The sequence below is a fragment of the Hymenobacter terrigena genome, from assembly GCF_054776515.1.
Genome location: NZ_BAAHBU010000002.1, coordinates 690369 through 747642, shown reverse-complemented (window position 1 = coordinate 747642; position 57274 = coordinate 690369). Strand labels below are relative to the sequence as shown.

Genomic DNA, 57274 nt, shown 5'->3' with positions numbered 1-57274 from the left:
GCTGAATTCCCAATGGACTCTTATTCCTATATCGCCAACGCCGACGCGGCGGCCATCGAAACCCTGTATCAGGCGTACCAGCAGAACCCGGAATCGGTGGATTTCGGGTGGCGCAAGTTTTTTGAAGGGTTTGATTTCTCGCAGCAGTTCCCCGAGGGTGCGCCCGTAGTGCCCGGCGCGGCTACCAATGGCGCGCCTGCTACCAATGGCACCGCTGCTGCTGCGAAAGCTGCCACCAGCACTGCCCCGCAGGCCGACGACTACGGCGTGCTCAATACCCCTGCCTCGACCAATAATGCCCCTGGCACCCTGGCCAGCGGCGAAGTGGCGGCCGACAAGGAAACGGCCGTGCGCAACCTCATCCACGCCTACCGCAGCCGCGGTCACCTCCGCGCCAAAACCAATCCGGTGCGCGAGCGCAAGGACCGTAAGCCCCGCCTCGACCTCGCCGATTTTGGCCTGGGCGAAGCCGATTTGGATACCGTATTCCGCAACGGCGAAGTGCTGGGCCTGGGCGGGCCGGCCAAGCTGCGCGACATCGTGGCGGCGCTGGAGAAGATTTATACCGGCGCCATCGGCTTCGAGTATATGTATATCCGCGACCCGCAGGTGCTGGACTGGTTCCGCGCCAAAGTGGAGCACGACTCGTTGGCCTTCAACCCCGGCGTGGAGTACAAGAAGCGCATTCTGAAGAAGCTGAATGAGGCCGTCGTATTTGAGAACTTCCTGCATACCAAATTTTTGGGGCAGAAGCGCTTCTCGCTCGAAGGTGGCGAAACGACCATTCCCGCGCTCGATGCCATTATTGGCAAAGGCGCGGAGCTGGGCGTGAAGGAAGTGATGATTGGCATGGCCCACCGCGGCCGTCTCAACGTGTTGGCCAACATCATGGGCAAGACTTACGAGCAGATTTTCTCGGAGTTCGAAGGCACGGCCGTGCCCGACCTGACCATGGGCGACGGCGACGTGAAGTACCACATGGGCTACAGCTCGGAAGTGGAAACCAGCGGCGGCCAGAAAGTCAACCTGAAGCTGGCCCCCAACCCCTCGCACCTCGAGGCCGTGAACCCGGTGGTGGAAGGCTTCGTGCGCGCCAAAATCGAGCACCAGTACGGCGGTGATTATCACCAGATTCTGCCCATCCTCATCCACGGCGACGCGGCCTTGGCCGGCCAGGGCATTGGCTACGAGGTGACGCAGATGTCGCAGCTGGAAGGCTACAAGACGGGCGGCACTATCCACTTCGTGATTAACAACCAGGTGGGCTTCACCACCGATTTTGAAGACGCCCGCTCGTCGATTTACTCGACGGATTTGGCCAAAATCATTGATGCGCCGGTGGTGCACGTGAACGGCGATAACCCCGAAGCCGTGGTATTTGCCGTGCAGCTGGCCACCGAGTACCGCCAGCAATTCCACGCCGATATCTTTATCGACATGGTGTGCTACCGCCGCCACGGCCACAACGAGTCGGATGAGCCCAAGTTCACGCAGCCTACGCTCTACAACCTCATCTCGAAGCACCAGAACCCCCGCGAAGTATATAACGCCATGCTGGTGCAGCGCGGTGACGTAGACGCCGAACTGGCTGCCCAGATGGACAAGGAGTTCCGCGATACGCTCCAGGCCCGCCTCGATTTGGTGAAGCAGGCTCCACTTCCTTATAAGTACCAGGCGCTGGAAAATGAGTGGCGCAGCCTGCGTCGCAGCACACCGGAGGATTTTGAAAAGTCGCCTGAAACTGGCATTTCGGCCGAAACGGTGGAGAAGGTGGCCAAAGCCCTGACCACGATTCCGGAAGGTTTCAAGCCCATCAAGCAGATTGATAACCTGCTAAAGGAGCGCCGCAAAATGTTCTACGAAACGCGCGTGCTGAACTGGGCCGCTGGCGAATTATTGGCCTACGGCTCGCTGCTGAGCGAGAAGCACATTGTGCGCGTGAGCGGCCAGGACGTGCAGCGCGGCACCTTCTCGCACCGCCACGCGGTGTTGCACGACGCCGAAACGTCGGCGCCGTACAACTCGCTCAACTTCATGGAGGGCGAGAACGAGAAACTCAGCATCTACAACTCGCTGCTGAGCGAGTACGCGGTGCTGGGCTTTGAATTCGGGTACGGTATGGCCAACCCCACGGCCCTGGTGATTTGGGAAGCGCAATTCGGCGACTTCGCCAACGGCGCCCAGACCATGATTGACCAGTTTGTGGTGAGCTCCGAGAGCAAGTGGCAGCGCATGAACGGACTCGTGATGCAACTGCCCCACGGCTACGAAGGCCAAGGCCCGGAGCACTCCAACGCCCGTCCTGAGCGGTTCCTGCAGCTCGCCGCTGAAAACAACATCGTGGTGGCCAACATCACCACGCCGGCCAACTTCTTCCACGCCCTGCGCCGTCAGCTCACCTGGAGCTTCCGCAAGCCGCTGGTGGTGATGTCGCCGAAGTCGATGCTGCGCCACCCGCTGTGCGTGTCGCCGGTGGAGGAGTTCACCAGCGGGCATTTCCGCGAGGTACTGGGCGACGACTTTGCCGAAGCCAAAAAGGTGAAGCGCGTGCTGCTGTGCTCGGGCAAGGTTTACTATGACCTGTTGGACGAGCAGCGCAATTCTGACCGCAAGGACGTGGCCATCGTGCGCATGGAGCAGTTGCATCCCTTCCCCAAAAAGCAGCTTGACGCCGAGCTGGCCAAGTACCCCAAAGCCAAGGTGTACTGGGTGCAGGAAGAGCCCGAAAACATGGGCTACTGGAATTTCATGCTCCGCTACATGCGCCGCGAGCTGGAAGACGTGATTGCGCGCAAGCCCTCGGCCTCGCCGGCCACCGGCTACAACAAAATCCACGTTAAAGAGCAGAAAGAGCTTGTAGCCCGCGCCTTCGACAAGCCCAAAGAGGCCGTGGCTGATGCCAACATCAAAGCCACGGTGGAAGTAGCCAAGAAGGAGGAATAGCCGGTGTGGTAAGCGTTGGCTTGCCGTACCAGCCCTTTGCGCTGCCCATTTCATATCAACATCAGAAGAAACTACACTTTCCCACGCCACCCTAGTTTATGGCCCTCGAAATCAAAATTCCCGCCGTTGGCGAATCCATCACCGAAGTCACCATTGCCAAGTGGCTCAAAAAAGACGGCGAGGCCGTGAAACGCGACGAGGTTATTGCCGAGCTTGAATCGGACAAGGCCACGTTTGAACTGCCTGCCGAAGCCGACGGCGTCCTGAAAATCCGCGTGGCCGAAGGCGAAACCATCGGTATCGGTACCGTGATTGCTGATTTGGACGGTGCCGCCGCTGGTGCGGCTCCGGCTCCGGCCGCCGCTGCGCCTGCCCCGGCGGCCAGCGTTTCGGCTGCTGACCCCATCAACAAAGGCGAGGAAAACCCCGCCGCCAGCGACCAAGCCGGCTACGGCGGCACGCCAGCAGGTGGCGCGGCTCCGGCCGCCGCTCCCGCCGCTGGCGGTGGCTCGGTGGAAATGAAAATTCCGGCCGTGGGCGAATCCATCACGGAAGTGACGGTGGCCAAATGGCTGAAAGAAGACGGTGCCCAGGTGAGCCGCGACGAGGTTATTGCCGAACTGGAATCGGACAAAGCCACGTTCGAGCTGCCCGCCGAAGCGGCCGGCACCCTGCGCCACGCCGTGAAGGAAGGCGAAACCATCAGCATCGGGGCCGTGATTGCACGCATCGAAGGCGGTAGCGGCGCAGCTGCTCCGGCTCCGGCTGCTACTCCGGCGGCAACTGCCGCTGCTCCCGTGGCAGCGCTGGCTTCGGCCCCCGCGGCTGGTGGCGCAGCTACTTATGCTACCGGCGTGCCTTCGCCAGCTGCTGGCAAGATTCTCGGGGAGAAAGGCATTGCTGCCGTTGATGTGGCCGGTACCGGCCGCGATGGCCGCATCACCAAAGAGGATGCCCAGAATGCTCAGGCCAAGTCCGCTGCTGCGGCTCCGGCGGCAGCGCCGGCTGCTTCGGCTCCCGCTGTTGTGGCTCCGGCCGCGCCTGCTACGGGCGGCAGCCGCGAAGTGCGCCGCGAGCGCATGAGCAATCTACGCAAAACGGTGGCCCGCCGCCTGGTGACGGTGAAGAACGAGACGGCTATGCTCACCACCTTCAACGAGGTGAACATGCAGCCCATCATGGACCTGCGCAACAAGTTCAAAGACAAATTCAAAGAGAAAAACGGCGTGGGCTTGGGCTTCATGTCCTTCTTCACCAAAGCCGTGTGTGTGGCCCTGAAAGAATGGCCCGCCGTGAATGCCCAGATTGACAACGGCGAAATCGTGTATTCCGACTTTGCAGACATCAGCATCGCCGTATCGGCCCCCAAAGGCCTGGTGGTGCCCGTGATTCGCAACGCCGAGCAGCTGAGCTTCGACGGCATCGAGAAGGAAGTGGTGCGCCTGGCCGGCCTGGCCCGTGACAACAAGCTCACCATCGAGCAGATGAGCGGTGGCACGTTCACCATCACCAACGGCGGCGTATTCGGCTCCATGCTCAGCACCCCGATTATCAACGCGCCGCAGTCGGCCATTCTGGGCATGCACAACATCATCCAGCGCCCCGTGGCCGAGAACGGGCAGGTCGTGATTCGTCCCATGATGTACCTGGCCCTGAGCTACGACCACCGCATCATCGACGGCCGCGAGTCGGTGTCGTTCCTGGTGCGCGTGAAGGAGTTGCTTGAAGACCCCACCCGTTTGCTGCTGGGCGTATAAGCTTCGTGGAATAGATTGGAAAGCGGCCGGCATTGATTGTCGGCCGCTTTTTTCATGTTCGGGCCAGCCCAATTTTGCTGGTTGGCGTTTAAGGACATTCTCTTCCCTGTACTATGAAAAAATCGACCAAGACGCATCGTTCCGCTAAATTCTGGCCCGTGATGGGCTTCGCCACCATCGCCGGGATGCGCAGCATGAGCGCGCCGGCCTTCCTCAGCCATTACCTCTCGCGGCAGCCGCATGCCGGTCTGGAGAGGTCGCCACTGCGGTTTTTGCAAAAGCCCGTGACCGCGCAAATCCTGAAAGCCCTCGCTGCTGGTGAGATGGTGATGGATAAGCTGCCCACCACGCCCAACCGCACGGCTCCGCCGGTGCTACTGGGCCGGTTGTGCTCGGGCGCGCTGGTAGGGGCGGCTTGGTACAAGTCGCGCCACGGCAGCGCCCTGAGCGGCGGCGTGCTGGGCGGCCTGGCCGCGGTGGCTGCCACGTTTGTGAGCTTCGCGCTGCGCACGGGCATCAGCAAGCAGACGAACACGCCCATCGCGCTGGTGGGCGTGGGCGAGGATGCGCTGGTGGTAGGCAGTGGCGCGGCCCTGCTGCGCGGCGTGCAGCCGGCGCACGGCGAATGGCGGCCGCTGTAAAACCCTAGCCGCCGAGCAGGGAGAGCGGGTTCGGCGTCATGCGGTGCTCGAACATGGCCCCGATGTGCTGGGCTTTGGTTTTGGCTTCGTCGGCTTTGGGGCCGAGGAAAAGGGCATCGACGGAAGCGGTGAACAGCGCCAGCCATCGCTGAAAGTGGGCTGATTGAATGGGCAGCGGAAAGTGCCGGGCCATGGGCCGCCCCTTGTAGCGGCTGGTGCCCAGCAGCACGCTGCTCCAGAAATCGTACATCTTGGGCAGGTGGGCCTGCCAGTCCACCTGCGCTACGTCGTGGAAAATTGGACGCAGCAAGTCGTCGGCATCGACGCGGGCGTAGAAGGCATCAACCAGTTGGATGATGTCGGCTTCGGTGTGCAGGTCGGGGAGGAGGGAAGACATGGCGTTAATGATTAATGGTTAATGGTGAACGGCTAATAATATGAACTGAGGCATCGGGGGTTCATTAACCATTAACCACTATCACCCGGCTTTTCGTCGCCCGCCCAGCAGCACCAGCGCCACGGCCAGCACGATGAGCGCCGCGCCGCCCAGCATCTCGGGGTTCAGGCTTTCGCCGGCGAAGGCCCAGCCCAGCAGCACGGCCACTACGGGGTTCACGAAAGCATACGTGCCCGCCAAAGCCGGCTCCACGGCCCGTAGCAGCCAGATATAGGCCGTGAACGCCACAATGGAGCCGAACGTGACCAGATAAGCATACGCCACCCACGACTTGGTGGTAACCTGTGCCAGCGTGAAGCCATCGGCCTCGCCCCGTACGAAACCCACGATGAGCATGGCCACGCCGCCGCACAGCATCTGCATGCCGCCCGAGGCGAAGGGCGACGGCGCGGGCTGGTGATTCTTGGCATAGAGCGAACCGATGGACCATACCAGCGAGGCCACCAGCACGACAACCATGCCCAGGCCCTGGTGGCCCGGTATCTTCACCGGGGTGGCTGTGGGGTGCGCTGCCAGCAGGTACATGCCCGCCATGCCCGCGCCCAGCCCCAGCGCTACCCACTTGGTGGGCCGGGCCGAAACGCCGCTCAGCCACCCCAGTACGGCCAGAAACATGGGCACTGTGGCCACCAGCAGCGCCGTGATGCCGCTGGGCAGATACATCACGCCCAGTGTGGTGCCGCCGTTGCCAAACCCCAGCAAACACACCCCGATAAACACCGCGTAGCCCCAGCCGCGCAGCGTGGGCGCAGGCTCGCCGCGCCAGCGCATGAAGCCGTAGAGCAACCCGCCTGCGATGCCGTAGCGCGTGCCGGCCATGAGCAGCGGCGGCATGCTGGCCACGGCGAATTTCATCACCAGATAAGTAGAGCCCCAGATGAGGTAAACCAGCGCAAAGGCTGTGAATAGCGCGGCCTTGGAGGGCGCGGCGGTAGAAGTGGGGTCGGACATAAAATCACCAAGAACTGCCACAAAATTACGCCCGGCTTGTAGCACGAACTTTTCGTTCACGCTACTATTTGCGCTGCGCAAACGCTGGTCTTGCTACTTGCTGTTGTTGCTTTGTATGATGAACAAAGCGAAATTTCTCCTCCCGCTGCTGGCATTGCTGGCGCTGCTGAATCCCGCCGCCGCCCAGCTGCTCCAGCCCAAGGCCGATTTCACCCGCGCCGACACCCTGCGCGGCAGCCTCACCACGCCGCTGCGCACCTGCTACGATATCAACTACTACCACCTCGACGTGAAGGTGGACCCGGCCAAGCGCTTCATCAGCGGCTCCAACCTTTTCCGGTTCACCGCCACACGTGATTTCACGCGGCTGCAATTCGACCTCTTTGCCAACCTGCAAGTCGATAAGGTGCTCTATCATGGCAAGGACGTGCCCTTCACCCGCGAGGTCAACGCGGTGTTCGTCACCTTTCCGAAGCCGATTCCGCAGGGCAGCAAGGACGAGTTCACCGTGCAGTATTCCGGCAACCCCACGGTGGCCAAAAAAGCCCCCTGGGATGGCGGCCTGGTTTTCACCACCGATGCCGCCGGCAAGCCCTGGGTGGCCAGCGCCTGCCAGGGCGTGGGCGCCAGCATCTGGTGGCCCACCAAAGACCAGCAGGCCGACGAGGTCGATTCCATGCTCATCAGCGTGAGCGTGCCGCAGGGTTTGAAGGACGTTTCCAACGGCCGCCTGCGCAAAACCACCAAGCTCAAAGACGGCTACACCCGCTTCGACTGGGCCGTGCGCAACCCCATCAACAACTACGACGTGGCCCTGAACGTGGGCGACTACCAGCATTTCTACGACTCGTACCAAGGCGAGAAAGGGCCGCTTACGCTTGATTACTGGGTCTTGCCCGAGAACCTGGCCAAGGCCAAAACCCAGTTTGCCGCCAACGTGAAACCCATGCTGAAATCCATGGAAAGCTGGTTTGGCCCGTACCCGTGGTACCAGGATGGCTACAAACTAGTGGATGCCCCGCACTTGGGCATGGAGCACCAGAGCGCCGTGGCCTATGGCAACAAATACCAGAACGGCTACCTCGGCAAGGACCGTAGCAATACCGGGTGGGGCCTGAAGTGGGATTTTATTATCATCCACGAAAGCGGCCACGAGTGGTTCGGCAACAACATCACCAGCCGGGACATCGCCGATATGTGGGTGCACGAAAGCTTCACCACCTACTCCGAAGCCCTGTTTGTGGAAAGCCAGTTTGGCAAGCAGGCTGGCCAGGAATACATCCACGGCCAGCGCCGCAACATCTCGAACGACTCGCCTATTATCGGCACCTACGGCGTAAACAAGGAAGGCTCCGGCGACATGTACGACAAGGGCAGCATGATGCTCAACACCATCCGTACCGTGCTCAACGACGATGCCAAGTGGCGGCAGCTGCTGCGTGGCCTCTCGGCCAAGTTCTACCACCAGACCGTGACCGGCCAGCAGGTTATCGACTATTTCAACCAGGAAAGCGGCCGCGATTTCACCAAAATATTCGCCCAGTACCAGCAGCACCGCAACATTCCCACGCTGGAAATCCGCTTCGAGGACGGCAAAACCCTGGCCCGCTGGATAGCCGACGTGGACAAGTTCGACATGCCGGTGCGGGTGCGCCTGAAGGGCGGCGAATACCAGTTCATCAAGCCCAGCACCCGGTTCGCGGAGATGAAGGAGCTGGCGGGTGCCACCAAGGAAAATCTGGAAGTGGACACGTTCAACTTCTACATCGGCGTGCTGGTTGACTGAATGTATCGTGGTCGTACCCGAAGGGACTTGCAGAGTCCCTTCGGGTACGACCACGATACAAAAAACCGCTTCACCCGTATCCGCTGTGCCTTACCTTCGCACGAGCGTACAATCATAGAATACCCTCCTCATGAATCAATACGACGTCACCGTCATCGGCTCCGGCCCGGGCGGCTATGTAGCGGCCATCCGCTGCGCCCAGCTCGGCCTCAAAACGGCCATCATCGAGAAATACCCCACCCTGGGCGGTACCTGCCTCAACGTGGGCTGCATCCCCAGCAAGGCCCTGCTCGACTCCTCCGAGCACTACCACAATGCTCATTCGGTATTTGCCGAGCACGGCATTGGCCTCGACAACCTGACGGTGGACATGAACCGCATGATTGACCGCAAGGGCGGCGTGGTGAAGGCCAACGTGGACGGCATTTCCTACTTGATGAAGAAGAACAAAATCGACGTCATCACCGGCGTCGGTTCGTTCGTGGATAAAAACCACATTAGCATCGTGCCCCGCGAAGGCGGCGAAGCCCAGCAGATTGAAACCAAGAACGTCATCATCGCCACCGGCTCCAAGCCCACGGTGCTGCCGTTCATCGCCCAGGACAAGGAGCGCATCATCACCAGCACCGAGGCCCTGAACATCCGCGAAGTGCCCAAGCACATGATTGTGATTGGCGGCGGCGTGATTGGCCTCGAAATGGCTTCCGTGTACGCCCGCCTCGGCGCGAAAGTCTCGGTGATTGAATTCCTCGATTCGCTCATCCCGACCATGGACCGCGGCCTCGGCAAGGAGCTGAAGCGCGTGCTGGGCAAAATCGGCATCGAATTTTTCCTGAGCCACAAAGTGACCGGCGCCACCCGCGCGGGCGACAGCGTGACCGTGACCGCCACCAACCCGAAAGGGGAGGAGGTGAAATTTGAGGGCGATTACTGCCTGGTGGCGGTGGGCCGCGTGCCCTACACCGCCGGCCTCAACCTGGAAGCCGCGGGCGTTGAAATGGAAGAGCGCGGCCGCATCAAGGTCGACGAGCACCTGCAAACCAACGTGCCCGGCATCTACGCCATCGGCGACGTGATTCGGGGCGCCATGCTGGCCCACAAGGCCGAGGAAGAAGGCGTGTTCGTGGCCGAAACCATCGTGGGCCAGAAGCCGCACATCAACTACCTGCTTATCCCCGGCGTGGTGTACACCTGGCCCGAAGTGGCGGGCGTGGGCTACACCGAGGAGCAGCTCAAGGAGCAGGGCAAGGCCTACAAAATCGGCAGCTTCCCCTTCAAAGCCAGCGGCCGCGCCCGCGCCAGCGGCGACACCGACGGCTTCGTGAAGGTGCTGGCCGACAAAACCACCGACGAAATCCTGGGCGTGCACATGATTGGCCCGCGCATTGCCGACCTCATCGCCGAAGCCGTGACCGCCATGGAGTTCCGCGCCTCCGCCGAGGACGTGGCCCGTATGAGCCACTCGCACCCCACCTACGCCGAGGCCATGAAAGAAGCGTGTTTGGCGGCTACGGAGAACCGGGCTATTCACATGTAATTGTTGCCGCCCAGCGGCAGAAACGGAAAGAGGCTGAAGCTACGGGAGCTTCAGCCTCTTTTGCGTTTGTTGTTGTGGTTGCAGATTTAATAGGTTGATAGTATCTTAATGGCAATATGCCATATTAAGATACTATCAACCTCAACTGGACTATTTTGAAAGTGTCATTAATACTTCATCAACCCGGTCGGCGATTATTTTGTGATAGTCACCAGCATTGTCTTTGAGTTTGAGCATTTCTTTTAAATCATCGTCAGAAAGTGATATTATTAACTTGCCACTTTCACGTAATGCTCCGCATATTGCCTTGTTTGCGTTGGTGCTAGCGCCTTTTCTAGAAATTATTATTGCAATTCTTCTGAAAGCTGTATGGTATAGGTACTTTTCAGTGCTGTATATTTCCTTTTGTTTAATAGTAGATTGGTAGTTTTTAAATTCAAATATTAGGAATCTGCTATTAAAATCAAGTCCTAGTGACCTAATTACATCATTGTCGGATTTGATTTTTGCAATTAAATCGAAGCGGTGTAATCCGTCAGTTGTGGTGTTTTGCTTAGTCCATTTGTCGAAATCTTCCGCAAAAAGATGCTCTAATATCGCTTGACAAAGCTTTTCATATGATGCGGCATCTTCCCGGCCAGGCAAAATGTTGGCAAGTCTTCTAGATAAATTTTCGCCTTCGTCAAGTAATATGTTGTCAATTTTCAGAATTCTATTATGCCGTTTTAAATGCTGATTAAAATCAAATTCGGCTAGGTCTGATAGGCCGGTGTATATGTCTTCTGCCAGTAATTGTTTGGTTTCTAATAGTACATCGTCCAACTCACTTCTTAAAGAAGGTTTTCCATCTGTCAGTTTATGTAGGATATTCCTGTCAATTATGATGACACCTGCTTTATCTTCAATCGTAGTACGCATAAGCGGTTCTACAATTGAGGAGGTGATTAAAATGCCTCTTGTGGCTATGTGATTAATATTGATAGCGTTCGATAAAATATAGGCAGCTCTTTCTATGCTTTTTATATCTGTATTCTTTGTGGTATATAACTTGACAATTATGGCAAATTTTTCCGTGGCAATATCTTCCGCTTCCCAATTAGCAAATAAGTCTATATTATTGGCTCTTAGATTATGTATGACTTTGAAGTTAATGGTTTTAAGTAGTTTTTCAATGAATACTTCGAATTTTTGAAATGTTGATGATGTTTTTTCCATGGTGATTTTAGTTTGGGATGATATGTGTTTGTAAAAGTAGCGTGAATTTTAAATGCACATGCTGCCTGTATGAACGATATAGATTCATAGTTGCAAATTGTCGTTAGCTCAAGTTAAACAGCCGCTCACCGCTTCCCTGACACCGCCAGCGGCTTCCCGATGCCCGCCAACTGCTTCCGGACCACAAACCTTCCCTTCCGGACCCTCGCCAACCGTTTCCGGACGCTCGCCAAACGCTTCCGGACCACAAACCTTGGCATCCGGAGCCTCGCCAAACGCTTCCGGATGCCCGCCAACCGTTTCGGGACGCCCGCCAACCGTTTCCGGACCACAAACCTTCCGTCCGGACAACAAACCTTCCCTCCGGACCACAAACCTTCAATCAGTGGTCGTAGCTCACGACGCGGGTGATGCGCCAGGTGCCGGCCTGCTGCTGCCACACCATCACGAACTTGGAGTTGCCGCAGTCCTCGCGGCCGTTTTCCATGTGGCAAAACCGTTGCGTGGCGATGTGCATGGCCCCGTAGTCTTTCACGGGGTACACTTCCAGGGTGCCCGGCACCAGCGTGCGGGTGATGTCGGGGCTTTGGGCAAACAGGCGCGCGAAGCCTTCTTTGGTCTGGGCGAAGTTGCCCAGGCCGCCTTTATCGTGGTAAAACTCCAGGTTATCGGCGAAGTAGGCCATGAGCTTGTTCACGTCGTGGGCGTTGAAGGCGGCAAACATTTCCGTGTCCAGCCGGGCCACCGTTTGGTAGAGCGCATCCTTGGTAAGTGGCTTCGGGGCCGGGGCCGCTGGCATCGGTTTGGCCGGCTCGGCTTTGCGCGGCGGGCTTTGGGCGCGGGCGGTGGTGGCCGAAAGAGCCGAAAGCAGCAGGAAAACTACGAGGGGACGACGCATGGCAGGAGCGGGAATTGTTACGCTAAATATAGAAGTTGTTCACGTCAGATTGTTCTGGAAAGTGTAGCGGCACGCCCCCTTGCGTCGCTACATCCGCCCGTCCCCATCTTTGCCTCATGCTTTCCGAACCCACCTACCTTACGGCCCGCATGGCCGCCCCCATGATTGAAGCTCACTTTGCGCGGCACCGGGGGGCCAGCATGGAGGACAAAACCCGCCTCGCCTCCCCGCCCGAAGCGCAGTGGGTGGAAGCCGTAATTGACGCGGCCTTTTGGGCCAGTCTGCGTCGGGAGGAGGGGCATCCGCCGCGCATTTCGCTGGCCCTGCTGCCGCCCGAGCAAACCCGGCGGCCGCTGCTCTTCGGCCACAAGCGCCGCCTCACACCTTACAACCTGCTCAAACTGGCCCCTGCCGTGGAGCAGCCCGGCATTCACCTCGGGGTGTGGCACGATGCCGACGGCCTCTACCTGTGGGGCACCACCAATTCCATTCCCCCGCTGTGCTTGGTGCTCGAAGTGGTAGAACCTGGCCTGCTGGTGGTGAAGCACCGCCGCATCGGCGGCTTCGGCAAGTATGTGAACGTGGCCGTGCTGCGCGGCGACCGCCTGCAACTCGTGGACGAAGAGCACGGCGGCCTGAGCGACTGCCCGGCCCTGCGCGCCTTTCTGCCCGGCCGGAGCCTGCCTTCGGCCGGCTCCGGCGAGGCCGACAACGTGCTGCTGGAACTGGCCGCCGCCATGCGCGCCCACGGCCGCGGCGGTCTGGTGCTGGTGGTGCCGCCCGGCTCCGATAAGTGGCTGGAGTCGGTGGTGCACCCGCTCACGTACCCGGTGGCGCCGAGCTACAAGGGCATCACGCTGCGGCGGCGCCCGGGGCAGTCGCGCCGTCGTCGGCAGGACGTTTTGCACCGCAGCATCGGCGTAGTGGGCGGCTTCACCGCCGTGGACGGCGCCACGGTCATCACCCAGGACTACCACCTGCTGGCCTTTGGGGCGAAGGTGACGCGGGCCAGCACCAGCACCCCCGTGGGCATGATGATGCTCACCGAACCGGTAGTGGGCAGCGAGGCCCTGCAACTGCACCCGGCCCAGAACGGCGGCACCCGCCACCTGGCCGCCGCCCAGTTTGTGCACGACCAGCACGATGCCATTGCCCTGGTGGCATCGGTAGATGGGTTTTTTACGGTCTTCGCGTGGTCGGAGTCCTTGCAGCAGGTGCACGCGCACAAGATTGACGTGCTGCTGCTGTGAAGAGCTAGCACTTGCCTTACCAAAATGGCAACCTTCCGGCTGCCCCTTGCGAATACCCTAAAATAGCTGCGCCGCCAGCCTCATCTGGGTGTGCGCTTGCCGTTTATCGCTATGGCTTTCCCTCTTCAATTCCTGTTAGAAACCGTTTTACCGCAACTTCTCATGGGCAAGGACAAAAAGAAGCACTCGAAAAAGGACCAGACCTCGGAAGATGTTCTGGACGCCGTGGCCCTGTCGCTCAAGAAATTTCGGAAGGTGACCAAGGAAATTTCCAAGCTTAGCACCGGCCAGAAGGTGGTGGGCAGCCTGGCCCTGGCCGCGGCTGGCTTGGTCTACCTGGCTACCCGCGAAACAGACGACGTGCCCAACGAGCACGCCACCCCGGCGCTGCTCAATGACGCGAATGCGCCCGCCGCGCCCAGCCGCCACCACAAAGCCCCGAAGCATCAGCATTTTTCCGAAGAATAGCCGACGGCAAATGTCCGCCTGCTCCCGCGTCACCTTCAACCAACCCGCGCCATGAAAAAGACCAAAGACAAAGCCGCCAAAAACAAGGCCGCCAAGAAGAATACCCTGCTCGGGGGAGCCGCCAAATCCCTCAAGAAGCTGCGCAAAAGCAAGCTCAGCACCACTCAAAAGGTATTGGCCGGCGCAGCGCTCGCTGCCGTGGGCCTGGGCATGCTGGCGAAGCGCAACGGCAAAGCCCACGGCCCCGATGCCGCCGCGGCCGAGGGCAACCTGGCCGCGCTGGACGGCAACGCCTAAAACCCCTGTTCACAGCAAAGCCCCGCTTTCGAAGCTGCATTAGCGTCGGAAGCGGGGCTTTGCTGTAGAAGTCAATTGCTACTCGGCGGCAGGAGCAGCCGGCGGCGTGGCGCTGGCTTTTTTCACGCGCACGGCGTTGGGGCCTTTGGCGCCCATTTCTACTTCAAAACTTACTTTGTCGCCTTCCGAGATGGGGCCGCCGGCCAGGCCGTTGGCGTGCACGAAAATGCTCTCCTGGGTCACCGAATCCTTAATGAAGCCGTAGCCCTTGGAGTCGTTGAAGAACGTCACCGAACCGGTACGGACGGTGTCCTCCGGCTCGCGGTCTTCCTGCTTGGCCACGCTGATGCGGATGTCCTCGTCTTTGATGACACGCTTCTTGGTGGGGTCGGGCGGGGTGGAGGTGATGTTGCCGTTTTCGTCAACGTAGGCAAACATGTCCTCTAAGGCCGCGCCGGATTTGGCGTTGGCCTGGCGCTCGGCTTTGCGCTCTTCCTTTTCGGTTTTCTTTTTCGCGCGCTTCTTTTCGTTGTCCTTCTTACCAAATGTCTCTTGAGACCTACCCATAGTGTTGTGCTGCTAAATCTGTTGTGGCTGGCCCCTCCGGCTGAAGCAGTCGCGGGGGGTGAACAGGTGTGTTGTTACGAAGATACGCAATATATAAAGGCTGTGGGCAGACAGCGCTATTGCGGGGCGGCCCACCGGGTTTTTCGCCAGGTTTCCCGTTGCGCGGGCGTGAGGAAAGTCCAGGCCACGAGGCGGCTTTTCTTTTGGCCCTGAGCCATTTCAATGGTGCGTACTTCAGTTGCTCCGGCCGTTTGGAGGGCGCGGTACACACCGGGCAGGGTTTCTTTTTTGGAGACGAGCGACGTGAACCAATAGGCGGTGCGGGGCCGCCGCCCGCTCTCCTGCACCATGCGCCGGATGAAGCTGGCCTCGCCGCCCTCGCACCACAGCTCGTTGTTCTGCCCGCCGAAATTCAGAACCGGCCGGGGGCCGCGCCCGGTGCCCAGGCCGGTGGTTTTGCGCTGCGAGCCGGCCGCTGCCGCAGCGGCCGAAGCGTGGAAGGGCGGGTTGCACATGGTGAGGTCGAACAACTCGCCGGCTTGGATGAGGCCGTCGAAAATGCGGGTGCGCGCCGGCTGCAGGCGGGCCTCGATGGCCCCGGCCAGGGCGGGGTTGGCGGCCTCAATCTGCTGGGCGGCGCGCACGGCCACGCCGTCGATGTCGGAGCCCACGAAGTGCCAGCCGTATTCGCGCCGGCCGATGATGGGGTAGATGCAGTTGGCCCCCACGCCCACATCGAGCACCGTAATTTCTTCACCGGGCGGCAGTGCGCCGCCGTTGCTTTCGGCCAGCAAATCGGCGAGGTAATGCACATAGTCGGCCCGGCCGGGGATGGGCGGGCAGAGGTAGCCCTTCGGAATATCCCAGTGCTCGATGCCGTAGAAATGCCGCAGCAGGGCGCGGTTCAGGGCTTTCACGGCGGCAGGATTGGCGAAATCAATCGACAGGTTGCCGTGAGGGTTGGGGCGCACAAAGGCCGCCAGCTCCGGACTAACCTTGCTGAGCAGCGGGAAATCGTAGGGCGCGCGGTGCGGGTTGCGCGGGTGCAGCTGGTCTTTTTCGGCGAGGGGAGGCGTAGCGTCAGGCTTCATTAAAAGGGTAATTAAGTCGTTTTGTAGAGGTACCAGCCGTCGCCCAGCGGCCGGAGCACGATGAGGCCATCGGGCTGCATGGCGGGCAGCAGGGCCGCTTCGGGTTGGTAGAGCAAACCCACCGTACTATCAATTTTGCCGCCGATGACGAACTCAAGGCAGCTGCCGCAGGCGGTAGCGCGCCGCGTGACGCGGCCCAGGTAGAGCTGCCGCAGCAAGGCGTGCACGGCGGGGTCGGCGTTGGCGGCCTGCTCGTCGCTGGCTTCGTCGGCATCAATTGTGGTGTCGAAAAACTGCCCGTTCTGCACGCGGCTCAACACTTCCTGAAAAGCGGCCCGGTGCTGGTAAAAGTGGGCGGCAATGTCGGCATCGGCGCTGGTCCAGAGGCGCAGGTTGCCGATGGTGAAGGCGTGGCTGGCGTCGGGGTGCTTGCGGTTATAGTCGGCTACTTCGGCGGCCGGCATGGCGGCCAGCAGCGCTACCATGGGCGGCCCCAGGTGCGTCATGGCCAGGTTGCGGATGGCCCCGAGCTTCCAGCCTTCGGCCTCGCGGCGAAAGTGCAGGTAGAAGTCGCGGCGGCTCGCCGAGTCGCGCAGCTCCACGGCCACCACGGCTGTGGCCGAGTCCTGCCGCACCAGCTGGCAGGCGCGCTGCACGCGGGGCGGAATCTGCTGGCCCAATGTCTGGCGCTTGGCCTGGCCGGCCACCTCGCAGCAGAGGTAGCTTTTCATGGCGGGCCACCCGGCGGGGGCCACAAACTGCTGGGCAATGACGAGCGGTTGAAGGGGCGCGGGGCCGGCCCACGCGGCCACGCCGGACAGCCAGAGGCAGAGTAGCAGGAAAAAGTGCTTCATCCGAAGGCTAACGGCGAACCGGGGAGTGATAATTCCGCCGCCGTGCTAGCGCGGCCGGGCCGGGCCTTTGCGGCCCCCGCCGGATTTGCCCTTGCCGCTGGCGGCCGGGCGCATGCCCAGGTTGCCGCTTTTGGGCCGGGCCGGGCCGCTTGCGCCGCCGCTTTTGGGGCGCGAACCGCCGCCGGGGCTGGCTTTGGCCGGGCGCTTGGTGCCGCCCAGGCCGGGCTTGGTACCGGATGCGCCGGGCTTTTCGGGGCGCGGGCCCCACCAACCGGTGCCCGAGGGGTTGAACATGGACGGCGGGCCCGGCTTGCGGGGGCGCGGGGCGGGGCGTCCTTCGCCCATATGGTCCTTGGGTGCGGCTTTTGCCGTTTTGGGCTGGCTACGGCGGCTGCCGGAAGCTTCTTCGGTGCCGCTCGATTTGGCCACCATTTTCATGATGCCGGCCACTTCCTCGGGCGTCATTTCGCGCCAGTCGCCCACGGGGAGGCCTTTGAGGCTGATGTTCATGATGCGGACGCGCTCGAGCTTCACCACTTCGTAGCCGAAATGCTCCACCATGCGCCGAATCTGGCGGTTCAGGCCCTGCACCAGCGTGATGCGAAAGATGTAGGGCGTTTCCTTCTGGATGACGCACTTTTTGGTGACCGTACCCAGCATGGGGATGCCGTGGGCCATTTCGTCCAGCATGCGGTCGGTGAGGATGCGGTCCACGGTCACCACGTATTCCTTTTCGTGCTGGTTGCCGGCCCGCAGAATCTTGTTCACGATGTCGCCGTCGCTGGTCAGAAAAATCAGGCCCGACGAGTCCTTGTCCAGGCGCCCAATGGGGAACACGCGGGCGGCGTGGTTCACGTAGTCCACGATGTTGCCGCGCACCCCCGGTTCCGAAGTGCTGGTGATGCCCACCGGCTTGTTAAAAGCCAGGTACACGGCGTCTTCGGCCTGTTTGGGCTCCAGCTTGTGGCCGTTCACGGTCACGCGGTCGCGCGGGCCCACCTGGTCGCCAATCTGGGCGGGCTTACCGTTGAGCAGCACGGCGCCCTCGGCAATGTAGCGGTCGGCCTCGCGGCGCGAGCACAGGCCGCTTTCGCTGATGAACTTATTGAGGCGCGTGTACGAGGCAGCAGGCATGGGCAAAAATCAAAAAGAAGAAACGCGGCACCTGAGCGCCCCGACAAAGGTACGCTGCTGAAAAACGGGACCCTGCGCCCGGCAAAAGCGCCGCCCTCCGCGCCAGCCTCCACAACTTCCCGGCAAGCGCCACCGTATCAGCCCCTAAAAATGGCTACATGGCCGTTTTTAATTCTTTAATTTCTGCATTCCATGAATTTCAAATTGCTCGGCCTGATGGCCGCCGCCGCGCTGGCCACCGCTTCCTGCACGCAGGACAAGAAAGTCGAAACCACCACCACGACCACGCCGGAAACCACAACGACGACCACCACGACCACCGTCGACACGATGGCCGCCTACGACGACGCCCGCCGCATGGCCGCCCGCGTGGCCGAAGACCTCAAGCTGACCGACACCACGGTGGTGCGCCGCATTGAGCGGACCTACTACACCCGCGGCCGCAAAATCAACGCGCTGCAAACCCAGTACGCTACCGACACCACCGGCCGCTACGCCGCCATCCGCCAGGCCAACGACGAGGCCGATAACGCCATCCGCACCGACCTGAACAACCCGACCTACTACAACACCTATTCGGCCAACCGCGCCAACTACGGCGAGGGTCCCTACTCGCTGGCCCCCGGCACGGTAACCACCACGACCACCACCGTCCACCGCACCGGCACCGGTAGCGTAGGTCAGGGCTCAGGCGTGAAGAAAATGGAAAACCAGAACGACGGTGACCACAAAGTGAAATACGAAAACGGCGCTAAAATTAAGCGCAGCGACGACGGCTCGGTGAAAATCAAGCGCGCCGACGGCACAAAGATTAAAATCGATGAAAACGGCAAGCGCACCGTGAAAAAAGGCTTGTTCAAATAAGCGTTTTTGTCATTCCGACGCAGGAGGAATCTGGGTAATCCCGTTAGCGTACATTCCTCAGTTTCCTCCTGCGTCGGAATGACAATTCCATAAAAAAGCCCGCTCCAAATCAGGAGCGGGCTTTTTTATGGAATTGTCAATGATGAATAATCTGCCGGACGTGGTGCTCCAGGTGCAGCACGTAGTCGGCAATGAGCCAGTGTAGGGTGACGGGGTTGGCGTTGAGCGAGAGGCACTCGTGGTCGAGCAGAGCTTCGGGCAGGCGGGCCAGCAGGTGCAGTATCTGGTGGTTGAGGCTGGTCCAGAGCGTGAGCAGCTCGGCGGCTGGGCGATGCTGGTAGGCTCCGATGCGAACCCATGCTCCTTGGTCGTAGGGCTCGAGGCGCAGCGGGGGCGGGGCTAGCTGCGCCACTACAAAGCGCCGGTAGTTATTGGTGGCCGAATCGATGAGGTGGCCCAGGATTTCCTTGCGGCTCCAACGGCCGGGGCCGGGTAACTCGACCAGCTCAGCCTCTGAAAACGTGGACCAGTGCTGGCTGAGCAAGGCCAATTGTCGGGTTAGCTCGGACTGGCAGGTAGCCAGGTCCGGGTTGGGGAAATCGGAGAGCAATTCAGGCATAGAATAGCGGATAAAGAACAACGCAAGCCCGAGCTAGGTCACTTAATCAACGATAAAACTCCTCAATGGGATTGCGCCGCTCAGAGGCGTAGCGACCAGCTGGCCCCCGTGAACGGCCCGTAAGCGTAGGGTGCAAACAGGCCCCGGCGGTACCACGGCTTGGGGTGCGGCAGCACCTGGAAGCCGGTGCCGTGGGCGGCCGGGTCGGCGGCCTCGGGCTGCTCGACGCGGGTGCGGCCGTTGCGCACCGCAATTTTGGCGAAGGCATAGCCCAGCGCGATGCCCACCGGGTAGTCGCTGGCCCAGTGCACGCCATTGTTCAGCATCGAATAGCCCAGCAGGCCCATCAGGCCGTAGCCCACGGGCCGGATAAAGTGATACTCGGGGTAGTTTTCGGCGATGACCGTGACCGTGGCCATGGCCGTGGCCAGGTGGCCGGTAGGGAAGGCGTCGTAGTTCGGGACGAAGTTCTGGTAGGTGTTGTACGACGGAAACAAGTGCCACTCGCCCCGGTCCTTGGTGGCCACGTAGGGGCTCTGGCGGCCGGTGAGGCGCTTCATGGTTTGCACCACCAGGCCGGTACTGAAAATGGCCTCGCCCAGCTGGCTGGAGGTGCGCAGGGCGCGGTTGTCCTTCTTGATGCCGCCGTAAATCCAGAAGCTGCTGGCCACGGTGAGGTGCGTCCAGCCATCGCCGAGGAAGTAAAACGTGCTGTTGAGGTTATCGGGCACGTTGAACTCGAAGGGCAGGTTGGCCGAGCCGATGTGAAAAGGGATGTGCACCAGCGTGCGCTGGGTGCTGGCCGCCTTGAGGCCCAGCTGCTTGCCCACGTCCTGGCTCCAGTCGATGATGTACTGGTCGGCCGCCCACAGGGCAACCGAGCCCGCTGCCAGCTCGATGAGCGTTTCCTTGTTTTCCTTGCGGAACGCAAAGCCGGGAAACTGGCCCAAATCGCGCGGAATGTGGTAGGCCCACTCGAAGGGCTTGGGCTTGTCGTAGTGCCAGGTCACGCCCGGGGCCACGGTGTAGTCGGTGATGCGGCCCTTGGCGTCGCGCGGGTGGATGTGCGGCAGCGAGTCCATCGGAAGGGGCGCCAGGCGGGCCGGCTTGGGCTTCGGGGTTGCCACGGCCAGCGTGTCGGCCGGCAGGGTATTGGCAATAAGCGAGTCAGGATTCTCGGCGTGCCGTTCCCGGGCTTGCGTAAGGCCGGTGGAAGTAGCAAGCAAGGGAACAAGAAGCGCAACAAACAGCCGCGAGGTGCGACGGGGATAAAGAGAAATCACGAAAAAAGTATCAGTAATATCAGCGGGCGGAGCCGGTTTTAGCGCCGGCCCGGCGGGTGGTATAGGATGAAAAAACGCGGGCCGGAGCCCAAATAGCAAGCTGCAAAGGTAACACCCGCTTAATGTTGGATGCACCCACGAAGCAAAGGCAACTGCGCAGACGCACAGCGCCGGGAAATGTTGTGCAAGCCGCGTATCTTTCTGCGAAGCTGGCTGCGAAGGCCGGCGGAGCTAATGGCGCTTATTATGCAACCTGCTGTTTTATTGAATGATGCTGCCGAATCCGGCACCGGTGCTGTGAAGCCGGGCAATCAGTTTCAGGCGCAGTTCGATGCGCTGCGGCTGCGCGCACCGGCCCTGCGCAGTGAGGGCGTGGCGGCCCGCCGCACCCGCCTGCAAAAGCTCAGCAACTGGCTACACGCGCACCGCACCAACATTCAGCAGGCCCTCTATACCGATTTCCGCAAGCCCGCGACCGAAACCGATTTAACTGAAATCTGGACTTCATTGGTCGAACTCAAGCACACCAGCAGCCACCTCAAAAAGTGGATGGCCCCGCGCAAAGTGGGCGTGAGCATGGCGCTGCTGGGCACCCGCTCCTGGGTGCAGGTGGAGCCAAAGGGCGTGGTGCTGATTATTGCGCCCTGGAACTACCCGTTTTACCTGGCCGTGGGGCCGCTGATTTCGGCCATCGCGGCGGGCAATGCGGTGGTCATCAAGCCAGCCGAGCAAACTCCGGCCACGTCCGCGCTGCTGCGTCGGCTGTGCGAAGACCTGTTCCGGCCCGACGAAGTGCTGCTGCTGGAAGGCGATAAAGAGGTAGCCACCGAGCTGCTGAAGCTGCCCTGGGACCACATTTTCTTCACCGGTAGCCCGGCAGTGGGCAAGATTGTGATGCGCGCCGCCGCCGAGCACCTCTCGGGCCTCACGCTGGAGCTGGGCGGCAAAAACCCCGCCGTGGTGGACGCCACCGCCGACCTGCGCGACGCAGCCGAGAAAATCGTGTGGGGCAAGTTCCTCAACAACGGCCAGACCTGCGTGGCCCCCGACTACCTGCTGGTGCAGGAAAGCGTGCAGCCCGCGCTGCTCACCGAGCTCACCGCCGCCATTCAGCGAGCCTACAACCCTAGCGGCGCGGGTATTGAGAAGTCGGATTCGCTGGCCCGCATCGTGAACGCGCAGCACTTTGCCCGCCTCGCCGGCCTGCTCGAAGATGCCCAGGCCAAAGGCGCTACTGTGGCCGCCGGCGGCACTGTAGACGAGGCCCAGAACTACATCGAGCCCACTATTCTGACCAACGTGCCGGCCACGGCCCACGTGTTGGAGGAGGAGATTTTCGGCCCGCTGCTGCCCGTACTCACCTTCAAAACGCTGAGCGAAACCACGGAGTATATCAACGCCCGCTTCAAGCCGCTGGCACAGTACGTCTTCACCACCAACGCTGAAAACCGCCGCTACCTGCTCGAAAACGTCTCGGCCGGCGGGGCGGGCGTGAATGAGACGGTGCTGCACTTCGCCCACCCCGAGCTGCCCACGGGCGGCGTGGGCAACTCCGGCCTCGGCAAGGCCCATGGCCATGCGGGGTTTTTGGCGTTCAGCAACGAGAAAGGCGTCCTGCGGCAGCGCGTGGGCTTCACCGGCATCAAGGCCATGTACCCGCCCTACACCGGCCGCGTACAGACGCTGGTAGCGCTGCTAGTGAAGTACTTGTAGGGGGATTGTGCTGCAAAAGACGCTTAGCGGCTGCAGGTTACTTTTTTGCTGGTTCGGGATGAATGAGCATGACAACTTCCCGATTGTTGCATGTTGGCTGGTTGGTTGGCGCCGGCCTTCTTTTGACCGCTTGCGACGAGGGGCTGGAGGTGCGCTTTGCCCAACCGTTTCCGTCCCAGGTAGCCGATATGGCGGTTTTTCCGGCCCGGCACCGTGCCGTATATACAGCCCGGGATTCGACTAAGTCGCTGTGCATTGGCCGCGCGGCAGTTTGGCGACAGGAGCTGGAAACCCAACTGCTCAGTCGGCAGCAACTTAAATTGACGAATCACCAACTCCGGGCAGATTCTACTTATGAGCAGGATGGGCGCTTGCACTCTCTGCACCTGGTCGGCCGTGATTCGGTGCGTGACAGCTGGCTCCGGACCGATACCATTTTCACGCTTGCCGGCCCGCAGGCAGGCAAGCTGCGCCGTTTTCAGGGCCGCTACTACTTGAATATCCCCACCGACTCCGAAGACAAATGGAGGGTAGAACGCCTGGAAATTGACGGCTGGCGGGTCAGCTGGCAAACTTTTAGCAGAGACACTTTGCGCCTGCTGGCTCTGGAACCAGCTGCCGTGCGTTATCATCGGCAAAACGGTGCGCTGACTTCCTTTCAGCTCACACCCACGCCGGGCGCACAAACCCGCCGCGTGGGGCGCTACGCCGGGCTGTGGGAAACGGTGGAAAAGTATCAGCGACGGCGATGATGGAAGGGCGAGCTTTGCCGCCAGCAGGGCAACTGTGTAGCGGCTACTTCTGCCGCTGCTGCATCTCGGCAGCCATTTTGCGCTGGTTGGCGATGAACTGCTTGAACTTGACGGGACCGAGGGTTTGCTGCAACTCGCGTTGGGAGGCGGCGTTGATGCGCTTTTGCTCGGCCAGCAATTGGGGCGACTTGGGCGGGAATTTCTCTTTGGCGGCGTTGGCCTGGGTCACGGTATTGCTGAGGATGCTGCGCACCCGGCCGGTTTGCTCGGGGGTGAGCTGGAGGTCGGTGGCCATCACATCGGCGAGGTCGCGGGCGGCGGCCGGTGGCGTGGGCGAGTCGGCGGTACGCACGGTTTCGACCACGGGCGCGGCCTTCTCGCGGCGATGGAAAACGGAGCAGCTGGCGGCGGTCAGGCTCAATGACAGCACCACGGCAAAACGAACTGGACGCATAAGAAGCGGGAATAGCAATATTCCAACCAGTACGGAAGAAAGGGCCGCAAGGTCCATTCAGCCGCAAAAAACTCAGCGCCGGAACACCGTCAGAATCGTCATGCCATCCACCCGAATGTCGTGCACCGGTGTGCCAAACGGCGGCTCATACGGCGCAGGGTGCCAGCGGTAAATGCCCAGGAAATACCGGGCCTGCGCGTGGGGCACGAAGCGCAGCCGAGCGCGCTGCGCAGCGGGCAGCAGCAGGGCGTTGTTGTGCAGGGTGATTTTCTGGGGCAGCGTGTCGCTGATGGCTACCGTGGCGCTGGGGTCGTGGGCCAGCACCCAGGCCAGCCCGTCGCGGCCCGATACGCCCCAGTAGTCGCGCTCGAACAGGCGCTGCGCTACCGGCCCGGGCAGGAAGCTGAAGTAGCCGTACTGGTACGGATGGTCGTGCACCTGCCGGAAAGCCGTATGCGTCACCCCCAAAGCCAGCAGCCCACCTGCCAGCCACCCCACGCGCTGGCCCGCCGATGCCGGAGGAGCAGCTTGCCAGGCCCACACCCCCGTCCGTAGCCCGCGCAACGCCAGCAGCACGAAAGCCGGGTAGATGAAATACACGTGCCGCCAGCCATCGTAAACGACTGACTGGATGGCTACTATTACCACCATTGGCCCCAGTAGCCAAGCCCCGAAGAGCAGGTCCTGGCGGTTGGTGGTGTGGCGCAGCCAGGCCGTGGGCCGGGCCAGCAGCCCGCGCAGCACTGCCCAGGCCCCGCCCACGGCCAGCGCCGTGTAGGCCACCGGCGTGGTCACCAGCAGCCATACCGATAGGTAGTGCCACGGCAGCCGCTGGCAGGATATCAGCTCGCCCAAGTAAAACACCTTCATCGTCTGCCGGTAGCGCCGGAAACTGCCGAAACACGCCCAGAACCGGGCCACCGGCGCTTCCCACAAAAACGGCCAGAACAGCACCACCAGCGGAGCCAGCGCCCCCAGGTACCACCCCAGCGCCCGCGTGAGCGCCACCCGCCGCGCCGGTCGCGCCCACATCTCCAGCGCCCCGAAGGCCACGGTGAGGCCCGGCAGCAGAATGCCCATGGTGCGGACATCGGTGGCCAGGGCGCAGACCAGTGCGTGCAGCAGCGCGCCGCGCACCGTAGGCCGGTGCAGCAGGCGCGTGAGCGTGAGCACGGCCAGCGCAAACAGGCTCAGGAACACGATGTCCTTGTAGTTGTAAAACGCCTCGGCGAAGATGCGCGGCGAGAGCACCAGCAGCGCCGCGCCCACCAGCCCCCAGCGCCAGCTGGCAAACCGCGCCCGCCCCAGCCGGTACACGGCCCACACGCCGGCCACGAATACGCCGAAGGTGAGCAGGTGCCGCATCCAGCCGGCTCCGCGCGGGTCGTGGCGAAAAAAAGCGATTTCGAGCCCCGCCAGCAACATCTGGAAGACCGGGCCATGGTCGGCATCGCCGTGGGTGGCCAGCTCGTGGATGCCGGCGAAGTGGCCGGCGGCCAGCACCTGCGGGGCCAGCAGCTGGGCCACGTAGCGCAGGCTCATGTAGCCCACCATGCGGTCGGCGCGCTCGTCCCAGCCCATGCCGTAGTCGCGCACCAGCAGCGGGCCGAGCAGCAGTAGAATCCCGAAAAACAGGCCTACCGCAACCCGCCGTTTTGTATCGTCAATCTTCCCCATGAAGTGCCTGAAATCGACCCCAAAGGTAGCCCCCGGCAGGGCGCATCAGGCCACGGCGGCTGCCTGCTTCTCCACGGTCCGGCTGGCTTTCAGGCCTTGGGCCGTGAAATGGGCCAACGCCATGATGGTGAGCATGGGATTCACGCCGCTGCACGCGGGGAAGGCCGAGGCATCGGCCACGAAGAGGTTTTCGACCTCCACGGTTTCGCCGTTGAGCTTGAGCGGGTGGGTGGCCGCGTCGCCGCCCATGCGGCAGGTGCTCATCTGGTGGGCGCTGTAGAGGCCGAACTGGTTGGGCTTCCAGCTCAGGTGCGGCAGCTTGTCGAGCACTTCGGGGTTCTGGAGCACGCCGTTTTTGGCGTGCAGCGTGGGCAGCGTGCCGTGGGGCAGATACACTTTTTCGGCCCCGGCCGCGATGTGGATTTGAGCGGCGGCGCGCACGCCTTCCAGCATGTTGGCGCGGTCGAAATCTGAGAGGGTATAGTCAATCAGCGGCGCGCCGTTTTTGTCGATGGTGACGCGGCCGCCGTCGCGGTCGCGGGTGAGGACGATGAACGAACCGAGATGGTCGGCATCGCGCAGCAGCTCGTGGTGCTGCCGGCCCGAGAGCCAGGGCAGCACCATGCTCAGCAGGCCGGGGTGGGTGGGCGGCGTCTCCAGCTTCGCGCCGAAGTTGGTGCCGTGCAGCATGGTGTAGGTATCGTTAACCACGCTCATGCTGGGGCCGTGCCAGGAATTCATGGCGTGGGGGTAGCGCGCGCCCACCACCACCGTGGGGTGCAGGTGCAGGTGGCGGCCCAGGTGCGGGTGCTTCAGGCCGGAGCGCAGCAGCAGCGCGGGCGTCTGAATGGCGCCGCCGGCCACCACCACACGCTTGGCCCGCACCGTGATTTGCACCTGGCGGCCATCGGCGGTGGTGTGCACGGCTGCTGCGCCGGTGGCGCGCCCCTGGCTGATGGTCACGCGGTCGACTTTGGTATCGGCCAGAATGCGGGCGCCGTGCTCAAAAGCCGTGAGCAAATACGTGTTCAGCGTGCCCTGCTTGATGCCATGGGCGTCGCCGAGCGTGGTGTAGCCGAGGCTGCGAAAGTGGCTGTCCGAATCCGTCAGGCCCTTTTCGTTGCGCGGAATCAGCTTTACTTCCTGGCCCAGCCGGGTCGAGCCGTCCCACAGGGCTTGGTTCTGGCCGTTGTGGCGGGTGTAGTTGGTGTTCACGGCTATGGTGCGGGCCACGGCGTTGAGGCTTACCTTGAATTCGAGGGTGGTGAAATGGGGCGCGTTGTGCTCGCGGGCCCATTCCTGCAGCACGTAATCAGGAGTGCGGAAGGCGCCGGCCCAGTTCACGGTGGTGCCGCCGCCCAGGCAGGAACCGGCGAGGATGCCAATGCTGCCATCCTGGGTGCAGAGGGTGCCTTTGGCGTCGTAGAGCTTGCCCAACATGTCTACTTCGCGCTGGGTAAAGTCGCAGCCGTGACAGTAGGGGCCTTTTTCGATGACCAGCACATTGTGGCCGGCTTCGGCCAGCTCGCCGGCCACCACGCCGCCGCCCGCGCCACTGCCGATTACCAGCACATCGCACTCGTAAACAGTGTCTTCGGTGGGGTGTAGGGTGTGGATGGGCTTGGGCGAGTCCACCGGCCGCTCGTCGGGGCCGGGGTAGCCGAGGTGGCCCCATGCGGCCGGTACTTCGCTCATGCTGCCGCCGTAATACAGCAGTGTGCACAGTTTGCGCAGCGCGTTGAAGCCCTTGCGCAGCTGCGGCACGTTGCTGCTGGCCCAGCTTTGTAGCAGCTGCTCGCGCTGGGCGGCATCCAGCTTTCGGAAAGGCTTTAGCGGGCCGAACCAGGTGAGGCCCAACAGCGGCTTCTCCAGCAGTTCCAGCAGTTGGCTGAACTCGGTCTGCGCGCCCTCCGGCTGTTCGCGGATAGCCGCTTCCAGCTTCTCCAGGTTGAGGCCGGTGGAGCCGGCGGGGCTGCCATCGGGCAGGGCGGGGATGAAAGTGTCGGCCAGGGCTAAGAGGACAGCGGAGCGGGCGGGCGTAAGCGAGAACATGCGGCGGGAATTTGGGTGGTAAAAGGTAAGGAAATTTCCGCAAAGTGTTAGGCGTGCCGAGTAGTTTGTTGGAACGGGAAGCATGCTTAGGTGAGGAAAAAAGACCGTCATGCAGAGCGCAGCGAAGCATCTTTACCGCCCAACGCACTCCAATCAAAAGAAGTAGTGTTGGCGGGCAAGATGCTTCGCTGCGCTCTGCATGACGTGCAAACTGCCGACATTTGCCTTCCCCAACCGCCACCGCTCCCCATGCCCAAGCTCATCCAAACGCCGGAAACCACGCATCGCATCTACTTTCAGGACTGCGACATGCTGGGTCACCTCAACAACGCCCGCTACCTCGACTATTTCCTTAATGCCCGCGAAGACCACACCACCGCGCATTATTCGTTGAACATGGGCCAGCTGGCCCGCGAACAAAACGCCGCCTGGGTCATCACCAAGCACCACATCAGCTACCTCAAGCCGGCCAAACAAAGCACGCAGGTGCGCATCCTGAGCCAGCTCATCCACTTCGATAACTCCAACCTGGTGCTCGAAATGCAGATGCGCAACGAGGACGGCACCCGCCTGCTGGCCCTGCTGTGGTCGGAAATGGCCTACGTGACCATGCCCGCCGGAACCCGCACCGACCACGCCAACGCCATGATGGACCTGCTCGACGACCTCGACGTGGAAGACGTGAGCTACGACCCCGACGGCTTCGATGAGCGCGTGAAAGAAGTGCGCCAGCAATTGAAAAAGCAGCGGCGCAACGCCGGAAGCGACGAGTAGGGGCAGCCTTTTAGCCCACCCAACGCGCTAAAACCCCACCTGGTACTGCAGCACGTATTCGCCGCGGTGGTCCGTCACGGTGATGGCACCGGAAGGCTGGGCGGTGAAAATGGGGCGGCGCTGGTAGTTGGCCGAGAGCTTGCTGGTGTTGCCATGCACCAGCCAGTTCACGCCCACGTTCAACAGGCCCATGGGGTCGGCGAGGCGCTCGAAGCGGGCGTATTCGTAGGCGGCGTAAGGCTGCAGGGTGCCCACCGGGCCCAATAGGTTTTGCTTGAAAAGGTAGCCGGCCTGCGCGTACAGAATATTGCCCGTACCCAGCATGGCGTAGTTGTTGCCGGGTCCGTTGAAGGAGCCTACGCCGGCCCGCACGCCATTGGCCGGGTTCATCGGGCCGGAGTTTTTGAGGTAGCCGGGGCCGAAATCGTAGTGATAATAGCCGCCGTAGGCCGTGATGGCCGTGCCGCGTTCACTGTTCACGGGCGCGTCGTAGAATAGGTCGACGGCCCAGAGCTTGATGTCGGTGTTGATGGTATCGCCGGCCGCGCCGGTGTGCCACACGCCTTTGCTCTGATATAAAAAACCCGTTCCCAGGCTCAAAACGCGCTTTTTGCCCAGGTAGGAGCCCACGTTGCCGGGGGCGGCGTTGCCCTCCTGGTCCCAGAACTGGTACATCACGTAGCCGTGGTATTCGGAGCGTGGGTAGCGCATCGAGTACGTGGAATGGTGCGAAATAGGGTCGGGCACCGACGACGCGGTTTGCGTTACGAAGGGCTTGCCGATGGCCAGTCGGTAGTCCAGCTGGCCCAGTTTGCCCTTGGCATACACGCCCAGCTTGCGCACCTGCTGGTCGTTTACATCGTTGGTGGGCTCCTGAAACAGCGGCAAATCCATGCCCAGTGTCGAAAAAACGGCCGCGTTGGAAAAGCGCGAAGGCCCATTCCAGCCGTTGAGGCCGGCCCCGAGGCTGAGGCGTTTCTTAAATACCGCGTATTCGGCCGTGACGTCGTGAAAAAACGCGCCCGTTTTGCGCGGCGACAGGTACGAAAAGCTGTTCTGCCCAAACTGCACAAACACGAACACGCGCGGCGTAATCTGCCCGCTCATTACGAAGCGCACGCGGCGCAGGCCCACGTCGCCGGTCGAGGGCGTCAGCTCGCCGTTGACGGTGGTGCCGGGGTTGCTTTCGTTGAAGCGCAGCCAGGTCTGGGCCAGGAAATTCAGCTTCAGGTAGGTGGTGCTGTCCTTGGTGAGGTAGGTTTTCAGGCCGTCTTTTAGCGAGGCGGGCGGGGCCGATGGGTCGGGACCGATTTGGGCAAATGAGGCTTCGGCCCCCAGCAGCAGGCCCGCCAGCAAGCCAGCCGTTTTGATGATTGAGAGGCGAATTTTAAAATTAGAAAACGAAAACATTAAGCAGTTTTTAGGGGCGCAAAGTCAGTGGGCCGGCCGTGCAAGAAGTCTGGGTTGCTCAGCGGAACTGTTCTTGTCACCGGTTTGCTGGAGCCTAACCTAGTGGCTCAGCGAATGAATGGCGAAGTAGAAGCCCGCGCTCAGCACGGCCGCCACCGGCAGCGTGAGCAGCCACGACAAGCCGATTTTGGCGATTTCCTTGGAGTTGGCCGTGCCGTTCACCAGCCCGATGCCGTAGATGCTGCCCACCGAAACATGGGTGGTGGATACCGGCAGGCCCAGCTTGCTGGCGAAAATGACGAGCAGGCTGGTCACCATATTGGCCGTGAAACCCTGGCCGTGGTTGAGCCTGGAAATCTTCTTGCTCATGGTGTCGGCCACCTTTTTGGCATTGAGCCAGCCGCCGATGGCCATGGCCACGGCCAGAATCACCACGTTGACGGGCATGGCGAAGAACTTGCACACCAGCAGCAGGCCCAGCAGCTTGGGCGTGTCGTTGAGGCCGCGCGCGAAGCTCATGGAAGCGGCGCTCAGGTAGTGCAGGTTGTTGATGAGCGGCTGAAAATTGAGGCCGATGAAGGTGCCCTGGTACAGGTTCTGGCATTCGGCCGTGGTGCCTGCATTGGCCTGAATGGTGGGCAGCGCGGTGAAGGCGCTGGTGGGCGCGGCCGTCACCGGCACCCAGACGTCGCCCACGCACACGCAGGATTCTTCGGTGATGCCCGCGGCTTTTCGGCCCTTACGGAATAGCACGTACACCAGACTGCCCACGCCCACGGCCAGAATCGGCCCGAGAATGAGCGGCAGGAAGAAGGTGGTGCCGAGCTTGGCAAAGTTCACGGCCGTGCCCACCGCTACCAGGCCGGCTCCCACCAGCGCACCCACCAGCCCGTGCGTGGTCGAAATGGGAAAGCCCAGCCGGGTGGCCAGCAGCACCGTGACGCCGGCGGCCAGCGCTACGGCCAGAATAAAATCGACGGATTGAATGATGTCATCGGGCACCAGGCCCTTGCCGGAGAAGTTTTTAATCAGCTCTTCGGCAAAGAAATAGGAACAGATGGAACCCGCAAACGTGGCCACCGTGGCCAGAATCAGGGCCGGGCGGTAGGCCAGTGTGCCGCTGCCCCAGAGCGTGGCCACTCCCTTAAAGTTGTCGTTGGCCCCGTTGGAATACGTGAGCAACAGCACGGCCAAAAAGAGGAGAATTAGCAGCATAGAGCCAGCATTAAGGGTTTGCAAAAAGCCTCACGTTGACCAACAACGTGGGGCCTTGAAGCACAACTTACGGCGGGCTTTGGGCTATTGGTTCTCCAGTATTACCAAAATGTTAATAAATTGTTAAGTTTTTTCTGGGCTTGCGCGGCAGTGGGCCGTGATATTAGCGCTGGGCGCTGATGTTGTCCTTCTCGTTGGCATCCATGAAGATGCCGCCGTCGAGCTTCACCGATTTCACGGCTTTGGGCGTGGTAATCACGGTTTGTTGCTGGTTGGTGCGCCACACGGCGGCGGTCTGGTGCAGGGTTTCCTTGGTGCCGTCGGTGTATTCGAGCTGCATATCGAAGGGAGCGGCGAAGCCGCCGATATTATTCACCGTCACGCTGCTACCCGATACCGGGCCCACGGCCAGGTCGATGTAGCCATTGGTGAAAAACCAGTTGTTGAAAAACCAGTTGAGGTCCTGGCCGCTGGCGTTGCTCATCGAGTTGAAGTAGTCCCACGGAATGGGGTGCTTGCCGTGCCAGCGGTCCATGTATTCGTGCAGGCTTTTCTTGAACAGCGCATCGCCGAGCATGTCCTTCAATGCCAGATAGCTGAGCGAGGGCTTGCCGTAGGCGTTGTTGCCGTAGCCGGCGCGCAGCTCGCTGCTGGGCGTGATGACGGGCAAATCCTCGGCCGTGGCGGCGTCGTGAATCCAGCGGTTTACGCGGAATTTCTTATAGAATTCGTCGGCTTTGGCCACGCCGTTTTCCTGGCGGCCGATGAGCAATTCAAACGTGGTGGCCCAGCCCTCGTCCATAAAAGCGTAGCGGCTTTCGTTGATGCCCATGTAGAACGGAAACCAGGTGTGGGCGATTTCGTGGTCCTGCACCAGTTGCGCGAACTGCGGGTCCTTCTGCGGGCTGTCGTTCACCATCATCGGGTATTCCATGTCGGCAAAGCCCTGGAAAGCCGTCATTTTGGGGAAAGGGTAGGCCACACCGGGCCAGTTATTGGGGTTCGAGAACCAGCCCAGCGCATACTGCCCGTTCTTCACCGACTGTCGGAAATCCACCGTCGAATCGGCGTAGGCGGCCTGCACGCTGGCGCGGCGCTTGGCCTTGGCATCCACAATCACGCTGGCGGCGTCCCACACGTAATGGTCGCTCAGGCCGAAGGTGACGTCGGAAATGTCCTTTGCGGCCCAGACCCAGGTGTTCATGGCCTGCTGGGCGGTTATGCTCTTTTTGGCCAAATCGGCAGCGGTGGCAATGTGCAGCACCGCATCGCTGGTCATCGACTGCTGGAGGCGCTTGGCGGCCGCTGGTTGCAGCACCTGTTTGGGGTTTTGCAGCGTGCCGGTGGCCCACACAATGTAGTTGGCCGGCGCTTTCACGCGCAGGGTGTAGTCGTTGAAATCGTTGTAGAACTCCTTGCTGTCCACAAAGGGCAGGCGGTCCCAGCCGTTGTAGTCGTCGTACACCGCAATGCGCGGGTAGAAGTAGGCCAGGAAGTAGGTGGTGGGGTCAATCATGCCTTCGCGGCCGCTTTCCACCGAAATGGGGAAGTGCCAGGTCACGGCAAATTTCACCGAATCGTGCGGGGCCAGGGGGCGGGGCAGGCGCACGCCCGGCGCGGTGCCCAGGTTGGTGGGCAGGGGCTTGAGCTGGCCGGCCACCTGAAACGTGTCAATCACCACGCCGCTGGTGAGGTAGTCGGCCGAGGCGTCGCCATCGCGGCTTGCCCCGGGCTTGTGGATGTTCTGGATGATGCGCAGCACCACCTGGCGCAGCGTATCGGGGCTGTTGTTGGTGTAGGTGATGGTTTCGCGGCCACGAATGTCGCGGGCGGGCGGCGCGGCCTGCACGGTGATGTCGTAGCGGGCGCGGTTTTGCCAGTATTTAGGGCCGGGGCGGCCGTCGGGGCTGCGGGTGCCTTTGTTGAACGCCTGCTTGATATCGCGCGGCATGTAAAGCGGTGTCGTTTGGGCGGCGGCGGGCTCGGCCAGGCCGGCGAGCAGCAGCAAGGGGAGCAGTCGTTTTATTTTCATTGAGGAAGGGACGCAGGAGGGCTTGGGGCCGTTGCAAAGGGACCCGGCGCAAAAGTAGGAATTTGATGCCGCGGCGCCGGGTCCCGTACCATCGCTGGTCCTGCCCTGGTCGACACAATTCCCCCATTCAGCGGCGAGGCGTCCTGAAGTGGGCGCACCTGTCGGGTTTGCGCGTACTTTTCCTGCCTAAAACCCCGTCATGCCCGTTCAGAATACTCCGCTGGCTTTCGCCAAGCTGGCAGCCTGCTTTCTTCAACCCCGCTGGCTTTGCTGCCTCATCCTGCTGCTGGCCGGGCGGGCGGCGGCTCAGCCCACCCCCGCCCGCCCGCAGCCGGTTGTGAAAGACACCGTGACCCACGACGATGCCCACCGCCTCGAAGTGGCTTACACCATGCTGAGCAGCATTTCGGGCCAAGTGCGCAACGTGTTCGACTCGCGGGAAGTGACCGAGAAATTGCCGGACATCGACGAAAACCTGCACGCCATACGCCACAGCGTGGAGGAAACCGACAAGGTGGTCGACATCAAGCAGCTGCAGATGTGCCAGCTCATGCTCGGCAACATTCAGGAACAGCTGGCCGAGTGGCGCACGGCCCTGGGCGAGGCCCACGAGCAGCTCGAAGGTATGCAGGCGCGGCTGGCCGGGCTGGCCCACCCGCCCATCCGGCCGCTTGCAACCGATGCGGCGGCGCTGGCTTTGGCCCACGCCGATTCGGCCCTGCAGGTGCGGCAGCAGCGCATTGGCGGGCTGCTGGCCAAGCGGTTTGCCAGCGCCCGGCAGCTTCAAACGCAGGTGGCCGCCAGCTACATCCAGACCTTGGAGCTACAGGACAAGGTGAGCGACCAGATGCGCCGCTTCGGCCGCACCACCATCAAGGCGGCGTTTCCGCCCCTGTGGGCGGCGCGCCCCGCCAAGGCAGCGGCCCTCGATGTCGACGCCGACCACGCCGCCGCCGACCGCCGCAAAATCATCAACTTCTACTTCGCTAACAACTGGGACAACTGGGCCTACATGGCTCTCATCGGGCTGGTGTTCTACGGCTGGGTGTCGTTCAATTACCGGCGGGCCAAAAAGCAGGAATTGGTCATCACCGAGCCCTTTCACTACCTGCGGCCCGGCCCTGTCGCAGCCACACTGGTGGTGATGTTCAGCCTGGCGCCGGCGCTGGAGCTGCACCCGCCGCCCGTGTACCTGGCGGTGCTGCAGCTGTTGCTGCTGGTGGCCCTCACGGCGGTATTTGCCCGGAGCTGGCCGCGCCGATTGTTCCTGTACTGGCTGGGGCTGGTGGCGTTTTTCGTGTGGCTAAGTGTGACCAATGCCAACGCCACCACCGGGCTGGGTGCCCGCTGGGGCCTGCTCGGGCTCAATGCGCTGGCGGTGGGCGTGGGCGCGCTGCTGCTGTGGCGGCTGCGCGACACGCTGGCCCAGATGCGCTTTCTCATTCCCGTCACCTGGCTGTTCATCGGGCTCAATGGCCTGGCCATCATCTGCAACGTGGTAGGGCGGCTGAGTTTGGCCAAGATGTTCAGCACGGCGGCCATTTTCGGGCTCACGCAGGGCATCGGGCTGGCGGTGTTCATCGAGTCATTCACCGAGGCTTTCCACCTCCAGATATTGTGCAGCCGGGGCAGCGAGGGCGGCACGGCAGCCTTCGACTACGACAAAATCGAGCCCCAGCTCATGCGCCTGCTCACGGTGCTGGCCGGCGCGCTGTGGCTGGTGGTGTTCACCTCCAACCTCAACCTCTACAACGCCATCTACGGCTTCTTTGCCCAGGCCCTCACGGCCCCGCACACCATCGGCAGCACCGAATTCACGTTCGGCAACATCCTGCTGTTCTTCCTCATTCTCTACGTTTCGGCCCTGCTGCAGCGCTACATCGGCTACTTTTTTGGGGAAGTGGGCGACGATGATTCCGACGCGCGGCGGCGCGGCTCGTGGCTGGTGGCGCTGCGGCTGCTGCTGGTGCTGGTGGGCTTTGCGCTGGCCACGGCGGCCACGGGCCTGCCCCTGAGCAAAATTGCCATTGTGTTCGGCGCGCTCAGCGTGGGCATTGGCCTGGGTTTGCAGAGCATTGTCAACAACCTGGTATCGGGTATTATTCTGATTTTCGAGCGGCCGTTTCACGTCGGCGATTTTATTGAAGTAGCCGGAAAATCGGGCCGCGTGCAGGACATCGGCATCCGGTCCAGCAAGCTCACGTCCGTCACCGGCTCCGAAATCATCGTGCCCAACGGCGATTTGCTCTCCAACCACGTCATCAACTGGACGCGCACCAACGACCATATCCGCACCGACCTGTCGCTGAAAATGACTTCCGGCACCGACGATTTGCAGACCAACCTGCAGAAGGCCCGCGAGCTCATTCAGGAGGAAGTCAAAACCAGCCCCTACACCATGCACAACTTGCCGCCCGAAATCCTGCTCAGCAGCATCAACGGGCAGGTTTACGAGCTGAAAGTACTGTTCTGGATTACCAACATCCGGCAGGAGCAGCTCACCAAAAGCGAGATTCTGGCCGGCATCTACCGGCGCTTCACGGCCGAGGGATTGACGCTGAGCTAGGGCCGGGGAATCACGCGGAGCAAATAAGAAGCGTATTTGTTCTGTGTCAGGCTGCGATATAGTGTTTCGACATTATCTTAATGCTTGGGTTGGGTTCGGTGCTGAAATCTGTCGGATAAGCAAGAAGGTACTGCGCCATGATATACCAGATTACGCTCCCGCACCCCGCTTTGCGGCAGTATGTTAAGGAATACATGCTGGTTGATTTCGACTTTACGGGGCTGGCCGAGATTCCCACCCGGCTGATGCCGGTGCGGGCCGAGCAGAGCCTCATTTTCTATCCTGGCGGCATGTTTACCAAGGTAAACAGCGCACAAAACAAGCGGCTGCTGATTCCGCCCACGGTGGTGCAGGGGCAGCCCATCACGGTGTGGCACCATCACTACCCGCGCACGTTTCGCTTGGTGAAGGTGATATTTCAGCCGGGGGGGCTGTATCACTTGCTGGGCGGTGCCCCGCTGGGAGAGTTTACCGATGCCGCCGTGGATGCCGAAGCGGTAATTGGCCGGGAAATCAGCGAGGTCATTCAGCAGCTGATGGACACGGCGCGCTACGACGAAATGCTGGCCGTGGTGGATGCGTACCTGCTCCAGAAGTTCCGGCGGCACTCGCTGCGCTCCGAGCCCATGGACAAGGTGAGCCAGATGCTGCAAGCCACTCGCCCGGCCGGCGGCCTCGATTACCTGGCTGGCCAGGCCTGCCTGAGCTACCGGCAGTTCGAGCGCAAGTTCCGGGAGCGGATGGGCATCAGTCCCAAGCTGTTTATGCGCATTCAGCGCTTCAACCAGGCCCTGGATGCGAAGGAAAAACAGCCCCAGCGGGACTGGCTGACCATTGCGCTGGCCTGCGGCTACGCCGACTACCAGCACATGGTGAAGGACTTCAAGCAGTTTGCGGGCGCCACGCCCGTGAGCCTGATGGACGCCGTGGCCCACACCCCCGAGCGCCTGCTGCACCTGCGCTAAGAATGTCGTTTTTTGACCAATGGGCCGCTACAAGAGAGGACTAGTTTTGCCACCATCACCTCACTTCGTAACGCCATGGAAACCTCATCTCGTCGTTCGGCCCTCAAACACCTTTCTGCTGCGGCAATCAGTATGGCACTAGCTCCCACCCACTCCCTGAGCGCGGCCCCGGCGGCCACGCAAAAACCCTTCGTCGTGCGCGGGTCCGAAGGCCGCTCCAGCGAGCATTACCGCCTGATGGGCTTTGACTTATACCTCAAAGTAGGCGGCAAAGACACGGACGGCCAACTCGCGGTTTTCGACGGCGAATACCGCCGGCACGACGGCCCGCCGCTGCACGTCCACTACCAGCAGGACGAGGAATTCTACATCACCGAAGGCGAGTTTCTGGTGCAGGTGGGCGACGAGAAATTTACGCTGAAAGCCGGGGATTTAATCTTTTTGCCCCGCAATATTCCCCACACGTTTGTCACGCTGAGCGAAACCGGCAAAATGGCGTTTATGACGCACCCCAGTGGCACCATCGAAATGCTGTTTAAGCAGCTGGCCGCGCTGCCGCCCACTGCCAATCTCGACGATGCGCAGAAGATTCACCTCGCGCATCAGCTCCGTATTGTGGGCCCCAGGCTGACGGTGGGCTGAACGCCTTTGAAACAGTAACAAAACGGTCCTGCTGAGCGGGCCACAGCAACTCTGGTGCGAACATTCCGCAGTGGAGCTGCTGTGGCCCGCTCAGCAGGACCATTTTGGGCAATTGCTGCACACTCAGCAGAGTACAGGAGTGTTGGCTGCCCGGATTTCCGGTGCTTGCGCCCATGCTACTACGCGCCGCTTTCCTGCTTCTGGTGTTTCTGTACTTCGTGCAAAACGCAACGGCAGCTCCGCCCAATAACGGCTTCAACGTCCGCGATTTCGGGGCGAAGGGCGACAGCGCCACGCTCGACGGCGACGCCATCAACCGGGCCGTGGCGGCAGCGGCGAAAGCAGGCGGCGGCACGGTGTATTTCCCGGCGGGCACCTACCGCAGCTACTCCATCCGGCTGCAAAGCCACGTTTCGCTCTACCTCGACCAGGGCGCCGTGCTGCTGGCCGCCGCGCCCGTGGGCAGCACCGGCTACGATGCGCCGGAGCCCGCCGACAACGACAAATTCCAGGATTTTGGGCACAGCCACTGGCACAACAGCCTGATTTGGGGCGAGAAGCTGGTGGACATTTCCATCCTCGGGCCGGGCACTATTTACGGGCAGGGCCTCACGCGGGAGGGACCACACCAGGCCCCCGTTGGCAACAAGGCCATTGCCCTGAAGCTGTGCCGCAACGTGACGCTGAAGGATTTTACGGTGCGCCAAGGCGGGCATTTCGCCCTGCTGGCCACGGGCGTGGACAACCTGACCATCGACAACCTTCGGCTCGATACTAACCGCGACGGCCTCGACATCGACTGCTGCCAAAACGTGCGGGTGAGCAACTGCACCGTCAATTCGCCCTGGGACGACGGCATTTGCCTGAAAAGCTCCTTCGCCCTCGGCTATGCCCGCCCCACCGAAAACGTGACCATCACCAACTGCCAGGTGAGTGGCTTCGACCGCGGCACGCTGCTCGACGGTACCTACCGGCGCAACGAAGCCGCCCTCGTGCCCGACCACGAAGGGCCCACCGGCCGCATCAAGTTCGGCACCGAATCGAACGGCGGGTTTCGGAACATTGCCATCAGCAACTGCGTGTTCACCTACTGCCGCGGCCTGGCCCTGGAAACCGTAGACGGCGGCCTACTCGAAGACGTGACCATCACCAACATCACGATGCGTGATGTCACGAACTCGCCTATTTTCCTGCGCCTCAGCAGCCGGCTGCGGGCTCCGGCCGGCACCGTCACGGGGCAGTTGCGCCGCATCAACATCAGCAACGTCATGGTTTATAATGCCGATGCGCGGTTTGCCACGCTCATCAGCGGCGTGCCCGGCCATCCCATCGAGGACGTGCGGCTGAGCAACATCAGCATCTGGTACCGGCCGCTGGACGCGGCCGCTGCTATCCAAAAAGACTTACCGGAGGATGAGAAAGGCTACCCCGAACCCCAGAAGCTGGGCGTGGGCCCGGCCTATGGCTTCTACATCCGCCACGCCAAAAACATTGAGCTGAACGACGTGAATATCCACCTGCTGGGCGCCGAAACCCGCCCCGCGCTCATGCTCACGGAAGTGGACGGGGCCCGCCTGCGAAACGTGTCGGCTGATAAGGCCGGGACTGCGCCGCTGCTGGTGCTGCGCGGCGTGCGCGGACTGGAGGTACAAGGCAGTGAAGCACTGAAAAAGTCTATCAGCACGCGGTAGGGGCGGGACTTGCCCCCGCCCGCCACTGAGAGAACGTCATGCTTCGACTTGGCTCAGCATGACGGTTACATTTCTTTCCCAATCCCACCCATGAAACACGCTCTAATTCTCGCTGGCCTACTCCTCGCCGCCACCGCCCACGCTCAAATCGGTCGTCACTTTCCTGCCGAGAAAAAGGTGGTAAAAGACCCCGTGACGGGCACTTCGCTCACTTTTCTCACCAGCACGCCGGCCGGCGATTCCAAGATTTATCAAACCCATAACCAATGGACGTCCGACCTGCAATGGCTCATCTTCCGTTCCAATCGGGCAAAGAACGAGGCGCTGGCGGTGAATGAGAAAACCGGCGAAATCGTGCAGGTGAGCGAGGGCGGCTACACTGGCATGCTCAACGTGGCCCGCCACGCCATGAAGCTGTATTTCATGCGCAACCCCAACGGTGCGGACGAAGCCGGCAAAGACCAGCCGGCGTCGCTGCAAATTGTGGAAGTGGATTTAGCCAAAGTATTTGCCGACAGCAAGGCCGGCCGCATGCAGCCCGCCAGCGCCTACCAGCGCATTTGTGGCACCACGCCGCCCGCGCTGCAAGCCGGCGGCGACATGGCCCTCGACGGCGACGAAAATTGGGCCTACTTCCGGGTGGGCAAGGAAGAGGCCGCCCGGCACCTGGCCCCCGGCACCAGGCTGGAAACCGAGTTTGGCCCGCGCCACATGGGCGCGGGGCCGGCCGGCATCGCGGCCATGAACGTGCACACCGGCGCCATCAAGTACGTGGTGTCGGTGCCGTTTCAGATTGGGCACATCCAGACCAATCCCTGGGTGCCGGGCGAAATCGTATTTTGCTGGGAAACGGGCGGCAAGTCGCCCCAGCGCACCTGGACGGTGCAGGCCGACGGCAGCGGCCTGCGCCCGCTTTACCCCGAAGCGGAGTACGAATGGGTGACGCACGAAGCCGTGATTACGAAGGACGAAACCGCCTTCGCCATCATGGGCCACCGCCCCATTCCGGCCGTGGCCAAAGACGTGGCCCCCGGCACGCCCGTGAGCGGCGCCAACCCCGGCCAGGAGGCGGCATGGGGCCCCTCCGGCACCCGCGAGAAGCCCACGGGCCTCGCCATTGTCAACCACCGCACCCGCGAAATGACCATCGTGGGCCAGACACCCAGCGGCAGCGGCCTCTGGCACGTCAGCGGCTCGCCGGATGGCCGCTGGGCCGTGGGCGACGACTTCGCCCGCAACATTTATTTGATAGACCGGCACACCCACGAAATGCTGCTCCTCTCCACCGGCCACAAGCCCACTGCTGCCGACCACCCGCACCCCACCATGAGCCCGGATGGCACGCGCATCGAAATTCAATCGGCCATGCTTTCGAGCGATGGGCACAGCATGAACATCTGCATCATCCCGGTGCCGGCGGCGTGGCTGAAGCGGAAGTATTAAACCGTAGCGTGGACGCTGCGAGTCCGCGCCCCTCCCGACGGAAACCCGAACGACTGCGAAATGTGCTGGAGGGCGCGGACTCGCAGCGTCCACGCTACAAATTGCCCGACGAATGAATGCCACAACAAAACGCGCTTATTGCTGCAGAATCTTTCTCGCGCTACTCCTCTGCGCTTTTTCCGTTGCCGCCCGCGCCCAGGAGGACCGGGGCTTCAAAGTCTACCAATTCCCGGCCAACATGATTCCCCGCATCGACGGCAAGGCCGACGACTGGGCCACGTTCCCGAAGGAGTACATCGTGGGCACCGACCAACTGCGCGACGACTCCGGCCACTACCCCAAAGCCGATTCCACCAACCTCGCCGTGAAGGTGCGCGTGGCCTGGGTAGCGGGCCTGAATCGCCTTTATTTCCTCTACGAAGCCTACGACAACTACTGGGATTTCAGCCTGCCGGGCCTGCACAACGACACCTTCGAAATCGTGGTGGACGGCGACCTGTCCGGCGGCCCGCTCATTGCCGAGCAGCACCCCAATCAGGCGTTGCCGCTAATGGAGCGCTACTTCGCTTTCCACGGCGTGCACGCGCAGAACTACCACATTTTCATGCCCGCCGAGGGCAAAGACTGGGCCTTGGCCTGGGGCGCGCAGCCCTGGATTAAAAAACTGCCGTACTCGAACATCGCCTACAGCTACGACTTCCGGCCCGGCCAACCCGGCAAGCTCACGGCCGAGTTCTGGATTTCGCCCTTCGACTACGCCGGGGCCGAGGGGCCGGCCCGCGCCGTGGAATCGGTGCTGACGGAGGGCAAGAAAATCGGCCTCACCTGGGCCGTGATAGACTACGACGACGTGGCCGACGAAAGCAAAAAAGGCTTCTGGAACCTCTCGAAAAACCACAAGATGTACGGCAATTCCAGCCTTGGCACCATCTTCACGCTCCTGCCGCTGGCCGAGCAGTACCTGCCGAAACTGGCGGCGCAATGGTCTTTCAGCGTCACGGACATGGCCCACCGCCAAGTTACCTTCCTCGACGAAAGCCGCGGCTCCATCAAGCGCTGGCACTGGGACTTCGGCGACGGCAGCACCTCCACCGAGCAAAGCCCCGTGCACCGCTACAAAGACGCCGGCAAGTACATCGTGGTGCTCGACGTGGAAGGCCCCGCCGGCAAAGCCCGCATGGCCAAGGTGTGGGACGTGGCCGTGAAGTAGGACAATTGTATCAGCGCGCCATCATAGCGAGCACAGGCGCCACCAGCAGCCGGGAGCCAGTAGCATCCAAGTGCAGGCCATCAGCCGTCATGGTGTTGATGTCTAGGCCCGGCGTTTTGTAGCCATTCACAAACAGGCAATGGGTTCGTTGCGCGACCTTTTTAAAGGCGGTGCTCATGTTGCTCACCCGCGCGTCGCCGCCCTGGTATTTGGGCAGGGCTTCGGCTTTCGTACCGTAAGGTGGGGGCGAAATAATGATGATGCGGGCCTGGTTGATGGCGGGGTAGGGGCAGGTTTTGATTTTGGTGATGAGGGTTTCCAGGTTTGCCGGTACTTCTTTTTGGCGGTCGGCGAAAACAGCTTTGGCGTCGTTGGTGCCCAACTCTAGCACTACAAAATCGAACGGCCGGTCCTTGGTAAACTCGGCGGCCTTGCGCAGATTTTCGTCGATGACCAGCAGCGAATTCAAGGTGCTGTCGCCGTTGTTTACGAACCCAATGGTGCGGCCCGATTTGCTGATGTTGAAGACCTGCGCCCGGGGCAGAGCCAACTCCAACTGCTTGGGCCAACTGTGCGGAAACGTACCGTTGCTGTCGCCCAGGGTAAAAATGTTGATGGGCTTGTCCGACGCCGCCGGAGTTTGCGCGGGCAGCAACGCCGGCAGGAGCAGCAGAAACAGGAGAAGCTTTTTCATGGCAATTAGTAATAGTTAGGTTTCAGCGAGTGATTGCCCCGCTGGCGCACTTCCGCGAAGCGCGCCAGCGGGGCAATCAATTGTTTTTCCGCTTTCGGTAAGAGTTCTTTGGGCTGCTCTTTCGCAATACGACGCGAAGTGACTTTAATATATTGACGTTCAATTTCTATGAAATATTGGTGCTGGCTGTTTGCCTTTATTCTTGTCACTGGCTGCGCACCTCATTTGCGCTACGCGACTGACTCGGAAGCCGCAGCGATAGGCGTAGTAATTCGCGCCGTGCAGGTGAATGTGAGTTCGGGCAGTGAATTATCCTTAACAAATACTAGCCCAACGCCATACTTCATCACCAACCCAGATTATTGCTCAATCTTCTTGTTTCTGTACGACGCTCAGCATCATCGATTGATGCCTAATCGTGTAATAGATAGGATTTGCAAACCATTAGATGAAGGAACAGTAGTACTTCTTCGCCCAGGTGAAACAATACGGTATGCTCTAGAAAGCCCAAGAAGCGACCACAGTGACGAAGAATTACATAAAGCCCGCTACTTTGAAGTTGTCTACCAGGGCAGTATTACGACTCAGCAGGACGCCAAACGCGCTCAACGCTATAATCGCTATACTCTCAAATCGACTGGTACTATCGACTGATGATTTGTAGTATTCATGATTTTTCTTTTTCTAAGCCCATAGATTCCCCATCTACTTCACCACCTGCACCGAGCTGTCGTTAATACCGTACGGGTGCTGCTTGAGCAGTTGGGTGATTTCGGCGCCGGCCAGCAGCACGGGGCCGTAGCCGTGGGCGGCGTACACGTTCACAGGGCGGTAGTAATAGAAGGCCGGGTCGAAGCCCATGCCGGTGCCCACGCAGGTGCCTTCCACCTGGCCCTGGGCGTTCACTTTCGTGCTCACGGCGTTCCAGGCCAGCAGGGCCATGGGGCCGTAGGCCTGGGCATCGAGCCAGCCCTGGTTCACGGCATGGGCAATGGCGTAAGCGTAGATGGCCGTGGCCGAGGTTTCGAGGTAGGAGTCGTTGCGGTCGAGCAGCTGATGCCAGAAACCGGTGCCGCTTTGTTGGACGGCCAGGCCGCGGGCGTGGGCGCGCAGCAGCTCCAGCACGGCGGCGCGGCCGGGGTGGTCGGCGGGCAGCACGTCGAGCAATTCCACTTTGGTGAGGATGGCCCAGCCGTTGGCCCGCGCCCAGTGGAACTCGGGGTGCTCGGCCATGCCCTGCACCCAGCCGTGCATGTAGAGGCCCTTTTGCCGGTCGAACATGCGCGGGGCAAACTGCATGACTTGCTTTACGGCCTCGTCGTAGTAGCGGACGTCGCCGGTAAGCTTGCCCATCTGGGCCAGGGCCGGCACACTCATAAACAAGTCGTCGAGCCAGAGGGTGTTGGGTTGGGGCCGGTTGCGGGCCAGCGTGCCATCGGGCAGGCGGAATTCCTTGGTCATGATGTAGCCGATGAAGTTGTCAATCATCGGCCGCAGGTTAGCCTTTGGGTCAAGGCGCTGGGTCTTTATCATGGCCGCGCAGATGGCGCCGGCGTCGTCCAGCGCATGCGGCTGTAGCACTGAGCGCACAGGCGTGGCCGCCTCGGGGTGCACCGTTTGGTAGTCGCGGAAGTAGGGCACCAACTCGCCCAGAAAGGTGAGACGGTTGGCGGTGTAGGCCGCGTATTTGGGGTCGCCGGTGGTTTCGGAAGCGCGCAGCATGCCGGCGTAGGTCACGCCCCACTCGTAGCTGGTGAGGCGGAAATCGCCGGGGCGGATGATGGCGTCGGGGTTGAATTTTCGGCGGTCGGTGATGGGCGCGTTGGTCTTTTTATCGACCAGCTCGGCGGGCGTGGCGGCGTTGAGGTAGGCGTACACGCGGTCGAGCACCTGCTTCACGTCCTCGGCTTTGGTCTGGCCGTAGGGCACGGGGTAGTCGGGTTTTAATAGGTGCAGGGGCGTGGTGGTGTCGTTGGCTTTGGTGGTTTGAGCGCGGAGGGGAGCAGCAGCCAGCAGTAGGAGTAGGGTTTTAGCGAGAAAGCGCATGGTGGGCGGGAATGACGGGGTTGGTGGGCCAAGGTAGAAGCCGAAATGCGGCAGATTCTCCTGCGCTGTCCTGCTCCAGGCGAGGTGTTGTAGGGGCGGGGGCTGCCCCCGCCCGGTCGCGCCAAACCAGCGACATAAGCCAGCCGGACACGTGCCTGATGATTCCCCCGAAATGCAGCCCAACCACGGCCGTCGGGCTGGGCACTGGCTGGGGTTTGTTTCGCTCTCGTTGCTAGGGCAGTAGCCTCTTGCCGACCGCTCCATTGACGCCTTTGCGGGGCGTGTAAAAAGCCGAGCGTACCCTGTTTATGCGCCCCGTTTCAGCCGACAGAACTCCTTTTTACGTTGCTTGCGAGATGATACACATTGTTTACATGAGCCGGGCGGTGCGCCCGCTTTCCGACGAGGACTTGCAGGCGCTGCTCGACCAGTGCCGGCGCGACAACGCCGCGCGCAACGTGACGGGCGTGCTGTTCTACAGCCACGGCAATATTGCCCAGCTCATCGAAGGTGAAAGAGAGGTGCTGGAACCGTTGTTTGATATCATCTCCCGCGACGGCCGGCACTCGAACGTGGTGAAGCTGGTCGACAAGCCCATCAGCGCCCGCAGCTTCAAGGACTGGTCGATGGCGTTCCATCCCATCGAGCCCAAGGGGTTCGAAGCCCTGCAGGGCTTTTTGCTGCCCCAGCACCTGCCGCCGCCCCCCAGCTCGCTCACCATTGCCGACGCCATGCTGGTCGATTTGGTGAAGCTGGCCGTTTTCGGTGCCGATGCCACCCCGTCGGAATCCACGCTTGCGCTTGCATAGCCCGTGCACGTTGGCCGCGCCGCCAGTACCTTCGCGGGAGCTGCTGGCGAAGCCTGCGGTGTCCTTTTTAGTACCATAGGCTATGCGTGAGCAGCAACTGCAAGACATTCTGCGGCACATGCCGGCGGGCGTGGCCACGCTACAGGGCGAAGCGTTGCGTTTCGGCTTCGTGAACGAAGCCATGCAGCAGGTGCTGGGCGGGGCCGTGCAGGAAGGCCAGGTCGTAGCCGAGCACCCCGGCACCATTCCCGCCGATTTGCTGGAAGTGATGCAGCAGGTGTTCCGCTCGGGCCGGCCCTACGTGGCCAAGGCCTATGGCATTCCCTTGCCCGCCAATGGCGACCAAAAGCCTACGCCGCGCTACTTCGACATTGCCCTGGAGCCGGTGCGCGAAGGCGATGGACCCGTGAGCGGCCTGCTGCTGTTTGCCGTGGACGTAACGGCGCAGGAGGAGGCCCGCCAGAAGGCCCACCACCTATCCATCGAAACCCGTCGCCTCGACACGCGCCTGCGGGTGCTCACCGAAACGGTGCCTCAAATCACCTTCACGGTGGATGCCGCCGGCAAGTACGAGTACGTGAGCCCGCAGTGGTACTACTTCACCGGGCAGCCGCCTACGGCCGATTTGAACGCCATCTGGCCCCTGCTCATCCACCCCGACGACCGCCTGCGCGTGCTCTACCAGTCCGATTCGGCCCGGGCCGCCGGCATCGGCTGGAACTTCGAGTACCGCCTGCGCCGGCACGACGGCCAATACCGCTGGCTGCTGAGCCGCGCCCTGCCCGAGCTGCACGGCCCCGACCAGGCCGTGTTCTGGCACGGCGCCCTCACCGAAATCCAGGACCAGCGCGAACTGGCCGAAGCCCTGCGCCGCGGCGAGGCCGAACTGCGCTTCCTGGCCGACAGCATTCCCGAGCTCATCTGGACGGCCACGGCCGAGGGCTTTATCGATTACTACAACGAATACACCGCCGAGTACTCGGGCCTGACCAAGGAAGAGCTGGGCCCCACCGGCTGGATAAACCTGCTGGACCCCAGCGAGCAGGCCGGGGCCGCGCGCCGCTGGGTGCAGAGCATTGCCACGGGCCAGCCCTACGAGGGCCTGTTCCGGATGCGGCGGCACGACGGGCGCTACCGCTGGCACATCATCCGGGCGCGGCAGCTGGCCGACGAGCGCGGGCCGCGCTGGTTCGGGGCCTGCACCGACGTGGACGACCAGCACCGCCTGCGCGAGGTGCTGCAAACCCAGTATGATGAGCTGGCCCGCACCAACCGCGACCTCGACACCTTCGTGTACACGGCCTCGCATGACCTCAAGCAGCCTTTGCTCAACCTGCGCGGCTTGTTTGATGAGCTGCGCCGCACCGCTTCTTTCGATGACCCGGAGGAAGGCGAAATTGTGAGCATGCTCGACGAGGCCCTGGGCCAGCTCGATGTTACCCTGCAGGAGCTCGCCGCCACCGTGGAAGACCAGCGCGGCCTTTCGGCCACTCCCGAAACGCTGGAGTTGCGCAGCGTCGCAGACGAAGTGCTGCTGGGCCTGCGCACCCAGGTGCAGGACTCCGGGGCCGTTATCGACCTGGACTTTTCGGCCGCGCCCACGCTCACCTACGGCCGCGCCAACCTGCGCTCCGTTTTGCACAACCTGTTCAGCAACGCCCTCAAATTTGCTGAGCCCGCGCGCGCGCCGCACATCCAGGTGCGCAGCGCTGTCACCGAAACCGGCCAGCCCTACCTCACGGTGCAGGACAACGGCTTGGGCATGGAGTTGCCCAGCCACCGGGCCCCAGTGTTCCAGCCGTTTGCGCGGCAGCACCCGCACATTGCCGGGGCCGGCGTGGGCATGTACCTCGTGCAGCGCATCATTGCCAGCCGCGGCGGCCACCTCAACGTAACCAGCACCGTGGGCGAAGGCACCACCTTCACCGTGTACTGGTTCGAGGGCTAAGCCCGAATTTTGTCAAACCTGGGGCTTTTTCAGGCGTAAGCTTCAGTAGCCGGGCATTCTTCCGGTCGCTTATCCTTACTACCCGAAACGCCATGAGCATTTTCAGCAGCGACAAACTCAAGGGCAAGAAAATTGCCATTATTGCCACCGACGGCTTCGAGCAGGTCGAGCTCGACGAGCCCAAGAAATACCTCGAAGGCGAGGGCGCCGAAACCCACGTCATCTCCCTCAAAAGCGGCTCCATCAAGGGCTGGGACGGCCCCAACAAGGACTGGGGCGATAAAGTGGACGTCGACAAAGTCATCACCGACGCGAAGCCGGCCGATTACGACGCCCTGGTGCTGCCCGGCGGCCAGATGAACCCAGATGTGCTCCGTACGAACAAAGACGTGGTGGCCTTCGTGAAGGAATTTGCCGGCACCGGCAAAGTGGTGGCCGCCATCTGCCACGGCCCCTGGACGTTGATTGAAGCCGATGTGGTGCGCGGCAAGCGCATGACCAGCTGGCCCAGCCTGCATACCGACCTCAAAAATGCCGGCGCGCATTGGGAAGATTCCGAAGTGGTGTGCGACCACGGCCTCATCACCAGCCGCAAGCCGGAGGACATTCCCGCCTTCAATAAGAAGATTGTGGAAGAGATGCTGGAGCCCCAGCACGGCGGCCAGAACTAAGCTGGGTTTGGAGTGGCGTTGATTGAACGTCACAATTGACCGTCATGCAGAGCGCAGCGAAGCATCTTTACCGCAGTAGTAATTCAGATTTACTATTGCAGTAAAGATGCTTCGCTGCGCTCTGCATGACGGTTCCTTTTAGCCGTTTGCCCAGATTACACTAATATCAGCTACCGCCAGCCGCCGCCCAGCGCATGGTACAAGTCCGTCACGGCCTGGCGCTGCTGTAGCTGGTCGTTTACCCCGCTTAGTTGGGCCTGGAGCAGGTTTTGCCTGGCCGTAAGCACTTCGGTATAATTGGCAAAGCCGGCCCGCAACAGCTCCTGCGTATACTCAACCGACTTGCGCAGGGCCTCCAGCTGCAGGGCCCGCAGGCGGGCCTTGTCGGCCGCGCTTTGGTAGGCGAAGAGGGCATTGGAGACCTCCTGGCCGGCTACGAACATCGTTTGCTGGTAATTGTAGAGGTATTCTTTCTGCAATGCTTCCGCGCGGCGCAGGCGGGCCCGGTTGAGGCCCTGGCTGAAAATGGGCTGCGCCAGCCCGCCCACGATGCTGGCAAACACGGCCGTGGGCGAGAACAAATCGGTGAGGGTGGTGCTGGTCAGGCCGCCGTTGGCCGTGATGGTGAAGCTGGGGTAGAAGTACGCCCGCGCCGCGTTGGTTTGCTCGAAACCTGACTCAAACGCAAACTCGGCCTGCTGCACATCGGGGCGGTTGCGCAGCAGCTGGCCGGGCACGCCGGTGAGCAGGGCGGGGGCGGCATCTTGGCCGGCCAGCGTGCCGCGGTCGATGGGGCCGGGCGTGCGGCCCAGCAGCGTGGCCAGCAGGTTTTCGGTTTCGCAGATGTTGCGCTGCAAGTCCGGAATGGTGACTTCGGCGGCGTAGCGCTGGGCCTCGCTCTGCACCACGGCGGCACCGGTCACCACGTCGCCCTCCAGCAGCAGGCGCATGGTTTCCACATCCTTGATGCGGAGTTGCACCGTTTGCTGGGTGATGTCAAGCTGGGCATCGAGCGCCAGCAGGGCGTAGTAGTTGTCGGCAATGTCGGCGATGAGTTGGGTTTGCACCACGCGCCGGTAGGCCTCGCTCTGGCGCACGGCGGCGGCGTAGGAGCGTTTGGTGCTGCGCAGCTTGCCCCACACATCGGCTTCCCAGCTGCTGCTCAGGCCCAGCAGGTACTGATGGGCCGTGCCACCGGTTACTACCGAGGATTGGTCGGTGGTGGTCGTGCCGGTGGTGGTACCGGTCGTCGTTCCCGTAGTCGTGCCGCCCGTGGTGGTACCCGTTGTGGTACCGCCGGTAGTGGTGCCCGTAGTCGTGCCGCCGGTGGTTGTGCCGCCAGTCGTCGTACCGGTGGTCGTGCCCGTGGTAGTCGTGCTACCGCCGGTACCCGTGCTCACAAAGGCGCCGCCGATGCGCGACAGGGTAGTAGTGGCCCGGCCGCTGAGGCTGGGCAGAAACGCCGCGCGGCTCTGGGCCAGCAGGGCCTGGTTTTGCTCGATGCGGGCCATGGCCACCTGCAGGTTGCGGTTGTTGGCGAGGCCTTCGGTGATGAGCTTTTGCAGCTGCGGGTCGGTGAAAAGCTGCTGCCAGGGGCGGGCGGCCAGCGAGGTAGTATCGGTGGTGGGCGCGTCGCGGAACAAGCCGGTGGTAGCGGTTTCGGGCCGGTTGTACGGGTGCAGCAGCTGGCAGCCAGCCGCCAGCGCGAGCACAGGAGAAAGATACTTGAGGAAATTGCTGGCAGTCATTGCAATGGTGTTAATGCTTATACGCGGGCCGGAGGAATGGCAAATCCATTACGCCACGGCGGGTTCGGGCTGCGGCTTGTCCTCTGGTCTTTTCTCCGGCTTCGGCTCGCCGTCCTTGGCGGGCGGGCCGCCTTCGGTTTCCTCTTTTTCGAGCTGCTCCTTGGTTTTGGGCGGGCCGCTGATGCTTTCCTGCAAGCCTTCAAAAACCACGAAGAGCACCGGAATGAAAAACACCCCCACCAGCGTGCCGAACAACATGCCGCCAATGGCGCCCGCCCCGATGCTTTTGTTGCCATTGGCGCCCGCGCCGCTGGCAAACAGCAGCGGCATCAGGCCAAACACAAAGGCAAACGACGTCATCAGAATGGGGCGCAGGCGGGCTTTGGCCCCTTCCAGCGCGGCATCCATGATTTCCAGGCCGTGGTCGCGGCGGCGGGCCAGCGAGAATTCGATGATGAGAATGGCGTTTTTGGCCAGCAGGCCGATGAGCATAATCACCGAAATCTGCAGGTAAATGTTGTTGTCGATGCCGAAAACCTTGGCAAACAAGTACGTGCCGCACAAGCCAATGGGAATCGAAAACAGCACCGCAAACGGCAAAATGTAGCTCTCGTACTGCGCACTAAGCAGCAGGTACACAAACACCAACGACAGCCCAAAAATGTAGAGCGACTGCTTGCCGCTGTTCTTCTCCTCGCGGCTGATGCCGGAAAACTCGTAGCCGTAGCCGGCCGGCAGCTTCTGGGCCACTTCCTGAATGGCAATCAGGGCCTGCCCCGAGCTGACGCCTTCCTTGGGCGAGCCGTTTACCGAGATGGAGGTGAACAGGTTGAAGCGCGACAGGCTTTCGGGGCCGTAAATGCGGGTCAGGGTCACAAATTCGGTGAGCGGCGCCATGGTGCCGGCGGCGTTGCGCACGAAGACTTTGCTCAGGCCCTCGGGGTTGGCGCGGTAGGCCGAGTCGGCCTGCACCATCACCCGGTACTGCTTGCCAAACTGGTTGAAGTTGGAGGCATAGGAGCCCCCGTAAAACACCTGCATGGCGTTTAGCACGTCCTTTTCGGTGAGGCCAGCCGCCTTCACCTTGGCCACGTTCACGGCCAGTTGGTACTGCGGAAAGCCGGGGTTGAAGGCCGTAGTGGCGTACTGGATTTCGGGCCGCTTGCTGAGCTCGGCCAGGAAATCCTGGGCCACTTGGTAAAACTCGGCGGTGGTGTGCCCGCCCCGGTCCTGGAGCTGGAACGTGAAGCCGCCCGTTTGTCCGAAGCCCGTGATGGTGGGCTGCGAGTTGCTCCGGATTTCGCCGGCCCGGATGTGGGCCGTGAGCTTGGTTATCTGCTTGATAACGGCTTCGTTGTTCATGTCCTTGCGCTCGTCCCAGGGCTTGAGGCGCACGATGACCATTCCGTAGGCGCTGCCCTGGCCGGCCAGGAAGTTCTGGCCCGTGATGCGCAGCGTGCCCTTCACCGCCGGAATGGTCCGAATCAGGCTGTCCACTTCCATGTTCACGGCCGTGGTGCGCTCCAGCGTGGAGGCCGGCGGCAAGCTCACGTTCACGAAAATGGTGCCCATGTCCTCGCTCGGCACGAAGCTGCTCGGCGTGGTGGTCATCAGCAAATACAGGCCCGCGCCGAAGCCCGCCACCGCAATCAGCGACACCCACTTGCGCGCCGAGAGGAAGGTTACGGCCTTGGTGTATTTGCCCACCAGCGCATCGTAGGCCGCATTAAAGGCAATGCTGAACCGCTGCATGAAGGTCTTTTTCTGCGGCGGCCCGGCAGGCGCTTTGGCGGGTTGGTCGTCGTGGGTTTCCTCGCCTCCCGTGGCCTCTCCCTCGTGGTGCGGCGGCTTTAGAAAGAGCGCCGCTAGCGCCGGGCACAAGGTCAGGGCATTTACGGCCGAAATCAGAATGGCCACGGCCAGCGTAATGCCGAACTGCTTGTAGAACACCCCCACCGAGCCCGAAATGAACGTAACCGGCAGAAACACTGCCGCCATCACCAGCGTGATGCTGAGAATGGCCCCGGTTATCTCGCTCATGGCATCGATGGCGGCCTTTCGAGGCGAAGTGTAGCCGCCTTCCAGCTTGGCGTGCACGGCCTCCACCACCACAATGGCGTCATCGACCACAATGCCAATGGCCAGCACCAACGCAAAGAGCGTGAGCAGGTTGATGCTGTACCCGAAAACCTTCAGAAAGAAGAATGTGCCGATAATGGAAACCGGCACCGACACGCCGTGGATAATGGTGGACCGGAAATCCTGCAAAAAGATGAAAATCACCAGGAACACCAGCGCGAAACACTCCAGCAGTGTGTGAATTACCTTGTTAATCGAGGCATCCAGGAAGTCGTTGATGTTGACCAGGTTGGTGTAGTGAATGCCGGCCGGAAATGATTTCTCGGCCTCCTTCAGCACGGCCAGCGACTTCTCGATTACGTCGCGGGCGTTGGAGCCCGGCGTCTGGTTCACCGAAATGCCCACCGAGGGCTTGCCAAAGGTGGCGCTGTTGCTGCTGTAGGCCTGCGCGCCCAGCTCCAGCCGGGCCACATCCTTAAGGTGCAGCAGTTGGCCCGACCCATTGCTTTTGAGAATGATGTTCTCGAACTGCTCCACCGACACCAGCTTGCCGGTGTACTTGATGACGTACTGGAAGCTCTGGGCGGAGTTTTCGCCAAATTTGCCGGGGGCAGCCTCCACGTTTTGGTCGGCCAGTGCCGCCGAGATGTCGGCCGGCGTGAGGCCGTAAATAGCCATTACATCGGGCTTGAGCCAGACGCGCATGGCGTAGTCGCGCGAGCCGAAGGCGTTGGAGTTGCCCACGCCGTTCACCCGCTTGATTTGCGGGACGATGTTAATCTGGGCGTAGTTCTGGAGGAAAGTCTGGTCGTAGGCCGGATTGTCAGAGTAGAGCGCGAAAATCAAGAGGTTGCTACTTTGCTGCTTGCGCACCGTCACGCCGGCCAGGGTCACTTCCTGGGGCAGCAGGCTGGTGGCGCTGGCCACGCGGTTCTGCACGTCCACGGCCGCCTGGTCGGGGTCGGTGCCTACGTTGAAATACACCTGGATGCTGCCCGAGCCTTCGTTCGTGGCCGAGGAGGTCATGTAGGTCATGCCTTCCACGCCGTTTATCTGCTCCTCCAGCGGTACGAGCACGCTTTTCAGCACTACGTCGGCGTTGGCGCCCGCGTAGCTGGCCGAAACCTGCACGGTGGGCGGCGAAATGTCGGGGTACTGCGCAATGGGCAGCTGCAACAGTCCCAGCACACCCAGCAGCACAATTATCACCGAAATAACGGTGGAGAGCACGGGGCGCTCAATGAATACTTTTAGCATATCTACTTTCTGAATAAGTCCTCAAGTCGACCGTCATGCAGAGCGCAGCGAAGCATGACGGTCACGCAAAGCGAGGCGGACCCGTTTACCCACCCGCCACTACTTCCTTTTTCGGCACCGCCTTCACCACCTTCGGCCGAATTTTCGTGCCCTCCTTCAATCCGTTGATGCCTTCGAGCACCACTTGCTGGCCCGCTTTCAACCCCTGCTGCACCACAAACGAAGCGCCATTCGGCGTGGGTACCACCGTAATGGGGGCGGCGTGCGCGGCCGTGTCGCGGCCCACCACGTAGGCAAAGCGCTTGCCCTGCAACTCGTAGGTGGCGCTTTGCGGGATGATGAGCACGTTGTCCATTGGGCGCTGGGTGCGCACCGAGCCGCTGCTGCCGCTGCGCAGAAGGCCCTGCGGATTTGGGAAAGTGGCGCGGAAGCTGCTGGCCCCGGTTTCGGTGTTAATCTGGCCGATGGCGGTTTTCACGCGTCCCGGGTAGTTGTAGAGGCTGCCGTCGGCGAGCACGAGGCGCACGTCGGGCACGTTCGAGAGTTTCTCCTGCAAGGTGTTGCCGGGCCGGCGGCGGGCAAAATCCAGCAGCGCCTTCTCGCTGAGCGAGAAGTAGGCGTACACGTTGCCGGTGCTGGAAATGGTGGTGAGCGGGTCTGCCGAGGTGCTGCTCACCAGGCTGCCGATTTTGTTGGGAATGGTGCCCATCACGCCATCCACCGGGCTGGTGATGGTGGTGTAGCCCAGGTTGGTGAGGGCGTTGGCCAATGTGGCTTGCGCCTGCGCCAGGGCCGCTTCTTTCGATTCGAGGGTGTACTGAGCTCCTTCGAGCTGGTACTTGCTGATGATGCCTTTCTCAACCAGCGGCCGCACTTTTTCGACGCCCATGCGGGCGGCGTCCACGTCGGCCTGCGCGGTTTTAATGCCGGCGCGGGCCGTGCGCACTTCCTGCTCGTACTGGGGCGCGCTGATGTGGAAGAGCTTCTGGCCCTTCTTCACACTCGCCCCTTCATCCACGTAAATGGCTTCCACAAACCCGTCCACCTTGGGCCGGATTTCCACGTTCTGCTGGCCCTGAATGGTGGCGGGGTAATCCTGGAACAGCGTCACTGTATCGGGCTTCACCACCAGCACCGGGTAGTCCTTGATGGGTGCGGGGCCGCCGTCCTTGCCCCCTTTGCCACCGGGGGCACCGGCTGCGTCGTCTTTTTTCTTGGAATTGCAGGCCGCCGCGCTCAACAGCACCAGCAGCAGGGCCGCCCGGGCCGGCAAAAATGTATTCATATGCAGCAGTATGGCTTCGCATTTGTGCGCGAGCCATTTACCGATACGAAATCAGGATGCAAAAAGGTGGTTTTTAGGTCCTCTAATCGGCCTGGCCCGTTGCCCCGCCGACCACCGCCCCAACTTTGCTGACCAAGCCCGCCCCGCCCGCCGACAACAAAAAGCCCGGCAACACAAAGTGCCGGGTCTCACTACTCCGTTTCCGGGCTTGAAATCTGCAAACGGCCAGGGCTATTTCTGGCTCATAATCCAGGTAAAAATGTTGGCCTGGGCATCGGGCGAAATGGGGGCGGGCGACATGCCGGCGGCTTCGGCTTTGCTCAGCTGCAAGGCGTGGTTGAGGCCGGCAACGTGCATCTCGGTCACGCGGGCATTGTTGCGCAGGCCTTTCTTGAGCAGCGCCAGGTTGACCGGGGCGTTTACTTCGGCATCGTCGTCGCCGTGCAGCAGCAACACGGGGCACTTCACCTTGGGCAGTGCGGCCACGGGGTCGAAAGCCAGGTAGTTGCGGTAGGCGGGCGTGGTCAGGGTTTGCACACTGGCCTGCACATCCCGCGGGGCAATGCCAGGGTAGCGCTGGCGCAGCATGTTGCTGAGAATGGCCTGGGCCTGGGCATTGTCGGGTGTCTGGCGCACGATTTCGAGCATGGCGCGCTGGTGCTTCACCAGGTTCTCCTCGTCGCGGCGCATGGCCATTTTCTGGCGCAGGCGCTGCTGGTCGAGGTAGGTTTGCACCTGGGCGCTGTTGGAGCCGTGGGCGCGCATTTTGGCGGCTTCCTGCTCGGCGGCCACTTGGTCGAGCAGGTATTTGCGCTGGCGTTGCGCATCGGTCGAGTCCTGGCCGAGCACCTTGCCATACATCGTGGGCTGGGCGGCCAGCAGCTCGCGGCCGGGCAGGCCGGCTGCCGCCAGTGCCACCACGAACGTGGGCGCCAGCAATTGCGCGCTGGCCAGCAGGGCCACGTTGCCGCCCTCGCCGTGGCCAATCAGGCCCAGCCGCGTCACATCGACCTGGGGCCGGGTGCGCAGGTAGTTGAGGGCCGCCAGGGCGTCGGCCGAGCGGTCGGCCACCGTGCCGGTCCCTTCGCCGTTGCCGCGCTCCTGCAGGCGCAGCACCACCATGCCCTGGCTCACGAGGTAGTCGGCCAAGCTGTTCAGCAGCTGCTTATCGGCTTCGTTGGGGGCCAGAGTGCCAGCTTCGTGCTCGGGCAGCAGCACCGCCGCCGGGAAAGGCCCGGGGCCACTAGGTAGCCGCAGAATGCCGTTGAGGCGTGTGCCGCCGTTGGGCGATGCCACCACCACGGCCTCCACCCGGTCGCGGGTGCTGGCCTGTGCGCCGAACACCAACACCAGCCGCAGGCAAATAAAGACGAGAGCGGAGCAGAAAAAGCGCATAATCAGGAAGCTAAAACCGGGTCTGCCCAACTAACCCGGAGCAGAGGCAGTGGTGAGCGAGCTACGCAAAGCTCTACTAGCCATATGTTCAGGGAGGCGGTTTTCCGTCGAACCAGCCCTTTCTGTCGGCTTAAAGCCCTGAGTGCTGTGCGAATGAAAATCGGGTTGTCTCAAAACGGGCCGCCAGTCCCGATTTGGGGTGAAGCGGTAATCATCCCAGCAGTTGATACCAATCGCGCCCTACCCGGTGCACCAGCACCCACATCGTGGCATCAAACACCAACAAAAAACCGCCCTGTACCCACAGCGAGCGGCCAAAACCCAGCAGCCGCACGGGCCGCGACTGCCCTGGCACCAATGCCCGTGCCCGCAGATAGTAGCCCGTCATGATGTAGGCCACGTCGAGCCCGGCATTGAGCAAAAACAGGTTTTCGTTGAAGAGCTGGGTTTGAAGCAGCTCGGCGGGCACCAGGCCGGCCGGGGCCACAAAGTGCAGGTGCAGAATGCCCCACGCGGCCAGCCCGGCATTGACCAGGCCCCAGCCCACGTTCATGCCGTGGAAATAGTACGGCTCGTGCCGCCGGTCGGTCCGCGCCAGGTAGTAGCCGCTGCCCACCAGGTTTAGCAGTACCCAGGCCGCCAGCACCGCCAAGCCCCGCCCCAGCAGCACCTCGCGGGCCATAAAAAGGCGGGCAATATCGATGGCGGCAGGAGAAACGGAAGGCACGTGGTGAAGTGGAAGGGTGAAGCAACAAAAAAAGGAAGCCGTGGAGCTTCCTTTTTGGGTGGGTAGTGGCCCCGCTTATTGCGTGAAGCCAATGCCTACGTAAACCTGCAGCAGGCTATTATAGATGTTGCGGTTAGCCGAATTCGTGAATAGCTGCGAGTTTGAGTCGGTAGGGTCCTGGAACAGCTTGCCCAGGCTTAGGTTGTAGCGCGCCCCAACCCGGGCTGGGCCTACCCGCGCCTCCAGGCCCGCAACTGCACCATAGTCAAACGTATGAAAACCGTTGCTGGCCAGGCCCAGCGACTGGCCATCGCGGCTGGCGTTGATGAGCAGCGAAGCCTGCGGGCCAACATGGAAACTCAGATTGTCGGTGAAATTGCCAACATACATGACGGGCAGCGACAAGTAATCCATGTGGTAGGTTTGGTCCGTACTACTCAGGCCCGAATTGCCGCCAAAGCCCTGGCGGGAATAAAGCAGTTCCGCCTGAATCGACGAAAAGTCATTAAGGCCAAACTGGCCGTAGACGCCGGCGTGAAAGTCACTGTGCGCGTTACGGCTGATTACCTTTTTCTGGCTGTCTTGCACGTCGTCGCCCCGCAGGCTGTTGAGGTTGTAGCCCACCTTCACGCCGAAGCCCGTATTGCGGGAATCGGTGGTTTTGCCGCCGGTGTAGTCCTTAGAGGAAGTAGCACCGCCGGGAGCCGCCTGGGCAAACACAGAAGAAGCTGAAGTAACAGCCAGTAGCAAGAGTAGGAGAGTCTTTTTCATGGGTGAAATGAAGTGAGGGTAATGGGCCAGAAGCCGGGGAAGATTACTATTCCCGTTTGCCCCTATACTTTGCCGGGACCAGAAGGTTGCCTTAAGGCCCTATTTGAAGAAAAAAGTGACCTCCTTTCGCCGCATTTGCTATGCGGCGTTACCTTTGGCGCAGCGGCCCACTGGCTGGGCCGGTTCCGGGGTGTTAGCTCAGTTGGTTCAGAGCGCCACCCTGACACGGTGGAGGTCGTTGGTTCGAGCCCAATACGCCTCACGCAAAAGCCCTCATTGCATAGCGCAATGAGGGCTTTTTATTGGTTTGCCTCCGGTTTCTGGTATAATAGTATAGCTGGCTAAGCTGGGCTATTTATTACCTCAGTCCCGCTACTGCCTCACTATGCATAGCGGCGGGTGTGCCCGTTTACTATTAAGGAAATGGCCGGGCGACTTATATTGAACCGCTGAGCAATTACTTTTTGCGTGGTGCCCTGCGCTGCAAGGTGACGCACTTGTGCTACTTCATCGGTGCTCAGCCGGCTATTGTGGTGCAACTCGCCGGAATGATATAAGTAAGTACTAGTAGCCTCGTCTGTTACTTCGCAGGGATAAACCCACTGGAGGTTGTCGGCCCGCAAATTGAGGTGATTG

General features: G+C 61.6%; 47 protein-coding genes and 1 tRNA gene (1 of these 48 running past the window's edge). 22 read left to right on the top strand and 26 right to left on the bottom strand.

The genetic code is table 11. From position 1 onward, the window contains the following. The first annotated feature begins 12 nt into the window (after positions 1-12). From ACYU7Q_RS09970 to ACYU7Q_RS09960, 3 genes are all read left to right on the top strand, one after another. Positions 13-2943 (top strand): 2-oxoglutarate dehydrogenase family protein, encoded by a 2931-nt coding sequence (locus ACYU7Q_RS09970; RefSeq protein WP_460609307.1) that lies wholly within the window; start codon positions 13-15, stop codon positions 2941-2943. A 98-nt stretch (positions 2944-3041) separates the two neighbouring features. Further along, entirely contained in the window at positions 3042-4700 is a 1659-nt protein-coding gene (gene odhB, locus ACYU7Q_RS09965; protein WP_460609306.1) for a 2-oxoglutarate dehydrogenase complex dihydrolipoyllysine-residue succinyltransferase, read from the top strand. A 113-nt stretch (positions 4701-4813) separates the two neighbouring features. Continuing rightward, positions 4814-5341, top strand: a complete 528-nt coding sequence (locus ACYU7Q_RS09960; protein WP_460609305.1) for a DUF4126 family protein — start codon at positions 4814-4816, stop codon at positions 5339-5341. 4 nt (positions 5342-5345) lie between these two features. Here the strand turns inward: ACYU7Q_RS09960 and ACYU7Q_RS09955 are convergent, their stop codons facing one another. Then, entirely contained in the window at positions 5346-5738 is a 393-nt protein-coding gene (locus ACYU7Q_RS09955; RefSeq protein ID WP_460609304.1) for a group III truncated hemoglobin, read from the bottom strand. Positions 5739-5819: 81 nt separating this feature from the next. Beyond that, positions 5820-6749 (bottom strand): DMT family transporter, encoded by a 930-nt coding sequence (locus ACYU7Q_RS09950; protein WP_460609303.1) that lies wholly within the window; start codon positions 6747-6749, stop codon positions 5820-5822. 118 nt (positions 6750-6867) lie between these two features. Between ACYU7Q_RS09950 and ACYU7Q_RS09945 the strand changes: the two genes are divergently transcribed. Together ACYU7Q_RS09945 and lpdA are read left to right on the top strand one after the other, a co-directional pair. Continuing rightward, positions 6868-8535 (top strand): M1 family metallopeptidase, encoded by a 1668-nt coding sequence (locus tag ACYU7Q_RS09945; protein WP_460609302.1) that lies wholly within the window; start codon positions 6868-6870, stop codon positions 8533-8535. Between the two features lie 130 nt (positions 8536-8665). Next, entirely contained in the window at positions 8666-10072 is a 1407-nt protein-coding gene (gene lpdA, locus ACYU7Q_RS09940; protein ID WP_460609301.1) for an NAD(P)/FAD-dependent oxidoreductase, read from the top strand. Positions 10073-10222: 150 nt separating this feature from the next. Here the strand turns inward: lpdA and ACYU7Q_RS09935 are convergent, their stop codons facing one another. Both ACYU7Q_RS09935 and ACYU7Q_RS09930 read right to left on the bottom strand, forming a co-directional pair. Then, complete coding sequence (locus ACYU7Q_RS09935; protein WP_460609300.1) at positions 10223-11287, bottom strand: restriction endonuclease; 1065 nt, start codon at positions 11285-11287, stop codon at positions 10223-10225. Between the two features lie 382 nt (positions 11288-11669). Next, entirely contained in the window at positions 11670-12185 is a 516-nt protein-coding gene (locus ACYU7Q_RS09930; protein ID WP_460609299.1) for a nuclear transport factor 2 family protein, read from the bottom strand. Positions 12186-12301: 116 nt separating this feature from the next. On the opposite strand from ACYU7Q_RS09930, the gene ACYU7Q_RS09925 reads away from it, so the two are divergent. The 3 genes from ACYU7Q_RS09925 to ACYU7Q_RS09915 all read left to right on the top strand — a co-directional run bounded on the left by ACYU7Q_RS09925 (position 12302) and on the right by ACYU7Q_RS09915 (position 14200). After that, positions 12302-13435 carry a putative sensor domain DACNV-containing protein gene (locus ACYU7Q_RS09925; RefSeq protein WP_460609298.1) on the top strand — a complete coding sequence of 378 codons (1134 nt, stop codon included), beginning with the start codon at positions 12302-12304 and terminating at the stop codon, positions 13433-13435. 111 nt (positions 13436-13546) lie between these two features. After that, on the top strand, positions 13547-13903 hold the full coding sequence (locus ACYU7Q_RS09920) for a hypothetical protein (RefSeq protein ID WP_460609297.1): 357 nt from the start codon (positions 13547-13549) through the stop codon (positions 13901-13903). Between the two features lie 51 nt (positions 13904-13954). Next, positions 13955-14200, top strand: a complete 246-nt coding sequence (locus tag ACYU7Q_RS09915; RefSeq protein ID WP_460609296.1) for a hypothetical protein — start codon at positions 13955-13957, stop codon at positions 14198-14200. Between the two features lie 78 nt (positions 14201-14278). Here ACYU7Q_RS09915 and ACYU7Q_RS09910 read toward each other — a convergent pair whose 3' ends face one another. The 4 genes from ACYU7Q_RS09910 to rluF form a co-directional block, all read right to left on the bottom strand. Further along, a complete protein-coding gene (locus tag ACYU7Q_RS09910) occupies positions 14279-14767 on the bottom strand; it encodes a cold-shock protein (RefSeq protein WP_460609295.1) in 489 nt (162 codons plus the stop codon). 116 nt (positions 14768-14883) lie between these two features. Continuing rightward, positions 14884-15858: a 23S rRNA (adenine(1618)-N(6))-methyltransferase gene (gene rlmF, locus ACYU7Q_RS09905; protein ID WP_460609294.1), complete on the bottom strand. Its 975-nt coding sequence runs from the start codon at positions 15856-15858 to the stop codon at positions 14884-14886. Positions 15859-15869: 11 nt separating this feature from the next. After that, positions 15870-16712 carry a hypothetical protein gene (locus ACYU7Q_RS09900; RefSeq protein ID WP_460609293.1) on the bottom strand — a complete coding sequence of 281 codons (843 nt, stop codon included), beginning with the start codon at positions 16710-16712 and terminating at the stop codon, positions 15870-15872. Positions 16713-16757: 45 nt separating this feature from the next. Beyond that, on the bottom strand, positions 16758-17846 hold the full coding sequence (rluF, locus tag ACYU7Q_RS09895; protein WP_460609292.1) for a pseudouridine synthase: 1089 nt from the start codon (positions 17844-17846) through the stop codon (positions 16758-16760). Between the two features lie 192 nt (positions 17847-18038). Here rluF and ACYU7Q_RS09890 point away from each other — a divergent pair, with 192 nt between their 5' ends. After that, complete coding sequence (locus tag ACYU7Q_RS09890) at positions 18039-18710, top strand: hypothetical protein (protein WP_460609291.1); 672 nt, start codon at positions 18039-18041, stop codon at positions 18708-18710. A gap of 136 nt (positions 18711-18846) precedes the next feature. Here the strand turns inward: ACYU7Q_RS09890 and ACYU7Q_RS09885 are convergent, their stop codons facing one another. Both ACYU7Q_RS09885 and ACYU7Q_RS09880 read right to left on the bottom strand, forming a co-directional pair. Next, a complete protein-coding gene (locus tag ACYU7Q_RS09885) occupies positions 18847-19329 on the bottom strand; it encodes a DinB family protein (RefSeq protein ID WP_460609290.1) in 483 nt (160 codons plus the stop codon). 80 nt (positions 19330-19409) lie between these two features. Further along, the gene (locus ACYU7Q_RS09880) at positions 19410-20555 is read right to left on the bottom strand and encodes a phosphatase PAP2 family protein (protein ID WP_460609289.1); all 1146 of its coding nucleotides are present in this window, start codon (positions 20553-20555) and stop codon (positions 19410-19412) included. Positions 20556-20858: 303 nt separating this feature from the next. Here ACYU7Q_RS09880 and ACYU7Q_RS09875 point away from each other — a divergent pair, with 303 nt between their 5' ends. Together ACYU7Q_RS09875 and ACYU7Q_RS09870 are read left to right on the top strand one after the other, a co-directional pair. Further along, complete coding sequence (locus ACYU7Q_RS09875) at positions 20859-22325, top strand: aldehyde dehydrogenase family protein (protein WP_460609288.1); 1467 nt, start codon at positions 20859-20861, stop codon at positions 22323-22325. Positions 22326-22387: 62 nt separating this feature from the next. Then, positions 22388-23077: a hypothetical protein gene (locus ACYU7Q_RS09870; protein WP_460609287.1), complete on the top strand. Its 690-nt coding sequence runs from the start codon at positions 22388-22390 to the stop codon at positions 23075-23077. A gap of 43 nt (positions 23078-23120) precedes the next feature. Here the strand turns inward: ACYU7Q_RS09870 and ACYU7Q_RS09865 are convergent, their stop codons facing one another. The 3 genes from ACYU7Q_RS09865 to ACYU7Q_RS09855 form a co-directional block, all read right to left on the bottom strand. Then, positions 23121-23531, bottom strand: a complete 411-nt coding sequence (locus tag ACYU7Q_RS09865; RefSeq protein WP_460609286.1) for a hypothetical protein — start codon at positions 23529-23531, stop codon at positions 23121-23123. A gap of 72 nt (positions 23532-23603) precedes the next feature. Then, a complete protein-coding gene (locus ACYU7Q_RS09860) occupies positions 23604-25208 on the bottom strand; it encodes an ArnT family glycosyltransferase (RefSeq protein ID WP_460609285.1) in 1605 nt (534 codons plus the stop codon). A gap of 45 nt (positions 25209-25253) precedes the next feature. After that, positions 25254-27260: an FAD-dependent oxidoreductase gene (locus tag ACYU7Q_RS09855; RefSeq protein ID WP_460609284.1), complete on the bottom strand. Its 2007-nt coding sequence runs from the start codon at positions 27258-27260 to the stop codon at positions 25254-25256. A gap of 249 nt (positions 27261-27509) precedes the next feature. Here ACYU7Q_RS09855 and ACYU7Q_RS09850 point away from each other — a divergent pair, with 249 nt between their 5' ends. Continuing rightward, positions 27510-28034 (top strand): acyl-CoA thioesterase, encoded by a 525-nt coding sequence (locus tag ACYU7Q_RS09850; protein WP_460609283.1) that lies wholly within the window; start codon positions 27510-27512, stop codon positions 28032-28034. A 27-nt stretch (positions 28035-28061) separates the two neighbouring features. Here ACYU7Q_RS09850 and ACYU7Q_RS09845 read toward each other — a convergent pair whose 3' ends face one another. From ACYU7Q_RS09845 to ACYU7Q_RS09835, 3 genes are all read right to left on the bottom strand, one after another. Then, positions 28062-29444, bottom strand: coding sequence for a hypothetical protein (locus tag ACYU7Q_RS09845; protein ID WP_460609282.1), 1383 nt, complete (start codon positions 29442-29444; stop codon positions 28062-28064). Positions 29445-29543: 99 nt separating this feature from the next. Further along, positions 29544-30659, bottom strand: coding sequence for an inorganic phosphate transporter (locus ACYU7Q_RS09840; RefSeq protein WP_460609281.1), 1116 nt, complete (start codon positions 30657-30659; stop codon positions 29544-29546). 163 nt (positions 30660-30822) lie between these two features. After that, a complete protein-coding gene (locus ACYU7Q_RS09835) occupies positions 30823-32691 on the bottom strand; it encodes a M1 family metallopeptidase (protein ID WP_460609280.1) in 1869 nt (622 codons plus the stop codon). Positions 32692-32890: 199 nt separating this feature from the next. Here ACYU7Q_RS09835 and ACYU7Q_RS09830 point away from each other — a divergent pair, with 199 nt between their 5' ends. From ACYU7Q_RS09830 to ACYU7Q_RS09805, 6 genes are all read left to right on the top strand, one after another. Further along, entirely contained in the window at positions 32891-35257 is a 2367-nt protein-coding gene (locus ACYU7Q_RS09830; RefSeq protein ID WP_460609279.1) for a mechanosensitive ion channel family protein, read from the top strand. A 137-nt stretch (positions 35258-35394) separates the two neighbouring features. Further along, positions 35395-36222 carry a helix-turn-helix domain-containing protein gene (locus tag ACYU7Q_RS09825; protein ID WP_460609278.1) on the top strand — a complete coding sequence of 276 codons (828 nt, stop codon included), beginning with the start codon at positions 35395-35397 and terminating at the stop codon, positions 36220-36222. A gap of 75 nt (positions 36223-36297) precedes the next feature. Beyond that, positions 36298-36864 (top strand): cupin domain-containing protein, encoded by a 567-nt coding sequence (locus ACYU7Q_RS09820; protein WP_460609277.1) that lies wholly within the window; start codon positions 36298-36300, stop codon positions 36862-36864. A 173-nt stretch (positions 36865-37037) separates the two neighbouring features. Continuing rightward, positions 37038-38555: a glycoside hydrolase family 28 protein gene (locus ACYU7Q_RS09815; protein ID WP_460609276.1), complete on the top strand. Its 1518-nt coding sequence runs from the start codon at positions 37038-37040 to the stop codon at positions 38553-38555. A 90-nt stretch (positions 38556-38645) separates the two neighbouring features. Then, entirely contained in the window at positions 38646-39998 is a 1353-nt protein-coding gene (locus ACYU7Q_RS09810; RefSeq protein WP_460609275.1) for a TolB family protein, read from the top strand. Between the two features lie 238 nt (positions 39999-40236). Continuing rightward, entirely contained in the window at positions 40237-41208 is a 972-nt protein-coding gene (locus ACYU7Q_RS09805) for a PKD domain-containing protein (protein WP_460609274.1), read from the top strand. Positions 41209-41218: 10 nt separating this feature from the next. Here the strand turns inward: ACYU7Q_RS09805 and ACYU7Q_RS09800 are convergent, their stop codons facing one another. The 3 genes from ACYU7Q_RS09800 to ACYU7Q_RS09790 all read right to left on the bottom strand — a co-directional run bounded on the left by ACYU7Q_RS09800 (position 41219) and on the right by ACYU7Q_RS09790 (position 43948). After that, a complete protein-coding gene (locus ACYU7Q_RS09800) occupies positions 41219-41902 on the bottom strand; it encodes an SGNH/GDSL hydrolase family protein (RefSeq protein WP_460609273.1) in 684 nt (227 codons plus the stop codon). 5 nt (positions 41903-41907) lie between these two features. Then, on the bottom strand, positions 41908-42111 hold the full coding sequence (locus ACYU7Q_RS09795) for a hypothetical protein (RefSeq protein ID WP_460609272.1): 204 nt from the start codon (positions 42109-42111) through the stop codon (positions 41908-41910). A 496-nt stretch (positions 42112-42607) separates the two neighbouring features. Further along, positions 42608-43948, bottom strand: coding sequence for a glycoside hydrolase family 88/105 protein (locus ACYU7Q_RS09790; protein ID WP_460609271.1), 1341 nt, complete (start codon positions 43946-43948; stop codon positions 42608-42610). A 356-nt stretch (positions 43949-44304) separates the two neighbouring features. Between ACYU7Q_RS09790 and ACYU7Q_RS09785 the strand changes: the two genes are divergently transcribed. The 3 genes from ACYU7Q_RS09785 (at position 44305) to ACYU7Q_RS09775 (ending at position 47376) form a co-directional block, all read left to right on the top strand. Beyond that, positions 44305-44757: a BLUF domain-containing protein gene (locus ACYU7Q_RS09785; RefSeq protein WP_460609270.1), complete on the top strand. Its 453-nt coding sequence runs from the start codon at positions 44305-44307 to the stop codon at positions 44755-44757. A gap of 82 nt (positions 44758-44839) precedes the next feature. Further along, entirely contained in the window at positions 44840-46705 is a 1866-nt protein-coding gene (locus tag ACYU7Q_RS09780) for a sensor histidine kinase (RefSeq protein WP_460609269.1), read from the top strand. Between the two features lie 92 nt (positions 46706-46797). Then, a complete protein-coding gene (locus ACYU7Q_RS09775; protein ID WP_460609268.1) occupies positions 46798-47376 on the top strand; it encodes a type 1 glutamine amidotransferase domain-containing protein in 579 nt (192 codons plus the stop codon). 170 nt (positions 47377-47546) lie between these two features. Here the strand turns inward: ACYU7Q_RS09775 and ACYU7Q_RS09770 are convergent, their stop codons facing one another. From ACYU7Q_RS09770 to ACYU7Q_RS09745, 6 genes are all read right to left on the bottom strand, one after another. Further along, on the bottom strand, positions 47547-49124 hold the full coding sequence (locus ACYU7Q_RS09770; RefSeq protein WP_460609267.1) for an outer membrane factor lipoprotein domain-containing protein: 1578 nt from the start codon (positions 49122-49124) through the stop codon (positions 47547-47549). A gap of 48 nt (positions 49125-49172) precedes the next feature. Beyond that, on the bottom strand, positions 49173-52460 hold the full coding sequence (locus ACYU7Q_RS09765; protein WP_460609266.1) for an efflux RND transporter permease subunit: 3288 nt from the start codon (positions 52458-52460) through the stop codon (positions 49173-49175). A gap of 85 nt (positions 52461-52545) precedes the next feature. Continuing rightward, positions 52546-53745, bottom strand: a complete 1200-nt coding sequence (locus tag ACYU7Q_RS09760; RefSeq protein WP_460609265.1) for an efflux RND transporter periplasmic adaptor subunit — start codon at positions 53743-53745, stop codon at positions 52546-52548. Positions 53746-53976: 231 nt separating this feature from the next. Further along, positions 53977-55140 carry an alpha/beta hydrolase family protein gene (locus ACYU7Q_RS09755; protein ID WP_460609264.1) on the bottom strand — a complete coding sequence of 388 codons (1164 nt, stop codon included), beginning with the start codon at positions 55138-55140 and terminating at the stop codon, positions 53977-53979. A gap of 211 nt (positions 55141-55351) precedes the next feature. Next, a complete protein-coding gene (locus tag ACYU7Q_RS09750) occupies positions 55352-55867 on the bottom strand; it encodes a DUF6992 family protein (protein ID WP_460609263.1) in 516 nt (171 codons plus the stop codon). Between the two features lie 75 nt (positions 55868-55942). Next, a complete protein-coding gene (locus ACYU7Q_RS09745; RefSeq protein WP_460609262.1) occupies positions 55943-56638 on the bottom strand; it encodes a porin family protein in 696 nt (231 codons plus the stop codon). Positions 56639-56825: 187 nt separating this feature from the next. Here ACYU7Q_RS09745 and ACYU7Q_RS09740 point away from each other — a divergent pair. Then, positions 56826-56900, top strand: a tRNA-Val gene (locus ACYU7Q_RS09740). Between the two features lie 121 nt (positions 56901-57021). Here the strand turns inward: ACYU7Q_RS09740 and ACYU7Q_RS09735 are convergent. Beyond that, positions 57022-57274 carry the end of an NUMOD4 domain-containing protein gene (locus ACYU7Q_RS09735; protein WP_460609261.1) on the bottom strand. It continues 425 nt past the right edge of the window, so 253 of the gene's 678 nt are visible here — the last part of the coding sequence; its start codon lies beyond the right edge, outside the window; its stop codon occupies positions 57022-57024.

Coding starts and splice junctions, on each gene's coding strand:
- ACYU7Q_RS09970 (WP_460609307.1), top strand. CDS start 13: ATGGACTCTTATTCCTATATCGCCAACGCCGACGCGGCGGCCATCGAA.
- odhB (WP_460609306.1), top strand. CDS start 3,042: ATGGCCCTCGAAATCAAAATTCCCGCCGTTGGCGAATCCATCACCGAA.
- ACYU7Q_RS09960 (WP_460609305.1), top strand. CDS start 4,814: ATGAAAAAATCGACCAAGACGCATCGTTCCGCTAAATTCTGGCCCGTG.
- ACYU7Q_RS09955 (WP_460609304.1), bottom strand. CDS start 5,738: ATGTCTTCCCTCCTCCCCGACCTGCACACCGAAGCCGACATCATCCAA.
- ACYU7Q_RS09950 (WP_460609303.1), bottom strand. CDS start 6,749: ATGTCCGACCCCACTTCTACCGCCGCGCCCTCCAAGGCCGCGCTATTC.
- ACYU7Q_RS09945 (WP_460609302.1), top strand. CDS start 6,868: ATGAACAAAGCGAAATTTCTCCTCCCGCTGCTGGCATTGCTGGCGCTG.
- lpdA (WP_460609301.1), top strand. CDS start 8,666: ATGAATCAATACGACGTCACCGTCATCGGCTCCGGCCCGGGCGGCTAT.
- ACYU7Q_RS09935 (WP_460609300.1), bottom strand. CDS start 11,287: ATGGAAAAAACATCATCAACATTTCAAAAATTCGAAGTATTCATTGAA.
- ACYU7Q_RS09930 (WP_460609299.1), bottom strand. CDS start 12,185: ATGCGTCGTCCCCTCGTAGTTTTCCTGCTGCTTTCGGCTCTTTCGGCC.
- ACYU7Q_RS09925 (WP_460609298.1), top strand. CDS start 12,302: ATGCTTTCCGAACCCACCTACCTTACGGCCCGCATGGCCGCCCCCATG.
- ACYU7Q_RS09920 (WP_460609297.1), top strand. CDS start 13,547: ATGGCTTTCCCTCTTCAATTCCTGTTAGAAACCGTTTTACCGCAACTT.
- ACYU7Q_RS09915 (WP_460609296.1), top strand. CDS start 13,955: ATGAAAAAGACCAAAGACAAAGCCGCCAAAAACAAGGCCGCCAAGAAG.
- ACYU7Q_RS09910 (WP_460609295.1), bottom strand. CDS start 14,767: ATGGGTAGGTCTCAAGAGACATTTGGTAAGAAGGACAACGAAAAGAAG.
- rlmF (WP_460609294.1), bottom strand. CDS start 15,858: ATGAAGCCTGACGCTACGCCTCCCCTCGCCGAAAAAGACCAGCTGCAC.
- ACYU7Q_RS09900 (WP_460609293.1), bottom strand. CDS start 16,712: ATGAAGCACTTTTTCCTGCTACTCTGCCTCTGGCTGTCCGGCGTGGCC.
- rluF (WP_460609292.1), bottom strand. CDS start 17,846: ATGCCTGCTGCCTCGTACACGCGCCTCAATAAGTTCATCAGCGAAAGC.
- ACYU7Q_RS09890 (WP_460609291.1), top strand. CDS start 18,039: ATGAATTTCAAATTGCTCGGCCTGATGGCCGCCGCCGCGCTGGCCACC.
- ACYU7Q_RS09885 (WP_460609290.1), bottom strand. CDS start 19,329: ATGCCTGAATTGCTCTCCGATTTCCCCAACCCGGACCTGGCTACCTGC.
- ACYU7Q_RS09875 (WP_460609288.1), top strand. CDS start 20,859: ATGCAACCTGCTGTTTTATTGAATGATGCTGCCGAATCCGGCACCGGT.
- ACYU7Q_RS09870 (WP_460609287.1), top strand. CDS start 22,388: ATGAGCATGACAACTTCCCGATTGTTGCATGTTGGCTGGTTGGTTGGC.
- ACYU7Q_RS09865 (WP_460609286.1), bottom strand. CDS start 23,531: ATGCGTCCAGTTCGTTTTGCCGTGGTGCTGTCATTGAGCCTGACCGCC.
- ACYU7Q_RS09860 (WP_460609285.1), bottom strand. CDS start 25,208: ATGGGGAAGATTGACGATACAAAACGGCGGGTTGCGGTAGGCCTGTTT.
- ACYU7Q_RS09855 (WP_460609284.1), bottom strand. CDS start 27,260: ATGTTCTCGCTTACGCCCGCCCGCTCCGCTGTCCTCTTAGCCCTGGCC.
- ACYU7Q_RS09850 (WP_460609283.1), top strand. CDS start 27,510: ATGCCCAAGCTCATCCAAACGCCGGAAACCACGCATCGCATCTACTTT.
- ACYU7Q_RS09845 (WP_460609282.1), bottom strand. CDS start 29,444: ATGTTTTCGTTTTCTAATTTTAAAATTCGCCTCTCAATCATCAAAACG.
- ACYU7Q_RS09840 (WP_460609281.1), bottom strand. CDS start 30,659: ATGCTGCTAATTCTCCTCTTTTTGGCCGTGCTGTTGCTCACGTATTCC.
- ACYU7Q_RS09835 (WP_460609280.1), bottom strand. CDS start 32,691: ATGAAAATAAAACGACTGCTCCCCTTGCTGCTGCTCGCCGGCCTGGCC.
- ACYU7Q_RS09830 (WP_460609279.1), top strand. CDS start 32,891: ATGCCCGTTCAGAATACTCCGCTGGCTTTCGCCAAGCTGGCAGCCTGC.
- ACYU7Q_RS09825 (WP_460609278.1), top strand. CDS start 35,395: ATGATATACCAGATTACGCTCCCGCACCCCGCTTTGCGGCAGTATGTT.
- ACYU7Q_RS09820 (WP_460609277.1), top strand. CDS start 36,298: ATGGAAACCTCATCTCGTCGTTCGGCCCTCAAACACCTTTCTGCTGCG.
- ACYU7Q_RS09815 (WP_460609276.1), top strand. CDS start 37,038: ATGCTACTACGCGCCGCTTTCCTGCTTCTGGTGTTTCTGTACTTCGTG.
- ACYU7Q_RS09810 (WP_460609275.1), top strand. CDS start 38,646: ATGAAACACGCTCTAATTCTCGCTGGCCTACTCCTCGCCGCCACCGCC.
- ACYU7Q_RS09805 (WP_460609274.1), top strand. CDS start 40,237: ATGATTCCCCGCATCGACGGCAAGGCCGACGACTGGGCCACGTTCCCG.
- ACYU7Q_RS09800 (WP_460609273.1), bottom strand. CDS start 41,902: ATGAAAAAGCTTCTCCTGTTTCTGCTGCTCCTGCCGGCGTTGCTGCCC.
- ACYU7Q_RS09790 (WP_460609271.1), bottom strand. CDS start 43,948: ATGCGCTTTCTCGCTAAAACCCTACTCCTACTGCTGGCTGCTGCTCCC.
- ACYU7Q_RS09785 (WP_460609270.1), top strand. CDS start 44,305: ATGATACACATTGTTTACATGAGCCGGGCGGTGCGCCCGCTTTCCGAC.
- ACYU7Q_RS09780 (WP_460609269.1), top strand. CDS start 44,840: ATGCGTGAGCAGCAACTGCAAGACATTCTGCGGCACATGCCGGCGGGC.
- ACYU7Q_RS09775 (WP_460609268.1), top strand. CDS start 46,798: ATGAGCATTTTCAGCAGCGACAAACTCAAGGGCAAGAAAATTGCCATT.
- ACYU7Q_RS09770 (WP_460609267.1), bottom strand. CDS start 49,124: ATGACTGCCAGCAATTTCCTCAAGTATCTTTCTCCTGTGCTCGCGCTG.
- ACYU7Q_RS09765 (WP_460609266.1), bottom strand. CDS start 52,460: ATGCTAAAAGTATTCATTGAGCGCCCCGTGCTCTCCACCGTTATTTCG.
- ACYU7Q_RS09760 (WP_460609265.1), bottom strand. CDS start 53,745: ATGAATACATTTTTGCCGGCCCGGGCGGCCCTGCTGCTGGTGCTGTTG.
- ACYU7Q_RS09755 (WP_460609264.1), bottom strand. CDS start 55,140: ATGCGCTTTTTCTGCTCCGCTCTCGTCTTTATTTGCCTGCGGCTGGTG.
- ACYU7Q_RS09745 (WP_460609262.1), bottom strand. CDS start 56,638: ATGAAAAAGACTCTCCTACTCTTGCTACTGGCTGTTACTTCAGCTTCT.